We start from the raw sequence: 46908 nt of genomic DNA, 5'->3' as shown, positions 1-46908 counted from the left end.
ATAGTAAATAGAGGGTGTATGTTATTTTTTTTCTGTTTTGTTTTGTATTTTAATAATAGCGTAAGTGCTAATAGTGATTATATTGATAACAGTTATATTATTACTATGAAGGAGGAGGGAGTTTCTGGTGAAATATCAGAGGAATTAATTCATAAATTCCCTGATATAAAATTTGAATTTATAAATGATATTGGTGTTATTAAAATACATGGGAATAATGAAGAAATTACCCAAAAAGTACTGTCTTATATAAATAAGATGTATGCTGTAGATTCTGTTAGTAAAGATAAAAGAATATATATACCAGAAACTAAAATTGATAACTCAAAGGTAGATAAAAATAATTTTGTAGATTCACAGTATAAATATTTTGGATTTACACCGTCTTTTATGCCTAACGGCCTTTATACTAGATGGCAATGGAATATAGATGCTGTAACAGCTAATAAAAAAAGCTATGAATTTCAAATGGGTAATCATGAAGTAACGGTGGCTATAATTGATAGTGGTATTGATCCTAATCATCCCGATTTAAAAAATAATATTGTAGCAGGTGGTAAATCTTTTATCCCAGGGGATGAAAGTATTAATGATAATACAGGGCATGGAACTATGGTTGCGGGAATTATTGCAGCTAATGGAGATCTGAAAGGTATTGCTCCGAATACTGGTATTGCTCCGTATAAAGTTTTAAATAGTGAAGGTGGTCAATCTACATGGGTTATAAAGGCTATTATACAAGCTGTGGATGATGGTCATGAGATTATTAATTTAAGTTTAGGTACTTTTTTATCGTTGAAAAATAAAGAAGAAAAAGCCCTAATTAAAGCTTATAATAGAGCAATAAATTATGCACACAAAAAAGGAGCTTTGGTGGTAGCATCTGCTGGTAATCAAGGAATAGATTTATCAAATCCTAGAAAAGTGTCTGAACAATTAGGGATATTAAATGATGAACAAAAATATGCTCCAGGGGGACTAAATTCCGCATTGTCAGTAGGGGCAGTTGATAAAAATAATAAATTCGAAAATTATTCCAATTATGGATGGATGTTGGATGTTACAGCTCCTGGTGGTGATTTCGGACCGTTGTATGAAAAGGAAGGAATTGTAGACGTAAGACATCTTATATTAACAACTTATCCTACTTATCTCCCAAATTATATTGCTGAAAATGGTGATTTACCACGTGGTTATGAGTTTTCTTATGGTACGAGCTTATCTACTCCTACAGTATCAGCAGTTGCGGCTCTTATATTAACAGAGTATAAAGAGGAAAAGTCTAAAAACTTATCTATTGATGAAATTCAAAATATTATGTATCAAACTACCTTAAAAGTTGGAACAAATAGAAAAGAAAAACTTTCAGGAAGAGGTACGGTAGATGCATATGAAGCCTTGAAATTAATCAACAATAAATAAGATTTTAATAAAACCAAAACTTTCTTGCAAAGATATTAGTGTCATTTAGAGACATATAAGAAATGTGTTCGTAGATAATTTCAATAGTTAAAATAACTGGTTATATCTTAATGGGATGAACCAGTTGTTTTTGTTTAAATCCATTTATTTAGTACATTATTTTTTTGTGATAAGTAAAGTGGGCTGTTCTAATTACATAGTATGAAAATACTTAAACTGCCAGGATTTTTATGATAAATTAATATTTTTAAAATTTAAAGAAAACTTATTGAAATCCGAAACGTAAAGGTATAAAATGGGAATAAGTAAACTGAACAGTTCAGTTCAAATTTAGTTTTAGGTAGGAACAGTTTTTAAAAGTCATAAAGAGGTGCTAACTTTGAAAGAAAAAATCATAATATCCGCTTTGAAATTATTTGCAGAAAAAGGTTTTCACGCTACTAATGTACAAGAGATTGCAAATCATGCTGGAGTTGCTAAGGGGACACTATATGCTCATTTTACTTCTAAAAAAAATATTTTAATTTCCATATATGGTTATTATTTAGACTGTTTATACAATAGCTTGGATGTTAGCATGATAAGTAATAATCAACCTTTTGAGGAACGACTAATAACATTAAACAAAGTGTTAAATGATTATCTGAGTGTCGCATTTGAACATGAAAATTTCCTTAAAATGCAAATGAAAGAACAAAATATTAATGATCCACAGATTATGGAATTTATTCAAGAAAAACGTGGGAAAATTTATATTAAATTTCAGCAACTAATGACGTATGTTGGAGGAGAAGAGCTGAAAAACTGTGTATTAGATGTGGCTGTTATATTGAATAGTCTAATTGAGGAATATTCAGCAGTTGTGATATTAGATGGGGCAGATATACCAGTTGAGGAATTAGTTAATTTTATTACACAAACTATAACCTGTATCTTAAAGGGGTTTAAAAACAAGCATATATCCCCGATTCTTAGTGAGAATTACATGAAAAATAAGGAGATTAGAGAGGAGTTTATATATACAAATAAAATTAAGGAACGGTTGAGTGCAATAAAACAATTAATTCATAATATTTATTTTACTCAAGAAGAAAAGCAAGAAGTCAATGCTTCTTTAATGTTGATTAACGATGAATTATCTAAAAATAACCCAGATATTATAATTATTAAAGGAATGCTAAGAAATATAGGGCGATTTACAGAATTAGAATTCATAGTAGATGAGATATTTAGTTTATTACAACAAATAAAAAAAGATTTTTGATGAAAAATACTATTTTTAATAGAGGTGAGCGTTTATGTTAGGTGAGTTAATAGAAGTAATAAAGTTTATTATAGAAATTGTTAGAGGTAATATTCCTGGTACTCAGTTGTATGCCATGGTGAGTATTCTAGTTATAGTACTCATAGGTGAAGTATTATTTGAATTGAAAAAAGGGGCAGTTAAAAATATATTTCTACTAGTTGGTGAGCGATTAATATTAAATATAATCGGACTGGTGTTTTATTTAGGGTTTTACATGTTTATCTTAAAAATGTTTTTGAAAATATGGCCGACATTAATCCCAGGTTATGAAACAGCTTTAGCTAGTTGGTTAGCAATTATCTCATATATAAGTATTGTTTTATTAGTACCACTTGCTGTACTCTTTGTTAAATTTAATAAAATCTCATTAAAAGCAATAACATTTATAATTCACTTGATATTTACCGGAGTTATAATTAGTTTAATTAATCAGTATTGGGAGCCTAATATTAAATTCCCTGTAATTTTATTAATCGTTAATATAGTGGCCAACACTCTTTTAAGTCTAGTAATAGTTACGTATGGATTAAATAAGGATGAACAAAAAAAAACTAATAACTTAGTTAGAGGGTCTAAAAAAGGGACTTTTTAAACTATTTTAGAAGTTGACATTTTTAATTGTAAATGTCAACTTCTTGTTTTGAAGAACAATGAATTTTTTATTTTTAATGTATGGAAATTACCGAACAAACTAAACTATTGGAGAAAGTACTGATGAATGAATAAAAGAAAGGGAGCTTTTGCAATGTTACCTTTATTTTTTGTTTTGTCGCAATAGGTGCTACCATATATTAATATAACTTACCTGAAGATTTTATTTGATGGTTATCAGTAATAGTAAAATTCATTATACTTTTCCCTTTCTTATTTGATGTTCCATATCTTATTACAGTTTTAGCATGAAATAGATCCAATAAAATTCAATAAATATAGACAAAAAAGCTTATCTCTTAGCGTTTAATGATAAGCTTTTTTATTATTTTTTTATCGTTTTTTGTTTTTGTGTTATTTGCTTCTCTTAGGTTGATAGCGATGTGGCGAGACCCCATGCCCATCAAAGCTAAGGTTTTGAAGTACCCTCTAAACGATAAATTCCTTTTTCTATATGTTATTACTTTGAGAAGTTAGCACAAAAAACTATCCTATATTAAATGGTTTTTTATCTTAATTATAATTTGTTGATGTACTAGAGTGTGTTAATATGCGACTTTATACTTTTTCAGTAAATAGCATAAAGAAATTAAGTATTAGTCCCCTTAAACAAACGGTTAGTAAATCTTTTCCATGGGTGAATGCAATAGAAAATGGGGAGTTTAACGTGTAGGAAACAAGGAAGGAGTGAGAAATGTTGACTATCAAAAAATATAAATTAATTCCCTTCAATGGCTTTCCACCAGATTGGTATGTAGGGGGGCCGGCGGTACCACTGGAATATCAAGTGGAGCGCTACAAAGATTGTGGACCTTTACATCCAGGTGCCAAGGACTTAGGGTTTCCAACAATTCAATATGGAGCACCTATTCATGCCATAGAAAAAGGTACGGTAAGATATTTAAGACGAAATAGTACCCATTGCACTGATGATGCGTACTGTCCGGATTTTGATAATATGGTTCTTATTGAAGGTAATGATCATGGCTATACCGGATACCATCATGTTAAACCCCTTTCCGATTTACAGGAAGGAATGTTTGTCGAAGCAGGCCAAAAAATTGGCCATATTGATGATTCAGGAGTTACCTCTGGACCTCATCTTCATCTTGCACGGTATACTGCCGGTGAACTTGCAACTTGGTGGCATTCTGATAGAGGTACTTGTGATTGGGGATTAGCAGGTTGGGATGCTCCTGATCTTGATCCTGGAGAGGATCCTTATAATTGATTTAACAGACCGACCTATAATTGAAATATAGGCAAAGATACTTAGTGATAAACTTCATATATAGTATATAAGGAGATTATCTCGTGGGTTATTTGCAAATATTAGATGGGGGTATTTGACACCTACATAACCTAAGGATTTAGATGAAATTAATATAGATAAGTATTTACTACGATTGCCTTCCTATTTTTCTTAGAATTCTTTTAGTAAATCAAAATTTGAATTGCGTATACATCTTTTGTACTAGTAGAACTAAGTCTAAAAGTATGTACAATTACACCATTTGACTAATGGGGAAACTTTACAAACTGTTATATACTAGTATTGTGTCTTGCCTTTATAGGTGCAGTACACAGCCGGTGATTGGCTAGTGGAGGTTCTTCCATTTTGCCAGTGCCGGTTTTTTATTAGATAATAAAGAAAACGAAGTTTTTATAAGGAAAGAAGGGGTTGTTTTGAAAGATGTAAATTCTATCTTTATGAGAGAAAAGATTGCTAGTTTTTATCTTTATTTTATTTCTTTTCTTGGTTTGGTTACTATAACTATATCTTTACTTGAAATTAAAATCCCTTCTCATCCAACAATACTCATATTGTTGTTACTATTTATGGGGATTGCAGAGTATTTTCCTGTAAGGTTTTGGAGAGGAACTAGCTCGCTTACCTTTCCGATAATTTACGCTATGAGTTGGCAGTTTGGAATCCATATAACTATTGTTGCTATTGTACTCGTCACGCTAAGTATTCACCTGCATCGTCGTTCACCGATACAAAGAATGTTATTTAATAGTACTCAGCATGCACTTAGTTTGATCTTGGCAGAATGGTTTTCAAACAAATGTATGTCCTTATTAATTAATAAGATCGATATGTCAGTTCTGTATGGAAATTTAGTATCTTTGTTATTATTTTGCGTGTTTTTTTGTTTTTTCAACAACCGCTTTTACGATTTGTTAATGATGCTCCTTCCGCAGCCATATTCAATCTATCAGTGGTATAAAAAAACTGTAACGGTATTTCTTTGCGAAACTTTTGGTTTCTCTTATGCGGCACTAATGCACGTATTAATTAGTACATATAGTGTGGAAGTAAACGAGATTACAGTACTGTTTTTCTTTTTTCCACTTGTAGCAACTTCCATTATTAGTTCTTTTTCTGTACGGATAAGGATGGAGAAGGAACGATTATATGAGCTATTTCTTATTACGACCGAAATTAGTCGAGGATTAACCGGAGGAAACTTGAAACATATTAAACAAGCACTTAAAGGTTTTTTTGGTATACAAGCATATGTAATATGGACAAAAGATGATGGGAACTGGAACATTCTGTTAAAAGATGGAAAAGTCCAATCTGATATTTCTGATCATTTAGAAAATTTTCGAGCGTTTGAGGAACTTTCTAAGAATATTGTATTTAATGATTGGAAAATTGGTACGGCTCCTGGAGATGAAATATTTGATAGTGTCATACGCTCACTTGTATATTTTCCTCTTATTGTAAATGATGAACTAGTCGGGATGTTTGTTGCAGGGAAGAGTAGAAATGCGGGTTTCTTCCCAGAAGATGTACAGTCGTTGGCTACATTTTCTAACCAATTAGCTAATGTAGTTAAAACAAGGATATTGATTTCTGAACAAGAAAAAAGAATGATTCTAGAAGAAAGAAATAGAATCGCCCGAGAAATTCACGATGGTATTGCGCAAACATTAGCCGGGGTGATATTCCAACTAGAATCCGCGCAGAAAAAATACCGTGATAAACCAATAGATATGCAGCAAGTAGTGGAGAAAAGCATAAAAGATTTAAGAGGAAGCCTAGGAGAAGTTCGCTATTCTATTTATGCTTTAAAACCATATCCGACACAACAATTAGGCCTTAAGCAGGCGATAGCAAGTAAAATAAAATCTTTAAAACAAGAATATGAACTAGATATTACATATCATGAAAGAGGTCATGCACGTGCGCTGAGCTTTTCCAAAGAAAGAGTTATTTTTGACACATTGCAAGAGAGTTTGCAAAACATTGTAAAACATGCACAAGCGAAAAAGACTGATGTTTTACTCAGTTATCAAAGTGAGCACGTGCTTTTAAGAGTTAAGGATAATGGAGTTGGCTTTTCACTGTTTGAGTCTATGGTTAAAACAAAGAATGAGCCACATTATGGTATATTACATATGAATGAACAAGCTGAACAATTAGGGGCTACTTTACAGATTGATAGTTCTGTAGGGAAAGGGACAGAAATTACACTGTTAATTCCAGATTCACAAACAAGGGGTGCGTAAAATGATTAAAATATTAGTAGTAGATGATCATGCTTTTTTACGAGATGCAATTCGGAGCATACTAGAGGATGAATCTGATATGAAAGTGGTTGGAGAAGCTAGCTCGGGGGATGGGGTATTGGGAAAAGTAGAAGAATGCGGACCAGATTGTATTTTGATGGATATTAATCTTCCAGGGAAAAATGGGATTGAAGCTACAGAGTTAGTGAAAAAAAAATATCCGAATTGCCAAGTACTTGTGTTTACAATGTATGAGCATGATGAGTATTTAATGGATGCACTCCAGGCCGGTGCTGATGGTTATTTATTAAAGGATTCATCCTCAGAGCAGGTAGTAGCAGCGATTCGAATGTTATATCGAGGGGATTCCGTTATTCATCCGCGTATGACTAAAAAGTTAATTACATATCATCAGCAAAAAATGAAAGTAGAATCAAATGAAAATGAACTGACGGAACGTGAAAAGGAAATTCTCTTTGAACTAGTAAAAGGACTTAGTAATAAAGAAATTGCTGAAGTTCTATATATTAGTGATAAAACAGTTAAAATTCACATCAATAAAATTTTTAAAAAACTAAATGTGAAAAGTCGATCGCAAGCAGTGATTTATGCAGTTCGAAATCAATTGGTTCCGTTGGATTAAATAAGAGATTTTCAAAGAACTATCATGTTGCTTTATTCTGTATTACACAGAATAAAGGACAAGATAGTTCTTTTGTACTATGTAGGCATAGAATCCTTAAAGAAAAGATACTCCTTTTGTTTAATTTTCAGAATAATCAAAATGTGAAATAATGAAAATAGAATTACATTTTAACTTTGTTAATAATTCATTTCGTGAAAATCCTTTATTGGAAATAAATGATGGAGGGCTCTTATAGAATGAGAAACGTGAGTAATTAGCTATATGAGGTATGGGGATGGTAGTAGCGTTGGAAACCTTTCGTGATACAAAAGATTAAGTTTAATAGAGTTTTCAATACTAAATGGGAAGTTAAGAATCAATTTGTTTCAAAAAATAATATTAATAATGGGGAGATGCAATATGAAACGAGGGAAATTTGGAAAGATTCTTATTGGAACGTTAACAATTGGAATGTTATTGTCTCAAGGAATTCCATATAACGTCTTAGCGGAAGAGGTAAATACATCTACTTTAACTGGAATTGATGATGCAAATGCTATCTTGAAAGGTCTTACAAAGGAACAACGTAATGCCTTAAAAACGTTAGATACAAAACCAGGTTTTGTTATTTCGCCAGGGATCAATACAGCAAGTCCTAATAATGTGAATGTGATTATAGAGTTTAAGCAAGCACCTAGCAAAATTGAGGTATTAAAACAAGCGGCTAAAGGGAAAAAGGTGGCTCTTTCAAATGCGGAACAAAAGGTTGAGGCATCACATAAAGGGTTTAAAGCAGAGCTTGAACAACTTCAAAAGAATAAAGAGAAAGGGACAAATGTAAAATCTGCAAAAATAACAAGAGAATATAAGAATGCTTTTAATGGTGTAGCGATTTCTTTACCTGCGAACATGATCGAAGACTTAGTTCGTACTGGTTTGGTTAAGCGTGTATGGGAAGATCATGAGGTTAAAATTGATTTGCCGAAAGAAACAGCTAAGACTGCTGTTGAACCAAAAATGGCAGATAGTGTACCGCAAATTGGTGTGGACAAGCTGCATGATGAAAAAATAACAGGGAAAGGAATTAAGGTAGGTGTACTAGACACAGGTATTGATTACAACCACCCAGATTTGAAAGATGCATATAAAGGATATCGTGCAAAACAAGGTGAAGATCCAAGCAAAATAGATCCGAACTCCATAAAAGGATGGGACTTTGTTAATAATGATGCTGATCCAATGGAGACAACGTATAAGGATTGGCAAAATTCTGGAGGATATCCTGAGATTTATGAGGGAAGTGCATATTATACATCCCATGGTACGCATGTGGCTGGGACAATTGCTGCAGACAAACAGAATAGTGTGGATTATGCAGTGAAGGGCGTTGCTCCAGATGTAGATTTATATTCCTATCGCGTATTAGGTCCATATGGAAGTGGACAAACAAGCGGTATTCTTGCTGCGATTGATAAAGCAGTGAAAGACGATATGGATGTTATCAATTTATCACTAGGAGCGTCTATTAATGATCCTTTATATCCTACTTCTGTCGCAGTGAATAATGCGATGTTAGCTGGTGTTGTTACAGTAGTAGCAGCTGGTAATAGTGGTCCGGAAGAAGGTACCATTGGATCACCTAGTGCAGCGGCACTTCCAATTACAGTGGGAGCCAGTGACGCTGCAATGACAATCCCAACGTTTTCTGCAGATGCAGGTGATGTACATGTGGATAAGATGATGCTACTTGGAAAAAGCTTTACTGATAAGATTGAAGATTTGAAAGGTCAATCCGTATCAGTTGTATATGCAGGGCTTGGGAAATCAGGTGATTTTACAGGGAAAGATGTAAAAGGGAAGTTAGCTCTTATCCAACGCGGTGAGATTACATTTGATGAAAAAATTAAAAATGCTAAGGAAGCAGGCGCAAAGGCGGTAATCGTATATAACAATGTAGATGGTGAAATTACAAGTTACCTTGGGGAAAATACTTCATCTATTCCATCGTTCCGCTTAACAAAAGTAGATGGTGAGAAATTACAAGCAAAAGCTGTACAAGGAGATGTGTCGTTAGTATTTGGGGAACTAAGTAATATAAAAACAGAGGGAGATCGCTTAGCTGATTTCAGCTCCCGTGGTCCTGCAACTAAAACAGATGATATTAAGCCAGATATTGTAGCACCAGGTGTGTCTATTTTCTCAACTGTTCCTGAATATATTAATGATCCAAAGGATGGAGAAAATTATCCGGTTGCGTATGGACGTATGTCAGGTACTTCTATGGCAACTCCTCATACTGCAGGGGTAGCGGCACTCATTTTACAAGAACATCCAAACTATAGTCCATTTGAAGTAAAAGAAGCACTTATGAATACCGCAGTTGACTTAAAAGAGGAGCGTTCTGTATTTGAGGTGGGCTCAGGACGAATTGATGCATATCGTGCAGTTCATGCAGATACATCTATCGAGGTTATCGATAAAACATCAAACGTTGTAGATGATGAAGAAGTAGAAATTGAAGAAAAAACAGGTTCTATTGCATTTGGATATAAAAATCAACTAGAAACTGGGCCTATTAAAGATAGTCGAAAAGTCTTAATTAAGAACAGCAGTAAAACAGATGGGAAAGAGTTTAAATTAGAAGTAGAGTTTTCACCTACAAGTGTAGGTGTGCAAGATGCAGCGAAGAATGGTGTGAAGCTAAACGTACCAGAGTCTATTAAAGTAGCTCCTGGTACATCAGAGGAAATTAGCCCTGAAATTATCATTCCAGGAAACGCTGAATTTGGTAGATATGAGGGATATATTCATATTACAAATAAAAACAATGAAAAAGAAGTATATCAAGTACCATTTGCAGTTAAATTCACAGAAAAAGGGATTGCGTCTGTAGATTTACTGAGGGATGCAATGGCAACAGATGCTTCTAAATTCCATCCGTTTATGGAAAGACCAAGTTCACCGTTGACATTTAAATTGAATAGTCCTCTTGAAACCATTGATGCAGTTGTGAAGGACCGAAAGACTGGGAAGGCATTAGGAGTCGTTGGTACACTTAATGCAAGTAGTCTAATACCGAATGTTGAATATATGATGTTTTCTGGTATGGGAGGGTATGTACTTCCATTTACAGGAGATCCAGCTCATCCAATTGCGGATAAACCTGTTATGTTGCCTGATGGAGATTACGAATTGAACTTTGTTGGATATGATAAACAAGGAAAATCTTATACAAAAGGCGATAGCATTATCATTGATAATATAATACCTGAAATGAAATTTAAGGATGTACAACCTGGTATACACGAAGTCAATGATTCTATGTTTAAAGAAGAAGACGGCCAGCGGGCTTTATGGGTGCATGGTAATATTTATGATTCTACAGTAGATGCATTAAAGGCAAAAGGCTTGCAGTATGATCAAAAAGCCAATCAAATTGTATATTATCAAAACTCAGCCTTTCCATCAGGTTGGCTGAATACAATTCAAGCAAATGGTGATTTTAAATTTGGAGTACTTCCAGAGGAGATAAACGAGCCGTTAAATCTAAAATTATTTGGATATGATCTTGCAACTGCAGGGAATATGGCAACTGGCTATAAAGATTACGTCTTTGTAAAGGAAGGGACAGAATACGCTGTTCCAAGTTATGACAAAGATAAAATCAAATTAGGAGAGAAAATTACATTAACTTTGAATCTTAATAATGTAAAACAGCTTATGTCAGGTACATTTGAAATTCCTTATTACAAGCAGCTATTTAAATTTACAGATGTGAAACCAAATCCAGCACTTACGGAATATGTAAAACAACATGGACTAAACCTTAAATTAGAAGATCCGAAGATAAGTGAAGAAGGAGCTTGGGAAAACAAGGTGAAAGTTGGCGCGTCATTGGAAGGAAAAGAATTTAAAGGATTAGATGGTGATACACCATTTTTAGATGTTACATTCGAAATGACGAACGATGAATACTTTAATGATTTAACTGCATTTGGAGTAGATAAGTTCTCTTATACAAAAGCTGGTGCATCAGAAGGCATTGAGATTCCTGCGTTTAAAGATAAATCTTTTGCTATTGTTTCGAAACATTCAACGGTTACAGGATATATTGGCCCGGAAGCTTTCTTGAATGAAGAGGGGTATTTAGGTAAGAAAGACTATACAAAACTAGGAGCAAAAGTGTACGCAGTTGGCAAGGATGGAAAGAAATATACAGGAACGATTGGTGATAACGGGCAATTTGAAATTCATAGTGTCCCAGTAAGCGATAAAGAATATGATATTTTCGTAGAAATGCCAGGTCATTTAAATAGTAAATTAACAACAAAAATAGGGAAAATGCAAGACGGAGAATTAGTGGGACAAAACTTTAGAGCTGACATGGATGATAACCTTGCAGGTGATGTAAACGGCGATAAAATGGTAGATATTCAAGATGCTAGAATAGCAGCTCTGTCATATGAAAAAGGAAAAGTGTCTGTTAAAGATGGTGACGTGAATCAAGATGGTGTTGTAAACGAAACTGATATTCGTTTTATTGAGAAAAACTTCTTGAAAAAGGGTCCAGATGCTAAAGAAAATCAGAAACCGAAAGAAAATGTAGGGCCAGTGACGTTAGAGAAAATTTTACGCTCTATTGGTTTAGAACCAAAAAAATAAGTAGGAAAACTTCTAGAGTAAATAAAGTAATCAGACAATGAATAGTAAATGAAATGGGATTGGGTAACAAATGACCGGTAATGATTTACGGTAACATTACCGGTCATTTTAAAAGTAATAATTGTTTGGGTGCATGAAATAGCTAGTTTAAAGTGAGTTCGCTTTCATTATGTGACAAGGTGGTTGCTTAATTAGTATTGTTTGTGGGATGGAAATAAGTTTTGTAATTTGACCTTTAAAAATAGGGGGACTTGTGAAATGAGTATGAAGAAAAAACTTGGTATGGGTGTTATAACTGCAGCGCTTGGCTTATCCTTAATTGGCGGGGGAACATATGCATATTTTAGTGATAAGGAAGTATCACAAAATACGTTTGCAGCGGGTACTTTAGATTTGAGTGTGAATCCTGAAGTTGTTATTAATGTCGACAATTTGAAACCAGGCGATGAAATGGAGCGCGGTTTTCAATTAGTTAACAAAGGAACCTTAGCAATAGGAGATGTGAAACTCCTGACAGATTACAGTGTAATCGATGCGAAAGGGGATAATGGAAATGCTGATTTTGGTGATCATATCCGTGTTGATTTCTTGTGGAATTTGGATAAAAATGAGGTTCCAATTTGGTCTACTACATTATCTGAATTAAAGGTAGCTACGCAAAATGGAAGTATTCCAGATCTTGTACAAAAAGGTGTGGTAGACCGAGAAGGAAATGGACTTGCTCCTGGTGATGATGATACATTTTATGTAATGTTTACATTCGTAGATAGCGGTGAAGACCAAAATGTATTCCAGGGAGATGTATTGAAATTAAATTGGACGTTTAATTCCATGCAAGCAAGCGGTGAAGAAAAGTAAGCGTAGTAATTTGCATACTATATGTTTGAGACGTATAGTATACGAATGATGATACTTTTTTATCCATAAAGAAAAGACACCCTAAGGTGCCATCCTCTCACTTGAACCATCTTAAAATTAAGATGGTTCAAGTGGGAGGAAGGCACCTTTGGGTATCTTTTCTTTGTCGAATTTGCCTAATAGGTGTAGCACCACATTGCTATCAAGTTAAAAAATTTTTTCACCTAAAACAAAAAAACGAGCTGAATTCACATAAATAACTATGGAAGAAAACAAAAACTTAGGATTAAAGAACTTGTGATGTATGACTATATTGGCTGTTTTTATTCAGAAGGATATATTAATCCTGAGTATACATTTGTATTTAATCATGAGGATATCGAAGAAATTATATTTGTAGGTTTTATAGATGAGGAAGAAGAGGCATTTGTAGGATTGCTTAATTGAATAGGATCTAGAAACAGGTAATCTTCAAATTTTGATAAAACTAGCAATCTCCACGCCGAAATTGGTTAAATTATAAGGGGGAAAAGCTGGTCACGAAAATGATGAAGAGATTACTATTTTCAAATCAGTTGGTTTGGTTGTAGTAGATACTATCGTTGCGAATTATTTGTATGAGAAAGTAGTGGAGCGCGGGATGGGATTGAGTTTTGAGGGACTGCCTTTTGGTGGTCTTTTTTGCATAAAATCTTGTAAAGTAAGAAAAAGTTGAATATTAATATTCTAATATTCAATAGAAAGATAAAATGTTTTAAAGTTCAAAATAATACATTATAATATATTTAGTAAAATTAACCAATTTATATTTTGCTCATTATGTATTAAAGGGGAAATGAAAATGGCTGGACAAATTCGTATGTCACCAGAGGAGCTTAAATCGAAAGCGGCTCGATATGGACAAGGTGCAAATCAAATTGAGGACATTTTAAGTCAACTACAAAACTTACAAAATGAATTAAGAGGAGAATGGGAAGGTCGTGCTTTCGAAGGTTTTGATCAACAGTTCAATCAATTAAAGCCAAAAGTACAAAACTTTGCACAGCTATTACAAGAAATTAATATGCAGCTTAATAAAACTGCAGAAGCTGTTGCTTCTCATGATGAAGAATTATCACGTAATTTCGGTTTGAAATAAAAATTGTCATACTCTATATAACAGGCATTTCAAATGAGCCATACAGCTTATAGTGTATGGCTCATTTGATTGCATGCCCAACTTAGCTGGACACACGTTTAAAAAGAGTGATATTAATAGGGAATTTTCATATATTTATTGGGGTTTCTTTGGCATCTTCTGAAAATTAGAGAAAGGATTTGAGTGATGGGACAATTTCAAAGTAATTTTCAAACGGCACAACAAATTGCTACGCAGATGAGAACAGCTTCGAATATAATCCAAAGTGCAACAAATCGTTCTATAACAAAGGCGACGCGTACAACATTATCTGTTAATTTCAAAGCACAAGAAGCGAATCAACAAATGTTAGACTTGACGAAACAATTTTCCGCTGCCTTTCAACAAGCGGTTGATAATATTCATTCAGTAGCCCAAGAGTTTGAGAGAATGGATAACGAACTTCACAACACTTTTCGCTAATGTGACAACCTACGTAAAGGTAAAATGGCAGGAGGAATATAATGAGTCAAGATATTGAAAAACAAATCAATCAAGTAAATCAAAAGTTAAGAAGTGTATTTGAAGAACAAGACCGAAATCAATCCGCGATTCACATTCAGGAGCAAGCGGAAGCAGATTTTTATGAATGGAGAGGTCGAAACCATCGTTTGTTTGATCGAATTTTAGGAACTTGGCATGGTGATAGAGAAATGTCTCAGTTTTTTATGAATACATATCAAGAGGCACAACATATTGAACGAAAAGTCACATTTGAATTGGAAAATCAAAAAGAAACGTTGCTTAAAGAAAAACGAGACCTTAATGATTTAGAAAACGCCCTTTCCTATCAACAACAACAATTAGCAAGGGAGGTCAATGCATGAGTTTAAATATGTATTTGGGAGAGGTACGAAGCCAAACTCAAAGCATGAATGCTGTATGTACGGCCACCATTCAAGGTATGGAACAAGCCATTCAGTCGATTGACGCTTTTGCAACTGATACTGTGTTACAGGGGCAAACATATAGCAGTGCAAAATCATTTTTTGTACAAACCTTTCGTCCTTTAGCGCAAGGAATCATTTATCTGTGTGAAGAGTTAATTCGTCAGAACGATGCTTTTCCAAGTCAATTTCAATCACAAGTCGCTTCCACGGATGTAATTGAACAAGAAATATTAGAACAAATTCGAGAAATTGACCGAATGAAAGCAAGTATGGAAGCCATCAGCCAAGCTATGCCAATCCCAGGTATGGACGCTATGGCGAATCTTTTTACTGTGATGAGGAAAAAACTGCAAGAAAAGCTGGATCATTTGTATCAATTTAATCAGGCCTCTAGTAATAATTATAGTACAGCACTTCAATTAGCAGCTAGTATTGCTGCAGGTCTTGCGGAAGTTCAAAGTGGGAAAGGGTTTAGTGTTGTCAGCGGTACATTTAGTACGCAAGGGTTGAATATGGAATGGACAACTTCAATTCAGGAGATTACAGAAGATAGAAATCGCCAGACTGATAACCTTCTAAATAGTGGTACAATTGAAGAAGGAGCAATTGATGGTAGATTTTCATCGGAATCAGAAGAAAAAGGTTTTGATGGTAAAAAACTAGCAAGGGATATAGCTGGTGAAATAAGTGGTGAATATGATATTCGTCGGGCTTGGGATGGTGTTGATCCATCATCTGGAGAAAAACTGTCTACTTTGGACCGATTTTTAGCTGGTGGGATGGTAGTAGCTGGTCTTACCCCAATTGGAAAAATTTCAAAAGTTGGTAAGGGTGTAAAGATGACTGCTGACGCTACTAAGGTTGTAAATAAAACTAAAAAAGTACCTGTTGAGAAAGTAAATGAAGCTAAAGGTACAAGTGAAGTTAATAAGAAAGTCAGCGGAACTAGTGTAGGAGAAGAAAACGTTACTTATCGTAGGGTTCAAGGTGGTGATAGTAAAGAGTTAATTTTAGTTAATGATGATGGTACACTCTCTTTAAATAGTAAATGGAGGGCAGATCATAATTTAAATGTATCTACTGGAAAAGATCACTCTACATATTTCAAAAATAAACGAGCAGACTCATATATTGTGGAATTTGATGTACCACAGTATTTAGATGATTTAATTAGAGAAAATGCGATTTCTCAGAAGGGTTATAAAACTAATCCACTTAACCAAGGTAGAACAGCTCCTAAGATTGTTGACAAGGGTATTTTTGATAAATATGGATTTGAAGGTGTTGCATACGAATTACCTGACCCCATTAGTCGGTGGTTGGTAGAATACGGACGGAATGCTAAACTTATTAAGTAAGAGAGGAGAGCGTGTTAAATGATTAAGCCTTTATACGCCGAAAATATTATAGTAGGTGTAAAATATAAAAATAAGCTCAATTGGTATATAACTGAATCGGATTTATGGTATTTAGATTATAATCAAGCTGGATATTCTCCTAGTGAATATCCAGAGGAAAGAAAAGGCATTAGTATTTTAAATGAGACTACAATAGCTAACTTTTTAGAAAGAATAGAAAAATATAAAAGATTTACAGAAGATATTAGGTTAGAATTTTTAAGGGAAATAAGAACTAATAGAGAAGAAGCCTATTATGATTATAATCCATGTTTCCTAATAGACTTTGAGCGTTTAATTTTTTATTCTAATTATCCGGAATCAATATCTTTTGAAGAATATATTCCGAATAACTGGAGAGGTTATTTACAGCGATTTGATGAACAAGTACCCTATGAATATAGATATTGGGAAGATGAGAATAAAAACTATTTAGTTAGAGAGGATTAGGTCATGGAAGAAAATAAAGTAGTTATGATAAAAGAAACATTTAAAAATGAAGAAACTGGTGAACTAACGCCAGGAGTTACTATAATACTTGATGGGAATTTAAGGGAAGTGTTGGAGATAATTATGGAAAAAGAAGGCTATTCGGATTATCCAGAAGCTTTAAAAGAAGTAATCTTTGAAGGGATTCATCATTTTGTGAAAAGAAATAAATAATAAGCTGACATATACTTTTAAGGTAAAGGGCAATTCTGAAAGGGATATGCCCTTTTTATTTTTTAAATTTGAAATGTAGCTCAGATATTATCTTTTTCTTCCTTATTGATACCAATATATTTTAAGTGTAATTTATGAGGTGCTATGATTGAGTATTTCTTACAACATAGCGAAATCTTTTGTTTGTTTATAGAACCAATAGCCGAAGGTTTTGCACATGGTGTGAGTCCCAATAGATTCGATCCCAGCAAAATCTTTGGCTTTTTGAAATTTTTGATAAGCCTAGATTTTATTAATGGGTTGATCTTCTTTTCGAGAAGGGAATAATATTTCACAGAAGGTGTAAAATGGGATGTTGATTTAGATGGTGATGGTGAAGATAATAGTATTAAGGATAGGGTGAAAACGGGTTCGAAAAAAGCTTGGTCAACAGTTGCGGGGTGGTTTAATTCACATGAAAAAAAATACAGATTTTAATAAAAAAGCTTTTGAATATTATATGGCTCTTTATGCTGTAAATGATATAAGATCGACTATAATTACTCTTGTGATTGGGATAGCAGATATATTTGTGCTTTTACCTGCTTTTGCGAATCCTGTTCAACCGATATATATGTACATAATAGTTCCACCAGTTGCTTTTTTAAATGTATGGGCAATATGGATTGTTATAAATCCTAGGAAGCGACAATTACAATACACTCTATTTCGTGGGGTATTTGGCATCGTATGTTCAGTAGGATTATTAGTTATAACCCAAAAGTTTGCATATGGAATGTTAGGATTACAAACTCCCATCTATTTTGTTTTTTCAGTTGGTTTGTATATTTTTGCTTTGAACCAGTATTATAAAAATCATATTAGAAAACTTCAGGGATCAATCAAAAAATCAAAATCATCGAAAAAAAACTCTAGTTTTGGAGTAGTGGCTTTTGTAGGATTGGGTCAACTCATTGCTAATATCAGTCTTGGTTTTGCAACACAAAAGATGGTAGCAATTGTATTAATGTGTGTATACTCCATGCTTTCGTTTATGTTGTTTCATTTCATTATGGAACTCCATAGGTACTATTATTTAAGGAAGCATATAGAAGATGGGGGTAGAACACATGAAACCTTTTAAAGAGGTTTATTGAATTTTAAGTATTGTGATTTATGGAAGGAAACAAAAACTTATGGTTAAAGAACCTGTGATGTATGACTATATTGGCTGTTTTTATCCAGAAGGAGGAAAGCTGATATGCAAGCATTTAAAGTTGGGAAATTAGTCACATTCGTTGCAATTATAATACTTCTTGTAGTTGCTATTTTATCTCCTTACAACTTATTTAAAAAGATTTATTTTATTATTGGTGTTCTTATTATTGGCGCAATTTCACTTGGTGCAAATAAATTCTTTGAACTGATACACAGTAAATTTGATAAGAAATGATATTACTTATGTGATATGGAAATTCCCCTCTAAATCATTAAGGTTTTAGAGGGATTCATAACGCAGAAAAAGCGATTGGAGCATGGGGAAAAGATGCAGAATATGTAGAAATGCTTCAGAAATGTATTGAACATCATACATTAGGAGGTAAATAAAAAAATGAAAAATGAAATGGAAAATTGTTTTGATAAAATAATTAGAGAGTGGCAAGACTCTAATAATTCATTGCCAAAATCTTTATGGATAGAAGAAGCAGAGGCTTTTATCTATGAAGGAGAACCAGATACAGAGAGGTACGTATTTTGGAAACCTTTAGAGAAAAATATAATTCATGATTTTTCTGATATAGAAAAAGATTTGGGGATACAATTACATAATTCAATTAAAGAATATTATAATTCTTATTGGTTTTTAGACTTAGGAGGTAATTATTTAGGTTATGATTTTGAATTAAATCCCGTTATACCAGGAATTGAACTGCATGATTTTTATGTATCTTTACAAGGATACCAAGGCGCACATGATAATCAACTGAATAATATTCCTATTGGTATGGAATTTAATGGTTTCCTGGTAGTTGTAGATAATGGAAATGGACAAGTGAAATTAGAAGATTATGAAAGCGGAAGCTTCGAAGTTATTTGTGATAGTTTAGCAGAATTAATTTTAAATCTTTCATAATGTATATTAAAAAATAAAAAGTAAAAGTTGGCATTTATGAGTCCGCTTTTATTTTTTTAAATATATAGTTTGGATTTGTTTTTAAAAATTAGATAAGGAATGTATAAAGGACATCTGAAACGTTGATAGTATTGCAAACATATGAAGCGGAAATTACTAAAATTAAGATACCTAATTATATACCTGTATTAGGTGATTATGATATAAGTTCCAAAGGTGAGATTGTAATAGGTGGGTATGGTTATAGATTCCGCAGGAGTTTCATTTAAGTTTGAGAAGGAAGCGAGATAATAGAATGCGAAAATTTTCAAAAATAGTTATATGTGTTGGTGCGTTAATAATGATTATACTAGGCATGATTGTATATGATACATGGAAGGATAGGATTTATTTTTCTTTAGCTGTACTTTTTGTTACCGTACTTTCTTTACTATGGAATATAGTTGCTCATAATATTATGGATAAATTTAGAAAAAAGGAGAATAAATAGCTATGAAACTTTTAATAATCGGAACAATAGCAGGGTGGTCTAATTAACATGAAAAAAAGTATAGATTTTAATAAGAAAGCTTTTGCACATTATATGGCTCTTTATCCTGTAAATGAAATAAGAGTCCACGTAATTGTCCTTGTCCTTTTGGGGGCAGACGTGTTTGTTCTCTTGCCTGCGTTTGCGAATCCTTTTCAATTACTCTATGTATATGTAGTAACTCCTCCAGTTATTTTTTTAAATTTGTGGGCGATATGGATTGCTATCAATCCTCGGAAACGACAATTACAATACACTCTATTTCGAGGAGTATATGGCACCATATGTTCAGTCGGATTATTAGTTATAACTCAAAAATATGCTTATGAAGTGTTACAATTACAAACTCCCATCTATTTTATTCTTTCATTTGGTTTGTATGGTTTTGCTTTGTATCTTTTTTATAAAAATCATATTGAAAAACTTCAGGAACCAAGAAAAAAATCAAAATCGTCGAAAGGAACTGGTGGTGTAAAAGTAGCAGCTATTGCAGCGGGATCGGGGCAGTTAATTGCTAATATAATTCTTAGCATTGCAACACAACAGATGGGTGCGATTGTATTTATGTGTGCATGCACAGTGTTTTCATTTGGTTTGTTTTATATGATTATAGAACTCCATAAGTATTATTATTTACGGAAGCATATAGAAGATGGAGGGAAAATACGTATAGGCTTTTAAAGAGAATTTGTTGCATTTCAAGTATATAATCGCATTCTTCTTATGGAAGCCATTCACGAGGCTTATAGCAATAAAAGATGTATAAGTGGAAGATTATATTGTGGTAAAACATCTGAAGGAATGGAAATTAGGTTTGTTCTTATTAATGATAAGATTATAGCTGTTTATCCCGTGTATTAAAGAATGTGAGGTACTCAAAAATGAAAGTAACTAATCAGCCCATAGTTAAAAATGTAAGAAAATATAGAGGTAATTGCTAAGAAGCACTCCCCCTAAGTTTCAGATGAAATTAAATGATTGAATATTTACATTTAAATAATCGACTATTTATGCTTTAATATTTATATGTACATAATTGGGATAATTAGGGATTTAAATTTAATATGTTTTAAGAAAGGGGAATGTTTTTTATATGGAAACTCCAGAAAATCAATTTAAACGTGCGCTTAATCCTTGGTTCTCCATTTGGACAAAACCACGTGATACAATGAAAGAAATTTTTATATCCAAACCAAAGAATGTGTTTTTACTCATTTTACTAGGCTCATTCGTACAGACTTTAGATCGAGCATCTTCTAAAAATATGGCGGATTCAATAAGTAGTCCAGTTTCATTAATCTCAATGGTTATATTCGGTACCTTCGTTGCCTTCTTAATTTATTATTTTTTGTTACCAGCGTTATTTAATTGGGTGGCAAAAAAACTTGGTGGACAAGGTACCTTTGAGAAAACACGTTACTCAGTTGCCTATTCTTATATCCCTTACGTTTACTCTCTTATATTAGTTTGGGTGCCTTCATTTTTCTTGTTTGGGATAGAAAACTTTACGAGTGAGACACCGAAAATGGAGAGTAGCATAACTTTAACGATTTTGTTTCTTATTTTTGCCATAATTGATATAGTTATTGGAATTTGGACAATCATTATTTCCTTAAAATGTTTAGGAGAAGCACACCAATTTTCAGCATGGAAAGCATTATTAACAATAATAATATCCTTTATGATTATCATTCTTCCTTTAGTAATAATAGTATTTCTTATAGTAGGGGTTACAACTTTTTAATCATTTATTTGCCTCTTATTTATCCAAATGTTTTCTACGCGCTGTTAGTAATTGTTACAGGGTGAACAACCACATGATTCGGATGTTCTACTTGGCGAAGCGTATGACCTATATGATCAAATTGATCGCCCGTTTTACGGCCTGTTTTTCTTATTAACAGTGTTAACAGGAATTTGTGAAGACAAACTTGAAAATCAAATATTAAACTATTAAAACCTTAAGGAAGCTGAGTAGATTGTCTTTGTTCGTCTCTTATTTTCCGATCGGAGGCTAATTATTACCAATTGGTTCTGTAGCTCTTATAGAAAAAATTAATCAACCTCTTATGATTTATGGAAGAAAGCAACAACAAGCTGATAATAAATTATGCGATTATGTTTCTTGTCCATATCCTCATGGTAATTTATCAAAAGAATATAATGTGTTTTTTAATCATAATCAAATAATTCATTTATTATTTAAGGGTTTCGAAACAGAGGATGAATTAGAATTAAGAAGTAAATTATCTGAGTTTTAGTGAAAATGGAGAAAATATAATATGGTTTTAGGAATTTCATATTCTGATATTTTTCATATCATAATTATTGTTTTGGTTTTTTTCATTTTTTGGAGATTGAATACTTGGTATAATAAAAAATATAATGTTCCTAAGGTTTTTCAATGGTTTCCTAGAAGATGGGGAAAAAGAAAAGTTTCAGAGCATTTGTCTCAACTAGATAAAAAGTTAGAAGCTGAAGGTAAAGGTATCTGGGTTACAATCTATGCTATAGATTTGTACATTGTAACTATTCCTTGTACAGTAAAAAATATAAATCTTAATACATATATGTGTATAAAAAAGACCTTTTATTTTAAAATAAAAGGTCTTTTTTATGATGATTGAAATAGTAATTTTAAGTGAATTAAATTTGAAATGTATCAAGAATATTATCTTTTTCTTCTTTATTAATTCCAATATATTTCAGGGGGATGTGTGGTGTGCTATGGTTAAGAATTTCTTGTAACATAGCAACATCTTTTGTTTGTTTATAGAACCAATAGCCGAAGGTTTTTCGCATGGTGTGAGTACCAATGGATTCTACATTGGCAAAATCTCCGGCTTTTTGCAATTGTCGATAATACGTGTTTTTTCGTCATACAAAAACCCCTACATATAAGTAGAGGTTTTTAAATTATATCTTAATGAATTATGCCTTCTTAGATAAAGTACATCGAGTTCAGATAAACGAAGATTATAGAATACATCATTTTAACTAGATTTATTATTAACTAATGTATCCCCACTACCAAGCTCCGCCTCAATTTGCGAAGTCTTCGATGACTCATCCATACGCCAATACGTAATAAAGCTGATTGCGATACATCCAGCTACATAAAAGTAGAATAGTGATTCCATCCCAATACTCTTTAGCCATAATGCGATGAACTCAGCTGTTCCGCCAAATATCGCAACTGTTAGTGCATATGGTAAACCTACGCCAAGTGCGCGAATTTCAGTTGGGAAGAGTTCTGCTTTTACAATTGCGTTAATCGAAGTGTAACCAGTAACGATAATGAGACCGACCATCATGAGTAAGAATGCTACGATTGGTTCTGTCGTTTTTTCCATGAAGAAGAAGATCGGCGCTGTTAGTAATGTTCCGAGAATACCGAATGCCATTAATAGTGGGCGACGTCCAATTTTATCAGATAGTAGCCCTGCAATTGGTTGAAGTACGACGAATATAAGTAGTGCGGCAAAGTTAATCCAGCTTACAACTTCTTTCGGAAGACCGACTGTGTTTACCATGAACTTTTGTAAATATGTTGTGTACGTATAAAATGCAACAGTGCCTCCTAATGTTAGGCCGACTACTGTTAATACTGCTTTCGGGTGTTTCATAAGAGCGCGAACGGTTCCTGCGCTCTCGCGTTTTTGTGATTTTATGTTTGAGAATTGCTCCGACTCATCCATCGTGCGGCGAAGCCATAATACAGCTACTGCGCCCATCGCTCCAATAATGAATGGAATACGCCATCCCCAAGCTTTCATATCTGGTTCGCTTAGTAATTGCTGAAGAACAATTTGAACGCCTAACGCAACCATCTGTCCGGCAACGAGCGTTACATATTGGAAGCTTGAATAAAAGCCACGGCGTCCACTACTAGCCATTTCAGATAAATACGTTGCGGAAGTTCCATACTCTCCGCCAAGTGATAAACCTTGCAGTAAACGGGCGAGAACTAAAATAATTGGTGCCATAATACCGATACTTTCATAACTCGGTGTACAGGCGATAATTAAAGAACCACCGGCCATAACCGTAATCGAAAGCGTTAATGCTGCCCGGCGTCCGTGCCGATCCGCATAGCGTCCCATTAATAAACTTCCGATAGGGCGCATTAAAAACCCAACTGCGAAAATAGCTGCTGTGTTGAGTAACTGACTCGTTGGATCTCCTTTAGGAAAGAACTCTGCTGAGAAGTAAACAGCGAAAGCAGAGTAAACGTACCAATCGTACCATTCAATTAAATTGCCGACAGAACCTTTGAAAATATTGCCGGCGACTCGATTAGATTTTGCTTGAGCCATAATAATTCCTCCTCTTGCTTATAAATAAAATGATAATTATGAAAGCGTGTTCATTATAGTTGAATTGTACTGTCTTTAGAATAAAATCTCAATATTATGACAATTTTATTCTTTTTGTACTTTATGTACATGGAGAGTTTTAATAGTTGCTTCCTTATTCGTTTTGTCATAATAATAGAAAAAGGAGATTGATAGTTTAGAATATTTTATCAAAGGATATGAAGAATGAAGAAATCACGCAAAGTGTCATTGCTAACGAAAATAGTAAGCTTAATTATTACGTTAATTTTATTTGTTGTTCTTCTATTAGCAGGAATATTTGTTTACATTCAGTCCGTTGATACGAAGCGCCAAGTGGAGCAGCTAGCACTACAAACAGCGAAGTCGCTTTCTTTTATGCCAGCTATAAAAGATGCTTTTCAAAATAACGAGCATAAAAATACGATTCAATCCATTGCGGAACAAGTTCGGGAGCAAGCTGGTGCAGATTATGTAATTATAGAAGATCGTTATGGGGTTATGTATTCACATTCTAATTCTGAGTTGATTGGAACAAAGAGTAACAATTCATATAACTATGAGGCACTCACTTTTGGTGGTTATTATACGCTCGAAGGAAATGGTACAAGCGGTCCAGTTTTAATGGCGAAAGCACCCATTATTGTTCATAACGGAGATTACGATCAAGTAGTAGGCGTTGTGACAGTAGAGTTTTTAATAAAAGGCATTGAATCTAACATATTGAGTAGAACGAAAGAAATTATACTCTTTTCCTTAGCTGTATTACTAGCTGGAATTGTTGGTGGCATTCTTTTAGCACGTAGCATTCGTAAAGATACACTCGGTTTAGAGCCGAATGAAATCGCAGCGCTATACCATGAAAGAAGTGCGATATTACTATCTATAAAAGAAGGAATTATAGCTATTGATCAAAACGGTTTTATTACGATGATGAACACCTCGGCAGAAGAAATGCTACATGTAAATGGTGATTATATGCAGCAGCACATTTCAAAAGTTTTACCGGAATTTAATATGGAAAGAGTGCTAGAAAACGATCAAGAAATCGCGTTTCAAGATAAAGTGTTTATTTTAAACATGACACCGATACTTGAAAATAACAGTACGGTAGGAGTTGTATGTAGTTTTAGAGATAAAACAGAACTGCAAAACCTTGTGAACACAATATCTGAGGTAAGAAAGTATTCTGAGGACTTACGCGCTCAAACACATGAATTTACAAATAAGCTTTTCGTTTTATCAGGATTACTTCAGTTAGGACATTACAAAGAGGCGATTGAATTTATCCAGCAAGAATCTAATATTCATCAAAGCCAAAATCATATTTTATTCCATCAAATTCATGATGCAAAAGTACAAGCAATTTTATTAGGAAAAATCGGAACAGCATCTGAGAAGAAAATTGATTTTCATATTGAAGGAGATAGTGCGCTTCATCCGTTACCAGACAATATAAAAGTATCACACCTTATTACGATCCTTGGAAACATAATCGATAATGCATTTGATGCGGTGAGTGAACGAGAGGAAAAGAGAGTTTCCTTCTTCGTTACGGATATTGGGCACGACATTGTATTTGAAGTGATAGATAGTGGAGCTGGGATACCGGCAGAAAAAATCACGACCATTTTTCAAAAAGGGTTTTCAACGAAAGGAAATGATCGTGGTTACGGACTAGCAAACATGAAAGAAATGGTAGATGTACTAGAGGGAACAATTGAAATTCAAAACGAGAAAAATGGGGGAGCGATTTTTACAATTTACCTTCCGAAAACATTGAGAGAAAGTACATGACAAACAGGGGGATGGGCATATGTTGAAGGTTGCAATTGCAGAGGATGATTTCCGCGTCGCGCAAATTCAGGAAGAGTTTTTATCAAAAATAAAGGACGTAAAAGTGATTGGAAAGGCATTGAACGCGAAAGAAACGATGGAACTACTACAAAGGGAAGAAATCGATTTACTTCTATTAGATAATTATTTACCAGACGGAATCGGAACAGACTTACTGCCGAAAATCCATGCCGACTTTCCAAACGTTGACGTCATTATGGTTACGGCGGCAAATGAAAACCATATGCTAGAAAAAGCAATTCGAAACGGCGTAAGCAACTACCTTATAAAACCGGTCACGTTAGAAAAATTCGTCCGCACAATTGAAGACTATAAAAGAAAGAAACAATTATTACATAGTAACAATGAAGTGAATCAAGCACTCATCGATAACTTCTTCGGCATTTCGCAAACACAAGACATAAAAAACTTACCGACAGGTGTGGATCCGTTAACACTGCAAAAAGTGAAAGGGATTATAAAAGGATTCGAAGAGGGCATTACAATAGAAGAAATGGGAGAACAAATGGGTGCCTCCAGAACAACCGCAAGAAGATATTTAGAATACTTAGTAGCGACCGGCGAATGCACAGTAGAATACACATACGGCATCATCGGACGACCAGAACGGAAATATCGCATAGGACGAGGACTATGAAAAAACGATTATTACTATGTATATGGATCATGACAGGAGTAATAGCTGGTTGTTCTGTAGAAAAAAAGAAAAAGAATAAAGTGAACATAGAAGAAGTAGAAATCGTTGCACCAAACGTTCAAGGAGCAGGATGGGACTTAACGGCACGAGCGATGCAAAAAACGCTAACAGAAGAAAAAATCTTCACAAAACCAATCATTGTTACAAACAAAGTAGGTGGCAGCGGTGATGTCGGATGGAAATATACGAAACAAAAAGGCGGTCACGTACTAGCGATTAACTCAAGCTTACTCATAACGAACAACCTACTAGGCCACAGTAAACTAACATATAAAGACTTCACGCCGCTCGCAACACTTGCATCGGACTGGGAAGTCGTTGTCGTCTCGAAAGAATCAAACATAGAAAACGCAAAACAACTAATGGAACAACTAAAACAAAACAAGAAAAACTTCAAAATCGGCGTTGCACCAGGCCTAGGAAACGACGATCACCTATCATTCGTACAAGTAAGCAAAGCATTCGGCATAAACCCTGCCGAACTACAATTCTTCGTCTACGAAAACAAAGAAAAAATCATAAACGCCCTAACGAACAAACAAATCAGCGCCGCAACCATGACCCTATCCGAAGCCGAAAAACAATACAAAGCCGGCAAAATAAAAATACTAGCCGTATCCGCACCAAAACGGCTAGACCGACTACCAGAAATCCCAACATGGAAAGAACAAGGAATCAACGTCATCTTCCAGCACTGGAAAGGCATTATGGGCCCAAAAGATATGACGGAGGAAGAGGTTGCTTATTGGGATGGTGTGATTAAGAAGATGGTGGAGAGTGAGAGTTGGAAGGGGATTTTGAGGGAGTGGGGGTGGGAGAGTTTTTATAAGGATAGTGGGGAGAGTAGGGGGTTTTTGGAGGAGTGTCATTTTAGGTATGAGGAAATGGTGAAAAAAGAGGCTTAAGAGGGAAGTATTCAATCAGGCTTTATTTTTGTAGTTACTTCTATATAATATAAAAGAGATGAGAGTGTTAGGCTAATTGTATTAAAAGGGCTAGATAGGGATAGATAAAATCTAGCTTACTGATTAAAAATATATTAGTCGTTAAAAGATATAAAAGGCATTTTTCAGTCTATAAAGTGTGGAAACATAAAGTATAGAGTTTCTGTGAGATTTAAGGAGGACATAATGAAGAAAAATATTTATGTTGTTGGAGCAGTAATTGTTCAAGATGAGAAAATTTTATGTGCACAAAGAGGACCATCTAAATCGCTACCTCTTATGTGGGAATTTCCAGGTGGGAAAATAGAAGAGGGAGAAACACCTCAAGAGGCGTTAAAGCGTGAAATTGATGAAGAAATGCATTGTAGCGTGCAGATTGGTGAGCAAATTGATTATACAGCCTATGAGTATGATTTTGGTATTGTTCATTTGAAAACTTTCTATTGTAAACTTGTTGAAGGAAGTCCGGTTCTAACTGAGCACGTAGCAATTAAATGGTTATATCCGAATGAACTAGCAGCTTTAGAGTGGGCACCTGCGGATATCCCGACTATTGAGAAATTATCAAAAGAATCGATTGTAAAGTAATTTGAAAAAAACTATTCGTTTTATACGGATAGTTTTTTATATTTGTAATAAATTTGCACTTTAAATCAGTGAGTAATACAATTAATATAAAAAATTGTCATAAATGGTGATCATATGGAGAATTTTATTCAAAAATTAGAGGGATCTTTATATAAAGGGTTTATTGATCAAAAACATAATCATCCTGGAATATATAATCCGAAATTATTAGTAAACAATACGAAAAAACATGAACATGTTTTAAGCTCATTATTGGAGGAGCTAGAAAATAGTACATCTTTTATTTTCTCAGTAGCTTTTATTACAGAAAGCGGGCTAGCGACTTTAAAATCACATTTCCTTGATCTTAAACAAAAAGGGGTTAAAGGACGTATATTAACATCTACATTCTTAAACTTTAATACACCAAAAGTGTTTAGAGAGTTAATGAAACTTGAAAATGTAGAAGTAAGATTAACAAATTTATCTGGTTTTCATTCAAAGGGATACATATTTGATAATAAAACACATTGTTCATTAATTGTCGGTAGTTCAAATCTAACTGCACATGCTTTGAAGGTAAACTATGAATGGAACGTTAAGTTAACATCGCATGAAGATGGAGAGATTGTACAGCATTTTAAAAACCAATTTGAAGAAGTTTGGGAGCATTCTCAAGTATTAACCGAAGAGTTGATTGCAAATTACGAAACAATATATGAGCAAGCTGCAGAAAATAAGTTACTAGATCGAGTTATAGAATTACCTGGTCAATATCACAATTCAATTGAAGAAGCTTTGAAAATTACCCCAAATAAAATGCAACAAGCTGCGTTACAAGAAATACAAGCTATTCGAGACGCCGGAAAAGAAAAAGGCTTAGTTATCTCTGCAACAGGAACGGGGAAGACATATCTTTCAGCATTTGATGTCAGAAATTTTGCACCTAAACGGATGTTATTTATTGTTCACCGAGAGCAAATATTAAATAAAGCGAAATCCGATTTTCAAAAAGTTCTTGGTGGGATAGATGAGGACTTTGGAATTTTATCAGGGTCAAATAAACAAATAAATGCTAAATATTTATTTGCGACGATCCAAACCATTTCAAAAGAAGAAAATTTACAGCAATTTGATCCTGGGTTATTTGATTATATTTTAATAGATGAAGTTCATAAAGCAGGTGCTGGTTCTTATCATAGAGTTATTGATTATTTTAAACCGAAATTTTTAATGGGAATGACCGCTACACCTGAACGTACAGATAATTTTAATATTTATGAGCTATTTGATTACAACATTGCTTATGAAATTCGATTGCAAGAAGCACTTGAAGAAGATATGCTTTGTCCTTTCCATTATTTTGGAGTAACTGATTTTGAATATAATGGTAAAAAGATAGATGACACTACTGTTTTATCTAAACTTGTTACGGAAGAACGAGTAGATCATATAGTTGAAAAAGTAAAATATTATGGTTTTTCTGGTGAGAAAGTAACAGGACTAATGTTTTGCAGCCGAAAAGATGAGGCAGAACAATTATCACATGCCTTAAATAATAGAGGTTTTCGCACATTTGCATTAACCGGCGATCATTCCCAAGAGGAAAGAGAACTGCGGGTGAATCAATTAGAAAATGGCATACTGGATTATATTTTAACAGTAGATATTTTTAATGAAGGTATTGATATTCCGAGTGTGAACCAAGTTGTTATGTTGAGACAAACTCAATCAAGCATTATCTTTATACAGCAGTTAGGGCGTGGACTTCGAAAACACGATTCGAAAGATTTTGTTACGATTATTGATTTTATTGGAAACTATAAAAATAACTATTTAATTCCGATTGCCCTTTCAGGAGATAGATCACAAAATAAAGATAATATACGTAGATATACAAATGACACGAGTTATATTAAAGGTATTTCAACAGTTAACTTTGAAGAGATAGCGAAAAAGCAGATCTTTAAAGCGATTAACAATAGTAATTTAACAGCAATGAAAGTATTGAAGGAAGCTTTTGCTGAGTTGAAAAATAGAATAGGAAGAACTCCATATCTATATGACTTTATAGTAAACCATTCTATTGATCCAGTTGTACTTGCAGAAGGATATTCGAACTATTATCAGTTCTTATTGAAAATGAAAGAAGATGTCCCTGCATTAACAGAGTACGAAAATAAAGTTTTAACGATGTTTTCATTGGAAGTATTGAATGGAAAACGTAAAAACGAAATCGTTTTGTTAGACTTATTATTAAAGCAAGAAAAAGTTGATAAGGATGAGTATATAAAACAACTTGAAGAATCTAATTGCTTAACAGATGATGAAACGATTACTTCAGTACAACGAATTTTTGAATTAGAGTTTTTCTCACAAAACAGTCAAAAGAAATATGGAGAAAAGCCAATTCTCTCTTTACAGGACGATAAGATGTATATGTTTAATGATTCTATCCGAAAAAGCTTAGAACAAAATCAATACTTTAAGCGTATGGTTATGGACATTATTAAAAGTGCAAGGAAAAAGAGCAAAAACTATGAGTGTGATAGTAACCTTACTGTATATAAAAAATACTCAAGAAAAGATGTGTGTAAACTTTTAAATTGGCATAATGACGAGAGCTCAACTATGTATGGTTATAAGACAAAGTACTATACTTGTCCAATATTTATCACATACCATAAAAATGATGAGGTAGAATCCAGTGTGGACTACGGTGATGAATTCCTTAATCAAGATGTTCTTAAATGGTATACAAGAAGTAATAGAACATTAAAATCAAAGGAAGTTCAAACAATTATTGATGCTAAAGAAAATAATATTGACGTCCATATTTTTGTGAAAAAAGATGATGACGAGGGAAGCGACTTTTACTATTTAGGAAAAGCGACACCTGATAAAGCAAGTGTAGAACAAACTGAAATGAAAGATAAAAATGGAAAAGAACTACCTGTTGTTACGATGAATATGATTATGGAGAAATCAATTGATAATAAGATCTATGATTATATAAAGGACGGTAATGTTTTGTAGGTATATTAAATTTTTAATATCTTTATGTTTCTAAAATTATTAAGCGAATATAGATGGGGCTGTATCAAAATGACATCGGAGTATGCTTTTGATATGGTCTTTTTTATTGGAATTTAATATGTTTTTTATTAGATTTGTGGATTCATTTAATTGGTTTAAGTAGAATGTGGAGATGGGTCTTTCTAATCGAAGTAGACCGATAACTAGCCCCTCCTAAGCCCCTTACAAGCCCCTACCAAGTAATAAATCACTAAGAAAAAACACAACAAAACAAAAACACCAACAAACACCGTAGTAGGAGTCGAAAAAAAATTTGAAATAACACGCCAAAAACCCGGCCATCCTCCCATATATATTATGAAGAGGTTTTTACATTTGAACGGAGACGGGAGGAACTTTGATGGCGGTGTATCGTAATGTGCAGGTGAATTTTTGGCAGGATGATTTTGTTTTGGATTTGACGCCGGAGGAGCGGTATTTTTATGTTTATTTATTAACTTGTTCGAAGACGACGCAGTGCGGGATTTTTCCTTTTCCGAAGCGGTTAGCTGAGATGGAGACGGGTTATAATCGGGAGACTGTTGATAAGCTTGTGCAGCGCTTCATTGATTATGGGAAGATTCTGTATGATGCGGATACACGGGAGTTATTCGTTTTGAATTGGCTTCGTTATAACCCTGTGACGAATACGAATGTGGAGAAGTGTGTGCTTCGTGAGCTGAAGGGTGTGAAGAATAAGGAGTTTGTACATATGTTTCTTCAGAAGTGCGTAGAGGAGGAGCTGAATGTTCCGATGCTTTTAGCGCATTTCGGTATACCGAGTGATTTGGCTGTGGATGATGTTGAGCCAGTTTGTGAGGAGACAGAGGCGGAAGAAGAGGTTATAGAGGAAGAAACGGGAAGTCGTGTGTTTTCTTTTTATGAGCAACATTTTGGTAGTTTGTCTCCTCATACTGTGGAGGAACTGAGTGCGTGGATGGATGATTTGTCTGAGGATCTTGTGCTGAAGGCGCTTCAAATTGCGTTTGAGAATAATAAGCGGACGATTGCTTATGTGAAGGGGATTTTGAGAGGATGGCACGGGAAAGGGTTTACGAAAGTGTGTGAGGTTGAGGCGGATACGGCTAAGTTTCGGAAGAAGGAGTTGTCTGTTAGTACGGGGGAGACGGAGGAGTTTTTGGCGAGGTGTGAGGAGTGGGAGAAGAATGCGCCATCTGAGGAGGAGTTGCAGCGCTTTTTAGCGGAGCGCGGGTGGCGTCCATGAGTATTCAAAATGTGGAGGCGGAAAAGACGGTGTTAGGTTCTCTATTACTTGATGGAGAGCTTATTAAGGAGTGCCGTTTGACGGAGCAGTATTTTTCTCTGTCAGTGCATAAGTCTATATTTCAGTTAATGCGAAAAATGGAAGAAGAGGGGCAACCGATTGATCTTGTGACGTTCATTTCTAGGGTAGATCCGAAGTTTTTAGAGGGGATCGGGGGAATGGAGTATTTTATAGGGTTAATGGATAGTGTGCCTACAACTGCCAACTTCTCTTATTATGAGGGGCTTGTTCGAGGTGCCTGGAAAATGTATCAGGCTGGTGTTCTCGGGCACAAGATGGGGGAGCGTCTTATTGCGGAGAAGAGTGAGAAAGTTATCGGTGAGACGATTACGGCACTTTGTGAGTTAGAGGAGAAAGACTCTGTATGTGAGTTTGATTTGAAGGATGCGTTAGTTGATTTGTATGAGGAGCTTCATCAAGATGTAAAGGAGATTACTGGTATTGAGACTGGTTATACATCGTTAAATAAAATGACGTGCGGATTGCAGGAAGGTGATTTTGTCGTTCTTGGTGCGCGTCCTTCTATGGGGAAGACTGCGTTTGCGCTTAATGTTGGACTGCATGCGGCGAAGTCTGGAGCGGCGGTTGGATTGTTTTCGTTAGAGATGAGTAGTAAGCAATTGTTAAAAAGGATGGCTTCTTGCGTAGGCGAAGTGTCAGGAGGTAGGCTGAAAAATCCGAAGCATCGTTTTGCGATGGAAGATTGGGAGAAGGTAAGTAAGGCGTTTGCGGAGATTGGTGAGTTGCCATTTGAGATTTACGACAATGCAGGCGTTACGGTACAAGATATTTGGATGCAAACTCGTAAGTTAAAGAGGAAACACGGTGATAAAAAGCTTTTAGTCATTGTAGATTATTTGCAGCTTATTACAGGCGATTCGAAGCATAAGGGCAATCGATTTCAAGAGATTAGTGAGATTTCTCGTAAGCTTAAGGTATTAGCACGTGAGTTAAATGTTTGTGTAGTAGCGTTATCACAGTTATCTCGTTCTGTAGAGTCGCGGCAAGATAAGCGTCCGCTTTTATCTGATTTAAGAGAGACGGGACAAATTGAGCAAGATGCGGATGTCATTATGCTTATGTATCGCGAAGATTATTACGATAAGGAAACGAAGCAGAAAGAGATGACGGAGATTCATGTGGCAAAGCACCGGAATGGGCCTGTGGGGAGTTTTAAGCTGAGGTTTTTGAAGGAGTTTGGGCGGTTTGTGGAGAGGGAGAAGTAGTGAGAGGAAGGTGTTTTGAAAATAGCATGTGCATGTGAACCAAAGTTGTAACGCTAATTTTATAAGTTATATAATAAAGAAAATGGTAACTAATAGTTAAGGGGGATTAGCTATTGGCAGGGAATGATATTTCTTATCATAATAAAGATATTCTGATGAAGTTTTTAAGTGAATGTTATAGGGATAAAGGGCTTGAAGCATATGGGTTAAAAGGTTATCCAAGAATAAAAGAATTGTTGCTAAATGAATTTTCGAGAGTTCGTGCAGATCAAAGGCGCTCAGATACTTTATTTGAAATGGAAGATGGTTCAATTTTAATGTTAGAGTATGAAAGTAATACCCGTTTCCTCGAAAACCATTTGAAGTATATGGATTATGCGAATCAAATTATGTATCGTTACTATAATAAGAGGAAAGAGTTACCGGATATTCGAATCGTAGTTATTTATACAAGTGAGGTAATGAATCCTATAGAAGAAATAGATGTATGTAGTATACGTTTAAATTCTAAAGCGGTTTTACTAAATGAATACAATGGTGATGCCATTCTTCAAAAGATTATTAGAAAAATGGAAGAAGGAAAATCTTTGACGGATGAAGAAACCATGAAATTAATACTTGTACCACTTATGCATAGTAGAGAGAAAAGACAAATTTTAATTGAAAAAACGATAGAAGTAGCAAAGTGTATCTCCGATGAGCAAGAACAAATTCAAGTTATTGCTGGGATTCTTGTAGCTACAGATAAATTTATTGATGAAGACTACGCGAAAAAGGTAAAGGAGTGGTTACGGATGACAAAAGTAGGTCGTTTATATGAGCAAGAGAAGCAAGAAGAAATTGATAAAGCACTTTCGGCAGCTGGAATGCTCTTTAAAGGAATGAGTGTAGAAGAAATAGCTAAAAAATTAGATGTAACAATTGAAAAGGTAAAAGAGTGGGAGAAGCGTTTATCTCATTAATCGCTGGGGTAATGGCAGCCTCTGTATAAATTTATACAAAAATAGCCGAATATTTATTATATAATAGTCGGCTATTTTTGTACGGAGAAGTTGTTAGGTTTAATACGCAAATCTTTTGGTTTGCTCTTGAATATGTTCCTCATTTCCCCATAAAGAAAGATCTTCTCTCTGCAGTAATCCATTGCTGCAAGTCATCTTGGCTACGTCGGACGAGTCGATTTACTAAAACATCATGCCATACATAATCCTCTAATAAGTATATATGAACGGGGTCATCTGTATAAAAAGCAATATTACGCTCTTCAAGTGATGGTCCATAAATCATCTCTTTAGAATCTATCGATACAATAAACCAATGTTCTGTAGACAAGGTTTCTGTATAAGGTGTTATACGATGGGCTTCTAGATTTTTAATTGGGTTTTCAACATGCAGGGTAATACCTTGTATTGTAACTTTATCAGCTACTTCAGATAGATCTTCTTTTAACGCTTCATACATCTCATCCCACATTGAAATGACAATACGTCGTTCTGCTTTTTTTATTAATGCCTGACAATAGCTAATGATTGTTTGATTGTCTTTTAAAGTAATCACTCGATTATCCGTTTTTTCCTCGGAAGTTTCTAGTTTTTTTAATGAATCACTTATTCCTTCGTAAGTAGACTGCCATTCTGTTTGCGCCTTCTGTAAAAAGATTTCAACAGGTAGAGGTGAATAGCGAGTGGTGTCATTTATTTCTTCCTTCATGACAATTCCTTTTTCTACAAGGTTACCTAAAATCTCATAAATTCGCGCTCTTGGGACACCCGAATCCTTACTCACTTGGTAGGCTGTGACAGGCCCTTGTTTAACAAGAGATACATAAGATTTAGCTTCATATTCATTGAAACCAATTTTTTTAAGCTGTTGCACTATGTAGTCCACTTTTTTCGTCCTCCGATGTTTGCTTTTATCCCGCTTTAACGGGCAGTAAGACTCCCACCTCAAAATTCAGCGGAAGCAAAGAAGTTAGGTGGGGGTCGGGCTGCCCGTAAAAGCCCGATTGGGTCAACTAATAATCAGTGGCCCCACTGATTAAAGTTTCACTTTATATTTTAACGTTACAATAACTGTTTACATTTAGCAAATTATTAGTTACTATTCGAATAGTGACTAAAGGGGAGGTTAATAGTATGGATTTTTATTTAGACCCATCTGTATTAATGATTTTGATTGTTTTTGGATTCGTAGCTGCATTTATTGATTCAGTTGTAGGTGGTGGTGGACTCATTGCTTTACCAGCTTTATTATTTACAGGACTGAATCCAGCAAGTGCAGTAGCTACGAATAAACTAGCGTCGACAATGGGAAGTGCAACTAGTAATATTGTGTTTTATCGTTCTGGTAATCTTGATTTGAAATCGGCGTTTAAATTAGTTCCGCTCACTTTCATAGGTTCCATAATAGGGGCATGGACCGTTCATTTAATGAATCCAGAAGTACTGAAGCCATTGATGTTGATTATGCTTGGTGCGGTCGCTATTTATACGATATTCAAAAAGGATTGGGGTAGTATTTCCACTCATAAGAAATTGTCTGGTCGACACGTCATTATTTTTACTTTCTTTGTTTTTGCTATTGGTTTTTATGATGGATTTCTAGGTCCTGGAACAGGCTCGTTTTTAATGTTTTCTCTTTTATTTATTGGATATGATTTTTTAAAAGCAGCAGGTAATGCGAAGCTTCTTAATTTAGGAAGTAATGTTGGTGCATTGTTGATGTTTATGTATGTAGGGCAAGTAAACTATGCATATGGTTTTATAATGGGGATTGCTCAAATTGCTGGAGGGATTGTTGGCTCCAAATTTGCTATAAAAAAAGGAAGCGGGTATGTTCGTGCCCTTTTCATTACAGTAACTTGTTTATTGTTAGCGAAAAATCTGTATGACTATATTCAGTAAGTAATTAAAGAACGTAGAAAAGGTCAAGTATGCAAACTACATCAAGTATAAGAAGATACTAAGGAGAGATTCCTTTTAACATTTTTTAGATGCTACCTTGTTTGAAGATAGCATCTAAAAAGAAAATCTAAGTGAAGAGAATGAAAATAATATAAACTCATATTTTTCTGGGGTATGTTTATTGATCATAGTGAAATGTTTATTCTATATTCTTCTTATAATTAGACCTCAACAAACTCTTAAAATCTAACTCAGCAATTAGCACACTCAACAATATAAGCGTAGCCCCTAAGTATCCTTTTCCTGTCAGCGTTTCACCTGTGAAGACGAAAGCAAAGCCTGCGGAAAAGACAGGTTCTAATGAGAAGATAAGTCCTGTATGTGTAGGCGTCGTGTATTGCTGGGCAATAACTTGCACGATGAATGCGACTGCGGTGCAAAATATGCTTAAGGCTAGAATGATGAGCCATGAGTTGGTTGTGCTAGGCAGTTTTGGCGTTTCGATAATGAATGAAAAAATAAGACTAAATAGGCCGACGAAGCCGAGTTGCACTACTCCAAGTGCAATGGAATTCACATGTTTCGTTACACTTCCAGTAATGATGACGTGGATCGCATAAAACAGTGCAGACAGTATGCAAAATATATCGCCGTTACCGATTTTGAATTCGCTCGTTAATGTTAATAAGCCGATTCCTATTATCGTTAAAATGATCCCTACTATCACTTTCTTTTCCGGAATGTGTTTTAAAAATATAGCTGATAATATTGGAATGAAAATGACTGTGAGACATAGTAGGAAACCAGCATTAGAAACACTCGTATACTTTGTACCGAAAGTCGCGAAAATGTAAACGATAAATAAGACAGAAGCGAGTATAAATGCATATTTTACAGTTTTAAAATCGATCTTAAATAAATGTTTGTAAAATATTAAACCTGATAAAAGAAAAGCGATAATAAATCGTAATGCGATTAAATTATATTCTTCTATGCCATCAAGTCCAAGTTTTGTAAGTAGGATGGATGCACCCCAAAAAAATGTAACTAGTAGTAACATTAAATCCGCTTTTAATTGTAGTTTCATTTCTATTCCCTCGTTATGTATAAATTTTATAAGCCCATACCCCTATCCCCATTATTCATTTTAATATTAATTCTGAATATTTTTAACTTAAATTTATCGACGTTTTATTCCATAAAAAAAAGAGGCTGTTTATAAAACAGCCTCTATGTACCTGAAAATCCGAACCTTGACTAAAGACTACGTACAATCTCCAACCCTTTTCTTGTTAAATGAATCCCTGCTCTACCTTTTTTTATTTCCACATACCCTTTCATCTTCAGGAAGTTCAATCGGTGTCTAACCTGTGCCTCAGTTAATTTCATTTCGACTTCTTGGCTCTTTTCAGAAATAATTCTTCGTCCGATTGCCTTTCCTTTTTCTTCATAATTCATGATAAGGGTAAGGATGAAAAGTGATTCTTGATCAAGAGCGTTTGAATTTGAAGAAAAGGGTTTAATATTTTCTGCCTGATCGCTATTTGTTTTCTTATGTGGAGGCTTTTGAAAATAATGTTGATTAGGCAAATCATTTTTTGTTATTTGGTTTCCGGTACGGACAGCAAGCATATAATCTATCGTATTTTTAAGTTCTCGTACATTTCCGTACCATGGATATCCTTGCAGTTCTTCAATTAGTTCTTGTTCAATTTTGACTTTAGGGTCCGATAGTGCGACAAAATGTTTAGCTAATAATTCAATGTCATTTCGGCGCGCCCTTAATTCGGGAAGGTGTATAAAGAGTACTTTAAGCCTATGGTATAAGTCTTCTCTAAACATATTTTCTTGAATCATTTTCAGTAGATCCTTATTGGTTGCTGCAATAATTCGGACGTCTATCGGGATAATTTGGCTTCCGCCAACACGCATAATCTCTTTTTCCTGCAATACTCGAAGTAGTCGTGCTTGAAGTTTCAGGCTAATATCTCCAATCTCATCTAAAAAAATAGTGCCACCATTTGCTTGTTCAAATAGTCCCATTTTCCCGCCCTTTTTTGCTCCGGTAAACGCTCCGTCTTCATAACCAAATAATTCACTCTCGACTAAATCATCCGATAAAGCACTGAAGTTAACGGCAAGAAAAGGGCCGCTATTTCGCTGGGAAGCATTATGAATAGCACTTGCAAACAACTCTTTTCCAGTACCACTTTCACCTTCAATTAATACAGTTAAATCAGTCTTAGCTAACCTTTTGGCAATTTGTTTCGTGTCTTGGATCGTAGAGCTAATCCCAACGATGTTATGAAAATTGTATTTTGCTACATAACCTTTTTTGACAAATTCTTTTCTCAATTTCCGTTCAAATCCGATGGTCTTAAGGGCATTTCTGAAAGTAACAATAATTGATTGATCATTTATATGTAGACGTTCCACTATTACATCCAAGCCGTTTACAACAAATATTCCGCTTTCTTGTTGCTTATTTGAAAGGATGAAGTTTACTAAATCAATATTATCAATAATGGCATCAATCGGATGACCAATAGCGTTTTTACTTTTTATTTTCAGCATGCTTTCTAAGAATTCATTAAAGACAACAATTCTTCCTTCATAATCAATAGCTAGTATGCCATCACCAACACCATCAATAACTTGATGAAGTTGTCGATGAGCTTTAGCTAAATTCTTTGTTAAATCTACTATTTTTCGATAGTATCTCTCAGAAACGTGGTTACCTGATTCCTCCATTAAATGAAACCGATCTAGAATGGACATGATTGTAGTAATATCTATTAATCTATGACCAATATTAATTACTTTTTCTACAAAATCAGGGATAATTTCAAGTTCGCCAGGTGTGATTGCGAGCTTGTTCATTTGTATATTCGTTTTTCCAGGATAGTATGGGACATATTCAATATGGTTCAGCCCTAATTGACGCATCGTTTCAATTGATTCGTATACTGTTTCATGATTATCATTCACATATAGGGCTTGTGTTCCTTCTGGTAAAAATAAAAGCTGGTCTACGTTTTCATAATTTAATGTTCGTTTTGCTATTATTACTTCGCAGTTTTCCCCAATAAAGTCTTTCACCGTTTCTATCGTAAATGTATTAGGTAACACAATTAATGTAGAATGAAATACTTTTGGAATACTTTCTTCTACAGAAAAACTTTCGATATCTATGAGATCACCTACCATCTCCGTTAGTTGTTGATGTAGGGCTTTTCGTGTTTCTTTTAAAACGGTGATCAATACAATGTGGTTGGTTTCAAATTTGTTCATAGAGCACCTCTTTAGTTGAATGGAATTGGTCTAAAGTTGGTTATTAATTGGTCATTATGTAACCAATTAATAACCAATTATAATACATTTCAGCATAGTAAACACCGATAAAACGACAAAATATTTAAAAATATGTAAATAATCACTTTAATTTTAATGTTGGCACGATATTTGCTTGTATCAATGGTGTGTAAAGAAATAATGAAATGAGTAGAGTCGTAATTTACATATTTAATTCTTTACCACTTGCTAGAAAAGGGAGGTTAAGAGTATACAATTTCAGCAGAGAAAGACAACGAAACCATTTAAATTATGAGGTGAGAGAAAATGAAACCACTAATTGGTGTTACTGGGTATTATGTTGATCATAGTGAAATAGGGAAGGAGGGCTTGCGAGGGCTACCAGGTCAAGATATGGCTCTCTTTTCTTATGACTACATCCGTTCACTTCAAAGGGCAGGTGCAACGGTTGTTCTACTTCCAATTGAGGAAGTTGATCAAATTGAGTCCACACTTAATCAATTAGATGGATTGTTATTGGCTGGTGGCGCGGACATCAATCCAGTTTATTACGGTGATATTCCAAAATCATATATAGGCACTGTAGAGGAAGAACGAGATAATTTTGAATTAAATTTGGCAAAGCAGGCTTTAGAAAAAGATATTCCTATTTTAGGAATTTGCCGAGGATTACAGGTATTAAATGTTGCAGCTGGTGGCTCTCTTTATCAAGACTTAGAGCACGAGATGGGACCAGAATATTTCCATGCTCGGGAGCAGTTCCGTAAATGGCAAGGCTCTCATTCTGTAGATCTTCTGGAAGAGGGGAAAATTTATGAGGCTATTGGCCAAAAATCTTTAATGGTTAATTCTTTTCACCATCAAGCAGTGAAAACACTGGGGAAAGATTTTGAGGCGAGCGCATGGTCCTTTGATGGTGTAATAGAGGCTATTGAATCGAAAGCTCATCGTTATGTAGCAGCCGTTCAATGGCATCCAGAAATGATGTCGGAAAAAGATGTCTTGCAGCAGCGTTTATTTAACCAATTTGTAAATGAAATTAGTAAAAAGGTAGTTAAATCATAGCGTGTTATAAATAAAAGAATTGGTGGATAGCTTGGTATGTCATGGTTGTGGGGAAACCAGACTGCCGGCTGCCCGGAAAAGTAATAATCAGTGGGGGATGAACGACCCCCCCATTGATCAAAGTTTCACTTTATTGCAAAGGGGATTGGTATATGAGTCAAGTATCAGAGAAGGCAGTTTCATTCGAGCCAGAAGAAAAAAAGGAAAGAAAAGAATGGAAAATAAACGTATTTGCAATGTTACTTGTCTTGCTAGTTATTGCAGCTGTTATTACACATATATTGCCGGCCGGAAAATATGAACAGATTGAAAAAAATGGGTATACAACAGTAGATCCAAATTCATTTAAATGGATTGAATCAACGCCACTTGGATTTTTTGATACGGTAAAATCTATTCCTACAGGGATGGTAGAAGCTGCTAATATTATCTTTTTTATTCTTATTATTGGGGGTTTTTTTGGTGTATTAAAGGCATCCGGTACAGTTGAGGCTCTTGTTTCAACGATGGCAAAAAAACTTGCTAACCGTGAAAAGTTAATGATTCCTATTATCATGCTGTTCTTTGCGCTTGGCGGATCATTAATGGGAATGGCGGAGGAAGCTTTAGTGTATGTACCTTTATTTATTCCGCTAGCTCTTGCGGTTGGATTTGATACGATAACAGGAACTGCGATGGTACTAGTAGGAGCGTCTGTTGGATTTACAACGGCAATTATGAATCCGTTTACAGTTGGGCTTGCGCAAGGGATAGCGGGTCTTCCTATGTATTCGGGGATGGGGTTCCGCCTCGTTTTATTCGTAGTCATATATGTAATTGCGGTTACATTCGTTTATCGTCATGCGATGAAAGTAAAGAGGGATCCTGCAAGCGGAATTTACGGAAAATTCGATACAAATGAGCAAGACAGCCTATTAACAGCGAAAGTAGAGTTAACAAAAAGACATAAATGGATATTAACGGCCTTTTTAATCAATTATATTATTCTTGTATTTGGTGTTATTAAGTACGAGTGGTATATAAAAGAAATTGCAGCCTTATTTATTATTTTAACTATAATCATTGCAATTCTTGGCAAGATATCTCTTGATGATACAGTAGAATCTTTTACACAAGGATCGGCATCTTTAATCGGGGGAGCTTTAATTATTGGTGTATCACGCGCTATTTTAGTTGTCTTGAATCAAGGGCATATTATAGACCCACTACTGTATCAAGTGTCGGAAGGAATGGAACATATTTCTCCTTTTTTAAGTGTTGTTGGAATGTACAACTTCCAAGTAGCGATTCATTTTATTTTAGCATCAGGTAGTGGTCATGCAATGTTGACAATGCCTATCATGGCGCCACTTGCAGATTTATTGGACATTACACGCCAAACAGCTGTATTATCCTTTTCATTCGCGGATGGTATTGGAAATATTATTTTTCCGACAGGTGGTACGCTAATGGCTGGATTAGCAATTGCAGGAATTTCATGGACAAGGTGGGCCAGGTGGATTCTTCCTTTAATTCTAATTGAATACTCAATCGGTTTAATAGCAGTTATAATTGCTCATTTTATTGGTTATGGTCCGTCTTAATAAAAGGTGAATATGCTTTCAGTTATAGAAAGTTCGGATTTGAAGAAGATCGCTAAATAATGGTGATAGAAAAGCCCGGTTTAGAAGGGCTTTTTTTCTATGTGAAATTTCATTTGTTTGGTTTACATAATATCTTTACAATCATTTGATAAAATATATGTAACTGCATATTGTGAGGGTGGGTGGTTATCCCTTCTTTCCATTTGGAAGGAAAGGGGGTGATAATATGGAGTTTTTGTTTGACCTTGTAAAAGAATTTGTAAAAGCGACTGTACGTGAAGTTTCAGCGTATTTTTTGCGGAAGCAACTTCTGGATAAGGACAACAAAAACCCCACTCCGCGCCGTAGGAAGCAAAAGGGTGGGTTTCGTAAAAAATAGTAACGTGTAATAACCACCACCCTATACGGTAGCAGTTAAGGAAGAGATGTTAGCGCATCTCTTCTTTTTATTATATGCCATTTTATTTGATGTCATACTTATATAGTATTCTACGGAAAATATATCATATTCCTATTTTGTGGTCAATTTGATCCCGCTTTAACGGGCAGTAAGACCCCCATCTCAAAATTCAGTGGAAGCAAAGAAGTTAGGTGGGGGTCGGGCTGTCCGTAAAAGTCCGATTGGTGAGGGCTGATAATCAGCGGGGGATGAACAAAACCCCCCACTGATTAAAGTTTCACTTTATTGCATGATTGAACAGGTGTAGTCTTATTCCTCTTCAAACTGAAAAATATCCCTGTTAATAAGTTGGTGGAGGTACCTATCCATTTCAGCAGCAGAAACTTTTCTTTCATTTTTAAACCACCATGCGCTTAATGAGGTGATTGCCCCTGAATAAAAATCAATGATTAAATCATTTGGCATCGTATGATTTTTGCGCAGTTGATGTAACGCTTCTATTTCTTGTTTTCTCGTTTCGTGACTTAAATACTGTGTCCGGTTAATAAATTGTTCATCAGACATTTGCGTTTCTAATATTTTACCGATTTCTTCATGGTGTAGAAATTGTTCCATTACTTGAAATGGTTTACTTAATCGATCTGAAACGGGTATTTCAGCAATCATCTTGCTGTATCGTTTAAATCCAAATGCTAATAAAGCATCTTTATCTTCAAAGTGTTTATAAAAGGTTGTTCGGTGTACCATCGCGCGTTCACATATTTGGTTAATTGTGATCGTACTATATTTCTGTTTTGATTGTGTCATTAATTCAAATAAGGAATCCCATAGTAATTTATGTGTACGTCTAATACGTAAATCAATTTGTTTTTCATTATCGTTCATCTACAATTCTCCTTTTTTGTAGATTAAATATACAGTGGCTGAAAATTGATTCTCCCTTTTTAATCTACATATGTATATTATATTACATGTGTTCTGGTGTATTTAAAGTTTTTTAGTAAGAAACAGGAGGAGAATTTGCAAATGAATATGACAACTAAGAGCCCAGCAAGTGGCAAAGTTGATACTTCTAATATGAAACATACCCCTATTTTAATTGCATTACTTTTAGGGGCAATGGTTGCATTATTAAATGAAACATTACTTGGTAATGCGTTAACAGTATTAATGAAAGAATTTGGCGTAACAGCTTCAACGATTCAATGGCTTTCTACAGCGTACATGTTAGTAGTTGGGGTTTTAGTTCCAATTACAGCGTTACTTCAGCAATGGCTCACAACGAGACAAATGTTTTTGATCGCTATGGTAACGTTTTTAGCTGGTACATTAATTGCGGGATCCGCACCGACATTTTCTGTTTTATTAGTCGGCCGTATCGTCCAAGCTGTAGCGACGGGATTAATTACACCGTTATTAATGAATACGATTTTAATCATTTGTCCACCTGAAAAACGTGGTGCCACAATGGGATTAATCGCACTTGTGATGATGGCAGCTCCGGCAATTGGTCCTACATTATCTGGAGTAATCGTAGACTCACTAAATTGGCGCTGGTTATTCTATATTGTTATTCCTGTCGTGATCATTTCCATTATGATTGGAATGAAGTACATTCAAAATGTTTCAGAGTTAACAAGGCCAAAAGTAGATTATCCATCTATCCTTTTATCGACACTCGGATTTGGCGGACTTGTGTATAGCTTTAGTGCATCAGGTGACTTAGGATGGCCCGATGCGAAAGTGTATGGCACTTTACTTGTTGGGCTTATCTCATTATGTATTTTTGTCTTTCGACAATTGAAAATTGAGAATCCAATTTTAGAATTACGCGCATTTAAAGTCCCGATGTTTACATTATCAGTTGGATTAATCGTCATTGTGATGATGTCGTTATTTTCAACGATGACTTTATTACCGATGTTCCTGCAAACAGTTTTACTCGTTACAGCTTTTAAATCAGGAATCATCATGCTTCCGGGAAGTGTTATTAGCGCCATAATGGGACCAATCGCAGGTAAACTATTTGATAAATTTAGTCCGAAAGTTATTATCGTTCCCGGTATTGTGTTAGTGGGGATAGCAATGTTCTTATTTAAAGGCATTACTCCTGATACATCAATGGTACAAATTATTGTCATGCATAGCGTATTAATGGTTGGACTCATGTTTGTTATGACAGCACAAACATACGGCTTAAATCAATTAACACCAGATTTATATCCGCACGGAACAGCACTGTTTAGTACACTGCAACAAGTAGCTGGCGCAATTGGTACAGCTATCTTTATTTCGAAAATGTCTTCAGGAACAGCTAGCTATATGGAAAGTTCCGCAAATCCAATGGATCCAGTAGAGAAGTTAAACGGTTTAACATCCGGATTCCAAGGTGCATTTACACTTGGGCTAGTCTTTATAATTGTTGCGTTTATCATATCGTTATTTTTAAAAGAAGAGAAAAAGGGAGTAAAGGCAGCGAGGGTTTTACAGAACGCACATTAAGGTTTATATAAAAAAGACATCTTTCCCTAAAAAAGATGTCTTTTTTATATTTTTTTCGTAACACTTGTTTTTGATGTCTTAATACATAAGAATTGGTATGTAAAATATTTGTATTTTTTGAACATGAATAATTATTGAGAATAACGATGCAAAGCTGTGCTAATAACTAAAAGTCCAATAATGAGAGAAAGTGTTCTTATAATAAGTTCTGCCACTAATAGTTCACCAAATGATTTAGTGACATCGTATATAGATCCTGTTATGAGAATAGGTGCAATCATAATTATAATTCCAATTATTATTTGAAGAAGTAGATTGATGTTTTTATTCAAGACAATCACCTCCAAAAAAATAGGGAATGAGAATATGATTTTTTTTGTATTATAAAATGATTATATCGTATTACATTAGACGATGAGAATATTTTTAAATAGTAGAAATTAGAGACTCTTCAATAAAAAGGAATTAAATATGGTATTCTTTAGTTAAGATATGTAAACGAAGACGGGGGAAATGAAGATGGATAAGAAGCTAAAGTATTGGCTAGCATCTATTATAGGGGGAGTAGTACTTGCAACTGGTATGACTTATGGAATATTACAGTTTGCTGAAGTCCCGCTTAAGGGTGAGGACCATGTTTTTGCAGAGGTTAATAAAGAAGACATACTATCGAATGAAGCAGAAGTGAAAGGTTCAAATGCACAACTTCACATTACAGTAACTTCTACTGAAGAAGAAGTTATTTCAGCTATGCATAGCATGACTCATCAAAAAGTAAAAGCGTGTGAAGGAAAGGGAGCAACCCCTATGTCCAAAAAGAATGCAGAGAAAGTAAGAAATATTCTAAACGGAAACAATTTCAAGAACAAAGAAGAGCTATTAGCAATTACTGAAAGATGGGCAAATAGAGATTTTAGTAAAATTGTAGAAGAACATAACTATTTTATTAAACTTCAAAGTGGCAAGATAGGTGAAGCTACAGTGATGGATAAGGTAGACGAGCAAGTATTCTGTCTCAATACTTTCGGTGATGATGTAACGGCCGCATTAATTAAATCAGGAGATCTTCAAGCGCTGTAAGGTGTTTTTTCTCTGATATAAAGAAAGCCTCAAGTATTCATATACTTGAGGCTTTTCCAATGGAAAGATAGGAATGGTCCGAATTCTTTACATTAAGAACAAAGTGGAATTACTCCTAAACCAATTAATAAAGCTGCAGCAACTGCTGGAATTGGTACAGGAATTTGAATACCTTCTACAAATAAGAAATATTGACCACTTACTATTTTAAAACAAACTAATTGCATGGCTATTCCTCCCTTCTTTTAGGATTAATACATTATATT

General features: G+C 34.6%; 42 protein-coding genes and 7 pseudogenes. 40 read left to right on the top strand and 9 right to left on the bottom strand.

All coding sequences use genetic code 11. The features are described from left to right. The 17 genes and pseudogenes from GBN78_RS16065 to GBN78_RS15990 all read left to right on the top strand — a co-directional run. Positions 1–1422 (top strand): S8 family serine peptidase (locus tag GBN78_RS16065; RefSeq protein WP_152127516.1); only part of this gene is annotated, 1422 nt, incomplete at its 5' end. Between the two features lie 379 nt (positions 1423–1801). Next, positions 1802–2686 carry a TetR/AcrR family transcriptional regulator gene (locus GBN78_RS16060; RefSeq protein WP_044585123.1) on the top strand — a complete coding sequence of 295 codons (885 nt, stop codon included), beginning with the start codon at positions 1802–1804 and terminating at the stop codon, positions 2684–2686. A gap of 34 nt (positions 2687–2720) precedes the next feature. Then, positions 2721–3320 (top strand): hypothetical protein, encoded by a 600-nt coding sequence (locus tag GBN78_RS16055; protein ID WP_044585122.1) that lies wholly within the window; start codon positions 2721–2723, stop codon positions 3318–3320. A 158-nt stretch (positions 3321–3478) separates the two neighbouring features. Then, positions 3479–3631, top strand: a pseudogene (locus GBN78_RS31170) (DUF6773 family protein); the annotation flags it as partial. Positions 3632–4073: 442 nt separating this feature from the next. Next, on the top strand, positions 4074–4610 hold the full coding sequence (locus GBN78_RS16050) for a M23 family metallopeptidase (protein WP_076775115.1): 537 nt from the start codon (positions 4074–4076) through the stop codon (positions 4608–4610). A gap of 455 nt (positions 4611–5065) precedes the next feature. Beyond that, the gene (locus tag GBN78_RS16045; RefSeq protein ID WP_076775113.1) at positions 5066–6898 is read left to right on the top strand and encodes a GAF domain-containing sensor histidine kinase; all 1833 of its coding nucleotides are present in this window, start codon (positions 5066–5068) and stop codon (positions 6896–6898) included. Between the two features lies 1 nt (position 6899). Next, the gene (locus GBN78_RS16040; RefSeq protein WP_152127515.1) at positions 6900–7541 is read left to right on the top strand and encodes a response regulator; all 642 of its coding nucleotides are present in this window, start codon (positions 6900–6902) and stop codon (positions 7539–7541) included. Between the two features lie 402 nt (positions 7542–7943). After that, positions 7944–12185, top strand: a complete 4242-nt coding sequence (locus tag GBN78_RS16035; RefSeq protein WP_152127514.1) for a S8 family serine peptidase — start codon at positions 7944–7946, stop codon at positions 12183–12185. A gap of 258 nt (positions 12186–12443) precedes the next feature. After that, a complete protein-coding gene (locus tag GBN78_RS16030) occupies positions 12444–13043 on the top strand; it encodes a TasA family protein (protein WP_152127513.1) in 600 nt (199 codons plus the stop codon). A 261-nt stretch (positions 13044–13304) separates the two neighbouring features. Continuing rightward, positions 13305–13490 (top strand): annotated as a pseudogene (locus tag GBN78_RS16025) (DUF4176 domain-containing protein); the annotation flags it as partial. 76 nt (positions 13491–13566) lie between these two features. Beyond that, positions 13567–13758: pseudogene (locus GBN78_RS16020) on the top strand (hypothetical protein); the annotation flags it as partial. Between the two features lie 126 nt (positions 13759–13884). Then, positions 13885–14181: a WXG100 family type VII secretion target gene (locus GBN78_RS16015; RefSeq protein WP_000918591.1), complete on the top strand. Its 297-nt coding sequence runs from the start codon at positions 13885–13887 to the stop codon at positions 14179–14181. A gap of 186 nt (positions 14182–14367) precedes the next feature. Then, the gene (locus tag GBN78_RS16010; protein ID WP_000529653.1) at positions 14368–14643 is read left to right on the top strand and encodes a TIGR04197 family type VII secretion effector; all 276 of its coding nucleotides are present in this window, start codon (positions 14368–14370) and stop codon (positions 14641–14643) included. A gap of 41 nt (positions 14644–14684) precedes the next feature. After that, entirely contained in the window at positions 14685–15047 is a 363-nt protein-coding gene (locus tag GBN78_RS16005) for a DUF3958 family protein (RefSeq protein ID WP_044584180.1), read from the top strand. Next, the gene (locus GBN78_RS16000) at positions 15044–16468 is read left to right on the top strand and encodes a pre-toxin TG domain-containing protein (RefSeq protein ID WP_070183571.1); all 1425 of its coding nucleotides are present in this window, start codon (positions 15044–15046) and stop codon (positions 16466–16468) included. Before GBN78_RS16005 ends, GBN78_RS16000 begins: the two co-directional genes overlap by 4 nt. A gap of 18 nt (positions 16469–16486) precedes the next feature. Continuing rightward, positions 16487–16957 (top strand): hypothetical protein, encoded by a 471-nt coding sequence (locus GBN78_RS15995; RefSeq protein WP_000595044.1) that lies wholly within the window; start codon positions 16487–16489, stop codon positions 16955–16957. Positions 16958–16960: 3 nt separating this feature from the next. Continuing rightward, positions 16961–17170 carry a hypothetical protein gene (locus GBN78_RS15990; RefSeq protein ID WP_000392187.1) on the top strand — a complete coding sequence of 70 codons (210 nt, stop codon included), beginning with the start codon at positions 16961–16963 and terminating at the stop codon, positions 17168–17170. Between the two features lie 80 nt (positions 17171–17250). Here the strand turns inward: GBN78_RS15990 and GBN78_RS30630 are convergent. Further along, a pseudogene (locus GBN78_RS30630) lies at positions 17251–17497 on the bottom strand (tyrosine-type recombinase/integrase); the annotation flags it as partial. A 127-nt stretch (positions 17498–17624) separates the two neighbouring features. On the opposite strand from GBN78_RS30630, the gene GBN78_RS15980 reads away from it, so the two are divergent. The 9 genes and pseudogenes from GBN78_RS15980 to GBN78_RS15935 all read left to right on the top strand — a co-directional run. Beyond that, entirely contained in the window at positions 17625–18293 is a 669-nt protein-coding gene (locus GBN78_RS15980) for a hypothetical protein (RefSeq protein ID WP_101336091.1), read from the top strand. Between the two features lie 13 nt (positions 18294–18306). Next, positions 18307–18399 (top strand): annotated as a pseudogene (locus GBN78_RS15975) (DUF4176 domain-containing protein); the annotation flags it as partial. Positions 18400–18410: 11 nt separating this feature from the next. After that, positions 18411–18602, top strand: a complete 192-nt coding sequence (locus tag GBN78_RS15970) for a hypothetical protein (RefSeq protein WP_001147551.1) — start codon at positions 18411–18413, stop codon at positions 18600–18602. 159 nt (positions 18603–18761) lie between these two features. Beyond that, the gene (locus tag GBN78_RS15965) at positions 18762–19283 is read left to right on the top strand and encodes a SecY-interacting protein Syd (protein ID WP_152127512.1); all 522 of its coding nucleotides are present in this window, start codon (positions 18762–18764) and stop codon (positions 19281–19283) included. A 538-nt stretch (positions 19284–19821) separates the two neighbouring features. Next, positions 19822–20493, top strand: coding sequence for a hypothetical protein (locus GBN78_RS15955; protein ID WP_000748162.1), 672 nt, complete (start codon positions 19822–19824; stop codon positions 20491–20493). A gap of 412 nt (positions 20494–20905) precedes the next feature. After that, positions 20906–21556 (top strand): Yip1 family protein, encoded by a 651-nt coding sequence (locus GBN78_RS15945; RefSeq protein ID WP_000449722.1) that lies wholly within the window; start codon positions 20906–20908, stop codon positions 21554–21556. A gap of 51 nt (positions 21557–21607) precedes the next feature. After that, entirely contained in the window at positions 21608–21769 is a 162-nt protein-coding gene (locus tag GBN78_RS30220) for a hypothetical protein (protein WP_070183572.1), read from the top strand. Positions 21770–21881: 112 nt separating this feature from the next. Next, positions 21882–22073 (top strand): DUF4176 domain-containing protein, encoded by a 192-nt coding sequence (locus tag GBN78_RS15940; RefSeq protein ID WP_000639126.1) that lies wholly within the window; start codon positions 21882–21884, stop codon positions 22071–22073. Positions 22074–22094: 21 nt separating this feature from the next. Continuing rightward, positions 22095–22361 (top strand): annotated as a pseudogene (locus GBN78_RS15935) (hypothetical protein); the annotation flags it as partial. 97 nt (positions 22362–22458) lie between these two features. On the opposite strand, the pseudogene GBN78_RS15930 reads toward GBN78_RS15935, so the two are convergent. Together GBN78_RS15930 and GBN78_RS15925 are read right to left on the bottom strand one after the other, a co-directional pair. Then, positions 22459–22674: pseudogene (locus GBN78_RS15930) on the bottom strand (tyrosine-type recombinase/integrase); the annotation flags it as partial. 131 nt (positions 22675–22805) lie between these two features. Continuing rightward, the gene (locus tag GBN78_RS15925; protein WP_076775394.1) at positions 22806–24128 is read right to left on the bottom strand and encodes an MFS transporter; all 1323 of its coding nucleotides are present in this window, start codon (positions 24126–24128) and stop codon (positions 22806–22808) included. Between the two features lie 225 nt (positions 24129–24353). On the opposite strand from GBN78_RS15925, the gene GBN78_RS15920 reads away from it, so the two are divergent. The 8 genes from GBN78_RS15920 (at position 24354) to GBN78_RS15885 (ending at position 34759) form a co-directional block, all read left to right on the top strand. Next, positions 24354–25943, top strand: a complete 1590-nt coding sequence (locus tag GBN78_RS15920) for an ATP-binding protein (RefSeq protein WP_088045643.1) — start codon at positions 24354–24356, stop codon at positions 25941–25943. Positions 25944–25962: 19 nt separating this feature from the next. Next, entirely contained in the window at positions 25963–26640 is a 678-nt protein-coding gene (locus GBN78_RS15915) for a response regulator (RefSeq protein WP_000921550.1), read from the top strand. Beyond that, positions 26637–27605, top strand: a complete 969-nt coding sequence (locus GBN78_RS15910) for a tripartite tricarboxylate transporter substrate binding protein (RefSeq protein WP_152127511.1) — start codon at positions 26637–26639, stop codon at positions 27603–27605. The genes GBN78_RS15915 and GBN78_RS15910 overlap by 4 nt, the downstream gene beginning before the upstream one ends. A 225-nt stretch (positions 27606–27830) precedes the next feature. Continuing rightward, entirely contained in the window at positions 27831–28232 is a 402-nt protein-coding gene (locus GBN78_RS15905; protein ID WP_000739608.1) for a (deoxy)nucleoside triphosphate pyrophosphohydrolase, read from the top strand. Between the two features lie 114 nt (positions 28233–28346). After that, entirely contained in the window at positions 28347–31247 is a 2901-nt protein-coding gene (locus tag GBN78_RS15900; protein WP_152127510.1) for a DEAD/DEAH box helicase, read from the top strand. Positions 31248–31647: 400 nt separating this feature from the next. Further along, the gene (locus tag GBN78_RS15895; protein ID WP_050964576.1) at positions 31648–32511 is read left to right on the top strand and encodes a DnaD domain-containing protein; all 864 of its coding nucleotides are present in this window, start codon (positions 31648–31650) and stop codon (positions 32509–32511) included. Beyond that, positions 32508–33797 carry a replicative DNA helicase gene (gene dnaB, locus GBN78_RS15890; RefSeq protein ID WP_044584186.1) on the top strand — a complete coding sequence of 430 codons (1290 nt, stop codon included), beginning with the start codon at positions 32508–32510 and terminating at the stop codon, positions 33795–33797. Before GBN78_RS15895 ends, dnaB begins: the two co-directional genes overlap by 4 nt. Before the next feature lie 113 nt (positions 33798–33910). Continuing rightward, entirely contained in the window at positions 33911–34759 is an 849-nt protein-coding gene (locus tag GBN78_RS15885) for an RpnC/YadD family protein (RefSeq protein WP_000908110.1), read from the top strand. 139 nt (positions 34760–34898) lie between these two features. On the opposite strand, the gene GBN78_RS15880 is transcribed toward GBN78_RS15885, so the two are convergent. Further along, a complete protein-coding gene (locus tag GBN78_RS15880) occupies positions 34899–35684 on the bottom strand; it encodes a TrmB family transcriptional regulator (protein ID WP_000384620.1) in 786 nt (261 codons plus the stop codon). Between the two features lie 248 nt (positions 35685–35932). On the opposite strand from GBN78_RS15880, the gene GBN78_RS15875 reads away from it, so the two are divergent. Then, the gene (locus GBN78_RS15875) at positions 35933–36700 is read left to right on the top strand and encodes a TSUP family transporter (protein WP_000348458.1); all 768 of its coding nucleotides are present in this window, start codon (positions 35933–35935) and stop codon (positions 36698–36700) included. 199 nt (positions 36701–36899) lie between these two features. Here GBN78_RS15875 and GBN78_RS15870 read toward each other — a convergent pair whose 3' ends face one another. Together GBN78_RS15870 and GBN78_RS15865 are read right to left on the bottom strand one after the other, a co-directional pair. Beyond that, a complete protein-coding gene (locus GBN78_RS15870; RefSeq protein ID WP_044584188.1) occupies positions 36900–37787 on the bottom strand; it encodes a DMT family transporter in 888 nt (295 codons plus the stop codon). Positions 37788–37957: 170 nt separating this feature from the next. Then, complete coding sequence (locus tag GBN78_RS15865) at positions 37958–39991, bottom strand: sigma 54-interacting transcriptional regulator (RefSeq protein ID WP_044584189.1); 2034 nt, start codon at positions 39989–39991, stop codon at positions 37958–37960. Positions 39992–40318: 327 nt separating this feature from the next. Between GBN78_RS15865 and GBN78_RS15860 the strand changes: the two genes are divergently transcribed. From GBN78_RS15860 to GBN78_RS30215, 3 genes are all read left to right on the top strand, one after another. Then, on the top strand, positions 40319–41077 hold the full coding sequence (locus tag GBN78_RS15860) for a gamma-glutamyl-gamma-aminobutyrate hydrolase family protein (protein ID WP_000803243.1): 759 nt from the start codon (positions 40319–40321) through the stop codon (positions 41075–41077). 152 nt (positions 41078–41229) lie between these two features. Beyond that, positions 41230–42660 (top strand): YfcC family protein, encoded by a 1431-nt coding sequence (locus GBN78_RS15855; protein WP_000084615.1) that lies wholly within the window; start codon positions 41230–41232, stop codon positions 42658–42660. Positions 42661–42886: 226 nt separating this feature from the next. Continuing rightward, entirely contained in the window at positions 42887–43039 is a 153-nt protein-coding gene (locus tag GBN78_RS30215; protein WP_044584191.1) for a hypothetical protein, read from the top strand. Positions 43040–43369: 330 nt separating this feature from the next. Here GBN78_RS30215 and GBN78_RS15850 read toward each other — a convergent pair whose 3' ends face one another. Then, a complete protein-coding gene (locus GBN78_RS15850) occupies positions 43370–43945 on the bottom strand; it encodes a TetR/AcrR family transcriptional regulator (protein ID WP_070183575.1) in 576 nt (191 codons plus the stop codon). A 141-nt stretch (positions 43946–44086) separates the two neighbouring features. Between GBN78_RS15850 and GBN78_RS15845 the strand changes: the two genes are divergently transcribed. Continuing rightward, on the top strand, positions 44087–45562 hold the full coding sequence (locus GBN78_RS15845; RefSeq protein WP_152127509.1) for an MDR family MFS transporter: 1476 nt from the start codon (positions 44087–44089) through the stop codon (positions 45560–45562). A 131-nt stretch (positions 45563–45693) separates the two neighbouring features. On the opposite strand, the gene GBN78_RS15840 is transcribed toward GBN78_RS15845, so the two are convergent. Further along, positions 45694–45894 carry a hypothetical protein gene (locus GBN78_RS15840; protein WP_001038824.1) on the bottom strand — a complete coding sequence of 67 codons (201 nt, stop codon included), beginning with the start codon at positions 45892–45894 and terminating at the stop codon, positions 45694–45696. Between the two features lie 187 nt (positions 45895–46081). Between GBN78_RS15840 and GBN78_RS15835 the strand changes: the two genes are divergently transcribed. Next, positions 46082–46642 (top strand): PRK06770 family protein, encoded by a 561-nt coding sequence (locus tag GBN78_RS15835; protein ID WP_000358639.1) that lies wholly within the window; start codon positions 46082–46084, stop codon positions 46640–46642. Positions 46643–46734: 92 nt separating this feature from the next. Here GBN78_RS15835 and GBN78_RS30890 read toward each other — a convergent pair whose 3' ends face one another. Then, positions 46735–46869, bottom strand: a complete 135-nt coding sequence (locus GBN78_RS30890; RefSeq protein WP_001177693.1) for a hypothetical protein — start codon at positions 46867–46869, stop codon at positions 46735–46737. Positions 46870–46908 lie beyond the last annotated feature (39 nt).

The organism is Bacillus sp. B2-WWTP-C-10-Post-4, from assembly GCF_009183805.1.
In the GTDB taxonomy this organism is placed as follows: Bacteria; Bacillota; Bacilli; order Bacillales; family Bacillaceae_G; genus Bacillus_A; species Bacillus_A cereus.
This window is presented reverse-complemented; position numbering and strand designations above follow the sequence as displayed.

Coding starts and splice junctions, on each gene's coding strand:
- dnaB (WP_044584186.1), top strand. CDS start 32,508: ATGAGTATTCAAAATGTGGAGGCGGAAAAGACGGTGTTAGGTTCTCTA.
- GBN78_RS15850 (WP_070183575.1), bottom strand. CDS start 43,945: ATGAACGATAATGAAAAACAAATTGATTTACGTATTAGACGTACACAT.
- GBN78_RS15945 (WP_000449722.1), top strand. CDS start 20,906: ATGGAAACTCCAGAAAATCAATTTAAACGTGCGCTTAATCCTTGGTTC.
- GBN78_RS15980 (WP_101336091.1), top strand. CDS start 17,625: ATGAAAAAAAATACAGATTTTAATAAAAAAGCTTTTGAATATTATATG.
- GBN78_RS15955 (WP_000748162.1), top strand. CDS start 19,822: ATGAAAAAAAGTATAGATTTTAATAAGAAAGCTTTTGCACATTATATG.
- GBN78_RS15870 (WP_044584188.1), bottom strand. CDS start 37,787: ATGAAACTACAATTAAAAGCGGATTTAATGTTACTACTAGTTACATTT.
- GBN78_RS15855 (WP_000084615.1), top strand. CDS start 41,230: ATGAGTCAAGTATCAGAGAAGGCAGTTTCATTCGAGCCAGAAGAAAAA.
- GBN78_RS16030 (WP_152127513.1), top strand. CDS start 12,444: ATGAGTATGAAGAAAAAACTTGGTATGGGTGTTATAACTGCAGCGCTT.
- GBN78_RS15865 (WP_044584189.1), bottom strand. CDS start 39,991: ATGAACAAATTTGAAACCAACCACATTGTATTGATCACCGTTTTAAAA.
- GBN78_RS15845 (WP_152127509.1), top strand. CDS start 44,087: ATGAATATGACAACTAAGAGCCCAGCAAGTGGCAAAGTTGATACTTCT.
- GBN78_RS15835 (WP_000358639.1), top strand. CDS start 46,082: ATGGATAAGAAGCTAAAGTATTGGCTAGCATCTATTATAGGGGGAGTA.
- GBN78_RS15925 (WP_076775394.1), bottom strand. CDS start 24,128: ATGGCTCAAGCAAAATCTAATCGAGTCGCCGGCAATATTTTCAAAGGT.
- GBN78_RS15965 (WP_152127512.1), top strand. CDS start 18,762: ATGAAAAATGAAATGGAAAATTGTTTTGATAAAATAATTAGAGAGTGG.
- GBN78_RS15920 (WP_088045643.1), top strand. CDS start 24,354: ATGAAGAAATCACGCAAAGTGTCATTGCTAACGAAAATAGTAAGCTTA.
- GBN78_RS15900 (WP_152127510.1), top strand. CDS start 28,347: ATGGAGAATTTTATTCAAAAATTAGAGGGATCTTTATATAAAGGGTTT.
- GBN78_RS16055 (WP_044585122.1), top strand. CDS start 2,721: ATGTTAGGTGAGTTAATAGAAGTAATAAAGTTTATTATAGAAATTGTT.
- GBN78_RS15915 (WP_000921550.1), top strand. CDS start 25,963: ATGTTGAAGGTTGCAATTGCAGAGGATGATTTCCGCGTCGCGCAAATT.
- GBN78_RS16035 (WP_152127514.1), top strand. CDS start 7,944: ATGAAACGAGGGAAATTTGGAAAGATTCTTATTGGAACGTTAACAATT.
- GBN78_RS30215 (WP_044584191.1), top strand. CDS start 42,887: ATGGAGTTTTTGTTTGACCTTGTAAAAGAATTTGTAAAAGCGACTGTA.
- GBN78_RS15910 (WP_152127511.1), top strand. CDS start 26,637: ATGAAAAAACGATTATTACTATGTATATGGATCATGACAGGAGTAATA.
- GBN78_RS15990 (WP_000392187.1), top strand. CDS start 16,961: ATGGAAGAAAATAAAGTAGTTATGATAAAAGAAACATTTAAAAATGAA.
- GBN78_RS15860 (WP_000803243.1), top strand. CDS start 40,319: ATGAAACCACTAATTGGTGTTACTGGGTATTATGTTGATCATAGTGAA.
- GBN78_RS16000 (WP_070183571.1), top strand. CDS start 15,044: ATGAGTTTAAATATGTATTTGGGAGAGGTACGAAGCCAAACTCAAAGC.
- GBN78_RS16015 (WP_000918591.1), top strand. CDS start 13,885: ATGGCTGGACAAATTCGTATGTCACCAGAGGAGCTTAAATCGAAAGCG.
- GBN78_RS16010 (WP_000529653.1), top strand. CDS start 14,368: ATGGGACAATTTCAAAGTAATTTTCAAACGGCACAACAAATTGCTACG.
- GBN78_RS16005 (WP_044584180.1), top strand. CDS start 14,685: ATGAGTCAAGATATTGAAAAACAAATCAATCAAGTAAATCAAAAGTTA.
- GBN78_RS16040 (WP_152127515.1), top strand. CDS start 6,900: ATGATTAAAATATTAGTAGTAGATGATCATGCTTTTTTACGAGATGCA.
- GBN78_RS15895 (WP_050964576.1), top strand. CDS start 31,648: ATGGCGGTGTATCGTAATGTGCAGGTGAATTTTTGGCAGGATGATTTT.
- GBN78_RS30890 (WP_001177693.1), bottom strand. CDS start 46,869: ATGCAATTAGTTTGTTTTAAAATAGTAAGTGGTCAATATTTCTTATTT.
- GBN78_RS15905 (WP_000739608.1), top strand. CDS start 27,831: ATGAAGAAAAATATTTATGTTGTTGGAGCAGTAATTGTTCAAGATGAG.
- GBN78_RS15970 (WP_001147551.1), top strand. CDS start 18,411: ATGCAAGCATTTAAAGTTGGGAAATTAGTCACATTCGTTGCAATTATA.
- GBN78_RS16050 (WP_076775115.1), top strand. CDS start 4,074: ATGTTGACTATCAAAAAATATAAATTAATTCCCTTCAATGGCTTTCCA.
- GBN78_RS15875 (WP_000348458.1), top strand. CDS start 35,933: ATGGATTTTTATTTAGACCCATCTGTATTAATGATTTTGATTGTTTTT.
- GBN78_RS15995 (WP_000595044.1), top strand. CDS start 16,487: ATGATTAAGCCTTTATACGCCGAAAATATTATAGTAGGTGTAAAATAT.
- GBN78_RS15940 (WP_000639126.1), top strand. CDS start 21,882: ATGATTTATGGAAGAAAGCAACAACAAGCTGATAATAAATTATGCGAT.